We start from the raw sequence: 56606 nt of genomic DNA, 5'->3' as shown, positions 1-56606 counted from the left end.
GGCCGACGTAGGGACCGCCGTTTTCGTTGATGTTTCCCGAGGGGTCGAGGACGTTGATGAACTCGAGGTTGTGGCGTTTGCCGATTTCGAAGTCGTTGAAGTCGTGGGCCGGGGTGATCTTGACCACGCCGGTCCCGAAGGCCCGGTCGACATATTCGTCGGCGATAATGGGGATTTCCCGGTCGAGGAGGGGGAGGATGACGCTCTTGCCGATGAGATCGCTGTAGCGCTCGTCTTCGGGGTGGACGGCCACGGCGCTGTCGCCGAGCATCGTTTCCGGACGGGTGGTGGCGACGGTGAGGAAACGGTCGCTCCCCTTGACCGGATAGCGCAGGTGCCAGAGGTGACCCTTCTTCTCCTCGTGCTCGACCTCGAGGTCGGAGAGGGCGGTGTGGCAGCGGGGACACCAGTTGATGAGCCGGTTGTCGCGGTAGATCAGCCCCTCCTCGTAGAGACGGACGAAGACTTCGCGCACCGCCTTGGAGAGACCCTCGTCCATGGTGAAGCGCTCCCGCTCCCAGTCGCAGGAGGCGCCGAGACGCTTGAGCTGGTTGATGATCTGCCCCCCGGAATCGCTGCGCCACTGCCAGACCCGTTCGACGAAGGCGTCGCGCCCCAGATGGTGGCGATCCTTCCCTTCGGCGGCGAGCTGCTTTTCGACGACGTTCTGGGTGGCGATCCCGGCATGGTCGGTGCCGGGCATCCACAGGACCTCATGACCGGTCATGCGCTTGTAGCGGACCAGGATGTCCTGCAGGGTGTTGTTGAGGGCATGCCCCATGTGCAGAACGCCGGTGACGTTCGGCGGCGGAATGACGATCGAGTAATGGGGTTTTGAAGAATTCTCGTCGGCGTGAAAATAGCCGGCCTCCTCCCAAACCCCATACCACTTGGCTTCCACCTCTTGAGACTCATACCCCGTGGAGAGTTTCACTTCCATCTGTGTCGATCCTTCCCGTAAGATCCCATGCCGGCCGCCGCTTCTCTGCGGAGGGCGGAAAAAGGGAAATGGGGATTATTGCAATCCCCATTTCCCCATAATTTTTCGCCTATGCTGTCCGGTGTGCGCGGCCGGAGTCGGCCGTAAAGAAGGCTATCCCTGGACGTCCGACCTGATCCGCCGCAATTCGTCCTTGATCAGGTTTTCCGCCAGATCGGGGACCACTTCCCAGGCCACCTGCTGGAGGATCGACTCGGCCAGGCGCTTGATGACCGTGCCGGCGATCCTTTCGATAATGCGCGAGAGCTCCTCTTCGCTCATCTCCCGAACCTGCCGTTCCACGGCCGCCTCCGGGGGGACCGAAGCGGCGGGGGGGACGCTTGCCACCGGCGGTGCCGGGGCCGGCCTCGGAGGGGTGACGACTTCCGGTGCGGCTTCTGCGCCGAAATCGGCAGCACCGCCCCATTCGGGCTCCTCGTCGCCGAAGACAAATTCCTCTTCGGCGGCCCGGGTCACTTTCTGCTCGGAAACGGGCGCGCCGCCGAGAGCGGCGGGGGTCCCGAGAAGCTCTTCTTCCTCATCAAAAATAAAGTCGGTGTCTGTTGTCTCCAGATCTTCGACTTCCAGAATGTCGTTATCGCCGAGAGCGAGGACTTCATCCTCTTCGTCCCATTCGGCGGCCGGAGCGGGGGCAGATGGAGCCACATCGGCAAAGGAGAAGGTCTCTTCCTCCTCTTCAAAAACGAAGGATTCCTCCTCCTCGACGGCGTCCTTTCCGGCAACGGGTTCGCTAGGGGCAGCCCAGAGATCCTCCGACGCCGAAGGAGGGACGGAGCCCTCCTGGGAAGGAAGATCCTCCTCGCCGAAGGAAACGCTCCCCCAGGGGTCCTCTTCGGCGGCGGCCGCCGCATCTGCAGCGGGTTCGAATCCCGTGGCCCACTCCACATCCGTTTCCAGGTCCTCGGCGGGGGCCGCGGCGACCTCTTCGAAGGAAAATTCCTCCGGTTCGGCAAAATCGTCCCAGACCTCCTCTTCGACTTCGGCCGCAGGAGCCGCGGGAGGGACGGACGCACTCGGAGAAACGACTGCAGCAGCCGCCGGCGCAACGGTTGCCGCCAGCAATTTCTCCACCCGGTCGATGAGTCCCTGGGACTCGAAGGGTTTGGAAATCCAGTCGGTGGCTCCGGCCTGACGGGCCTTCCCTTCGTCGAAGGGCTCGAAAGTACCGGTCAGCAACAGGACCGGGACATGGCTGAGACCCGGATCCTGGCGGATCGCCGCGCAGAGTTCATAACCGTTTTTCCCCGGCATGAAAACATCGGCGAGAATCAGATCCGGCCGCAAGATACGGGCCTTTTCCAGAGCGGCGTCGCCGTTATCCACCACGGTCAGTTCATAGTCTTCGTTGGCAAAGGTGATGCCAATCACTTTCTGGATCGTAATACTGTCGTCGGCCAACAACAGTTTTTTGCTCATTCAAGCCTCCTTGGTTCCCTGCTGGGGAGGGCGCCGGATTGGTTCTATCGGGGCAAAGATGCCACCTGGGCTTCTATATCCAACAGAGGATACCGCGTTCCTTCATAGACGAAATGACGCGGTCCCCCCTGATCTTCTCCTTCGGCACCCCTTTCCTCGCTCCCTTTTGCGCGGTCGACGACACGCAGGACCGTATCGACGGGGAGCCCGACCAGCCCGGAGTCGCATCCATAAAGGACTGTCAGCGGCGGCACATCCTCTTCCGCTGTCCCGGAGATGCCGAGAACCCGGCTCAGGTTGAGGATCGGGGTGACCTCGTCCCGGTAGAGGAAAACACCGCTGTACCCCTCGGGCATGAGGGGCAAAAGGAACGTCCGGGGGCCGTCGAGGATGTGCTCGATCCCTGTCACCGGGAGAGCGAAGACCTTCCCCGCCAGAACCAGCAGGGCAACCTTGTCAATCATCGTCCCCCCATCCGGTTTCGAGCCTCAGGACATCGCAAACCACCAGCGGTTCGTCACGCCACAGCTCGAGCCGGTCATAGGGTCTCGATTCGATCCCTCCGAAGGCCAGCGGCAACGGCTTCGGCTTGAATTCGGCAAGAGAGAAAATTCCTTCGACTCGGTCCACCAGAATCCCCCAGGGACCGTCGGAACCGGCGAGGATGAGGGCTTTGAGGTTTCCCCGAGCGGCGGAAAAATCAGGGAGAGCCAGGCGACGGCGCAAATCCCGGAGGGGGATAAAATCGCCGCGGAGTTCGAGACGGTCAGATGCGGAGGGAGGGATCTTGCCGACCCCGTCCATCCCTTCGCGGACCTCGATCAGATTTTCCAGAGGCAGGGAAAAGCCGACCCCGGCTATGCGAAAGACCAGTTTCATCGCCACCAGACCCATGTTGCCTCGACTCCGACGGGAAGACATCCCGCCGGCCATACCGATCGGAACAGACGTAAAACGCCATAAAAACTAACACACCGCCCCGGCAGAGTCAAGTTTTTTGACTGGGAAATTCAAGGGGTTATGGATATTCAAAGAGCCTTCCACGGCCGGGGGAGAAAGATCTGATGATAGAGATTAATGGCGAAACGATCAGTCATTCCGGCGATGAAATCGGCCACGGAAACTTCGGGAATGTCTCCGGCGAGGCGATGGCCGCCGTGGATTTCGAGGCGATCCGGATTCTCGACAAAATAGCCGAAGAGTTCACGAAGGATGCGTGAACCCTTGACGAAATCCTCGTGAACGGTCCGGGCCTGGTAAACGTGCTCGAAGAGCCAGTCGCGCAGGGCGGACAAGGCCTCGACCACCGCCGGAGAGAGTCCCACCGCGCTGCCGTCCGCCGCCAGGGACCACTGGATCATATCCCTGACCATGGTGTTGATCCGGCGGGAATGGGAGACGCCAAGGGTTGCGACGATCCAGGCGGGAACCTCTCCGGGGAGGACCAGAGCGGCACGCATGGCGTCATCGAGATCGTGATTCACGTAAGCAATGACGTCGGCCAGCCGGACGATCTGCCCTTCGAGGGTTGCGGCCAGCGAACCCGCCGGCCCGCCGAGCAGAGGGCCGCGCCCCTTGGAATGCCTGAGGATCCCGTCCCTGACCTCGGCCGTAAGGTTGAGCCCCGCGCCCTCCTTCTCCAGGACATCGACAACCCGCAGGCTCTGGCGGACATGGCGGAAACCGCCGGGAACAAGGAGGTCGAGGACCCGTTCCCCCGCATGTCCGAAGGGGGTGTGGCCGAGATCGTGCCCGAGGGCGATGGCTTCGGTGAGGTCCTCGTTGAGGGCCAGGGCGCGGGCCACCGTCCGGGCGATCTGCGAGACCTCGAGGGTATGGGTCAGTCGGGTCCGGTAGTGATCCCCCTCGGGCGAGAGAAACACCTGGGTCTTATATTTCAGTCGGCGAAACGACTTGCAATGAAGAATGCGGTCCCGGTCGTGCTGAAAGGAGGTTCTCACACTGCAGGGTTCTTCCTCCACCCGTCGCCCGGCACTTTGTTCGCTGCGACAGGCATAGGCGGACAATGTATCACGTTCACGCTTTTCGAGAAGAATGCGAATATTCAAAAGAGAGTCTTTCCTTGAAGGAAATGGAAACTGAAATCATTCATACCGTACCTCCCTGCTCCTTGCAACATTTATCATTTTTCCCGTTTTCCCAAACATGAATCGCCCCCGGCAGGGCTAAAAAAAATCGGCCCGATGTCCCGGATGTAAAAGGAACTTCAAAGAGGGGAGACCTCGAAAAATTCTAGCCGAGGGAACTCGGACAGCAACGTGCACCTCACTCCACACGTCGAGTCATTCCCGTGTCACTCTGGTCGTTTTGTTAAAAAATAGCGGCCAATCTTGTCGGCAAAAAAATTAAAACTTGATTTTTACAGTTTTCATAGTATTAACTGAGGTGTATTGGTCATCCTGGCGCAATCACAATAAAAAAAGGAGGAACTAAAATGGCAACGATTCTTGAAATGGCAGCGGAAATAGTAGCTGCCCACGCTTCGACCACCGCCCTCAGCAAAGAAGAGCTGGTCGCCGAACTGGTTGAAGTCCACAAGGCCCTTTCGGCGCTGGAAAAAGGCGAGGCCCTTGGCGCTGAAAGCATGGAGCAGGCAGCAGCGCCGACCATGACCCGCAAGAAGGCCTTCGGCAAGGACAAGATCACCTGCATGATCTGCAGCAAGGAAATGAAGACCCTCGCCCGCCACCTCAAAACCGCCCACGACATGAAACCGGGCGAGTACCGCAAGCAGTTCGACATCCCCCGCACCCAGCCGCTGGCCGCCCGTGCCTACTCGGAGAGCCGTCGCCAGATGGCCGTCGACCGGGGTCTCGGCGAAAACCTCGCCAAGGCGCGCGCCGCACGAGGCAAGGCAAAGAAGAAGTAACAGCCGCACAGGACCGCCCGTTCAACATAAAAAGGCGCCCGAAGGGGACGCCTTTTTATGTTGAACGACGTTCGGCTCGAACTACTGAACGGTGAAGGGCAACGACTTCAACAGGGTCCCGTCCCCGGCGAGAACATCCACCTGCCAGGCGCCGGTCCATTCGGGCATGATGGCCTTGGAGGACCAGGTACGCCAGTCATTCGACCGCACCGTCAGCTCGACGCGGGCCATTTCCTGGCCGTCCTTCAGCCAGACATGAGTGATCTGGCTGTCGGCGGCGCCGGCAATCCGGGTGAAGCAATAGAGCCTGCCCACATCCGGGGTAAAGGTTTCGGCCACACCCACCGGCGCCCGGTCCGCCACCTGAGTGGCGACAACCCCCTCGACAACCTCGACGGCGGCCGCCAGGACCGGAATGCTCAGCAGCACCATCAGGGACGACAACAGCACAATCAAACGTCTCATTGCAAATTTCTCCTTTCAAGAGCGGTTAATAAACTCACACGTTCAAGATATAGCACATCTCCATTCCGCATGCTATCATAACAAGGATTGACGAACGGTCACCAATATTCAGGGCGCCGGGCCCCCGCCAACGGCGCCTCCCCTCCCCCCCTGCCCTCTTCGAGAAAACAAATGAAACGTCTGATCATCGGCGACTCCCGGGAAAAGCTCCTCTCCACCATCGAGATCATTCTCCGCCACTGGGGATACCGGCTTCTGGTGTCGACCCGTCCGGAGCAGATTCTCGCCTTTCTCAAGGAGAGCTCTCCCGACCTTCTCATTCTCGGCGCCGGGATCCTCGACCGGGCCCCGGACCTCGGTGAAGCTGTCGCCGCCCGGATGAAGGACGCCGTCCTCCCTCTCATCATCCTCGGCGAAGAGGGAGTTGCGGGCCCCTTCCCAACCCCCCATGAAACGCTCGCCGTCCCGATCGACATCTTCGCCCTCTTCAAACTGATCCAGAAGCACATGGAGAAGTATCCCCGCCGGCATTTGCGCCTGGCTCTCAAGCTCCCGGGAATCCTCTGCCGGGACGAGGCCAGCCATCTCACGGAAATCCTGAGTCTGAGTACCGAGGGACTCTTTATCAAAACCGGCTATCGCCTCGAACCGGGAGCCAACCTGAGTGTGGTTTTTCCTCTGACGGGGATGAAAAGGGAGCTGGAGTTGACCGGCAGGATCCTCTATTGCGTTCATCCCGTCCAGGAAAACAATTATCTCCAGGGCGTCGGCATCGAGTTTACCGGACTCGATGCGGAAACGACCCGGACACTTGAGGCGTTCATCGAGGAGCGTCTCCTCGGCGAACTCTCGGAGCGGCCGTCCACAACCGGGGATCTGACCCGGGAGGAGATTCACAGCCGCGGGGGGGAAATCACCCTGCGACTCCACGGCGACAAAAAAGCGCAAAGGTTATAAAAGTCACGAACCATTCCCCCCGGCCGAAACGGCTCCCTCCCCCAATCTTCAATGCAGATCGTTGAGAAAACCATCTCCCGACAGACCCGTTCCGACACCGAACACCTCACCGACGGTTGCGGCCACATCGGCAAAGCTCCTGCGCACCCCCAGGTCGACGCCGCCGGAGCAGCCGGGCCACCAGGCCAGGAGCGGAACGTATTCCCGGCTGTGATCGGTTCCGGCGGTGGTCGGATCGCAGCCATGGTCGGCGGTGATCAGCAGCAGATCCGAAGGGAGGAGCGCCTCAAACAGGGTGGGGAGCCAGGAGTCGAATTCCTCGAGAGCCCGGCCGAATCCGAGGGGATCGAGACGGTGTCCGTACTCCATGTCGAAGTCGACGAGATTGGTAAAGACCAGCCCCTCTTCCACTCTTGCAAGGGCGGCGAGGGTCTTCTTCATCCCGTCGGCGTTGCTTTTGCTGTAGACACCTTCGCTCACCCCCCGCCCGGCAAAGATATCGCTGATTTTCCCGACGCCGTAGACGGAGAGCCCGGCTGCGACGAGACGGTCGAGGACCGTTTCTCCCGTCGGAGGAAGGGAAAAATCGTGACGGCGGGAGGTTCTTTTGAAATCGGCGGGCGAGGTCCCGACAAAGGGGCGGGCAATCACCCGCCCCACCCGGTAGGGGTTCAGGATGGAACGGGCAATGCGGCAGATTTCGTAGAGGCGCTCGACGGCGATGACCTCTTCGTGGGCGGCGATCTGGAAGACCGAATCGGCGCTGGTATAGACGATGGGACGCCCGGTCGCCAGATGCTCTTCCCCCAGGAGACGGAGGATCTCGGTGCCGCTGGCCGCCACGTTGCCGAGGGGGTCAAGACCCGTCTCGCGGCAAAAGGCGTCGATGATCTCCGCCGGGTACCCTTCGGGGTAGGTGGGAAGCGGCTCTTCCTGCAGGATTCCGGCGATCTCCCAGTGGCCGGTGGTCGTGTCCTTACCGAAGGAGCGCTCCTCCATGCGCCCGAAGGCCGCCGCCGGAGCGCTCACCGGCGCCACGCCCGGCAGGGGGAGGATGTTGCCGAGGCCGAGGCACTGCAGGTTGGGGAGGTTCACCCCTCCACACGCCTCGGCGACGTGCAGCAGGGTATTGGCCCCCCGGTCCCCGTAGAGATCGGCATCCGGAGCGGCGCCGACGCCGCAGCCGTCCAGGGTGATCAGCAGCACCCGCCGCCTGACCCCGGCCATCAGGATTCTCCCCGCCGCCATTGCAGCCATTGATCGACGATCGCCACTCCGGCGCTGGTGCCGATCCGGGTGGCACCGGCCTCCCGCATCTCCCGAAAAGACCCCAGGTCCCGGATGCCGCCGGCCGCCTTGACGCCGATCCGTCCCCCGGCTGTGGAAGCCAGCAGGCGCACGTCGGCCAGAGTGGCCCCGGCCGGACCGAACCCGGTGGAGGTCTTGACATAAGCGGCCCCGGCGGCAACGACTATTTCGGTGAGCGCCGCCTTGAGGGGGTCGTCGAGATAACAGCACTCGAGAATCACCTTGACCCTGGCTCCGGCGGCCGCCGCCACCAGCTGACGGATCTCCTCCTCCACGGCCGAGAGGCGCCCTTCCCGGGCGGCGCCGAGCGCGATCACCATGTCGATTTCACCGGCGCCGGCCCGGACCGCCTCGGCGGTCTCAAAAACCTTGACGGCGGCGGCCGAGTACCCCAGGGGGAATCCGACTACGGTGCCGACGGCCACGGAAGAGCCGTAGAGCAGATCGGCGGCGAGGGGGACAAAGGACGGCGGAAGGCACACCGAGGCAAAACCGTACTCCACCGCCTCCTCGCAGAGGAGACGGATCTGGGCGGAAGTGGTCTCGGCCTTGAGCAGGGTGTGGTCGATGAAGCGGGCGGGAGAATCCATGATCGCAGAGTCCGAAAATCGGCGGGAGAGGCGTCAGGGCTCGGGGGAGCCCTGACGCTCCCGGCCGGATTCAAGTTCGATAGGCGGCGTTGATTTTGACGTAGTCGTAGGTCAGGTCCGAGGTGTAGTAGGAGGCTGCGCCGTCGCCGAGATGAAGATCGACGGTGACGGTGAATTCGGGGGTTTTGAGGATCGCCGTCGCCCGCTCTTCGAGTTCCTTGCCGGTGGTCAGGCCGTTCCTCACCACCTGCACGTCGCCGAAAAGGATGTCGATCTTCTCCGGGTCGACCTCGGCCCCGGAGTAGCCGACGGCGGCGATGATCCGCCCCCAGTTGGCGTCCTCGCCGAAAAAGGCGGTCTTCACCAGGTTGGAGGTGGCGACGCTGCAGGCGGCCTGCCGAGCCTCGCCGTAGCTAACCGCTCCCCGGACACGGATTTCCACGAGTTTGGTCGCCCCCTCGCCGTCGCGAACGATCATTTTGGCCAGATCGAGGAGGATGGCGTTCAATTCGGCGGCGAAGGCCTCCCCTTCCGGAGTGCCGCGGCAAATGACCGGGTTGGCGGCCAGCCCGTTGGCCAGCACCAGAACCATGTCGTTGGTGGAGGTGTCGCGGTCGACGGTAATGCTGTTGAAGGAGAGATCGACCCCCTGCCGCAGCGCCTGATCGAGGAGAGCTGGCTCCACGGCGGCATCGGTGAGCACAAAGGCGAGCATCGTCGCCATGTTGGGATGAATCATCCCCGCCCCCTTGGCCACCCCGAGAATGGTGTAGGGGCGTCCCCCCGCCTCCCCCTGCGCCGCCGACACCTTGGGGAAGGAGTCGGTGGTCATGATCGCCTCGGCCACGGCCATCGCCCCGTCGGCCGCCAGGTCGGCGGCCAGAAGGGGCACATGCTCCTCGAAGCGGTCCATCGGCAGCGGAGCGCCGATGACCCCCGTCGAGGAGACCGCCACCAGCTCCGGGTCTATTCCGAGGGCCCGGGCCGCAAGATCACCGCAGCGTCGGGCGTTCTGCAGCCCCGGCTCTCCGGTACAGGCGTTGGCGTTGCCGCTGTTGACCAGAATCGCCTGGCACTCTCCCCGGCGGATGCGGGGAGCGGTGAGGGTCACCGGCGCCGCCACCACCTTGTTGGTGGTGAACACCCCGGCACAGAGGGCCGGGACTTCGGAAAAAATCAATGCCAGATCGGTCCGGCCGGCCTTGCGGATCCCCGCCGGACGGGTGGCGAAGCGAAAACCCTGCACCCCTTTGATCATCCCCTGATCCATGAATTGACACTCCCTGGGCAAATGGCCGTCGGGCCGATCAGCGGCCGCAGCACTTCTTGTATTTGTTGCCGCTGCCGCAGGGGCAGGGGTCGTTGCGCCCGACCTTGTCCTCCTCGCGGGTCACCGGCTTGTGCCCCTGATCCTCACCTCCGACCCGGTTGAGGACCACCCGACGGCGCCGCTGCTCCGCCTCCATGCGCTCGACGTCATCTTCCCGGGCCAGCTGGATGCGGAAGAGCTTCTGCACCACCTCCTGGCGGATCCGTCCCATCATCTCCATGAAGAGACCGTAGGCTTCCCTCTTGTATTCTTCCTTGGGATTCTTCTGCGCGTAACCGCGGAGGCCGATCCCCTCCTTGAGGTGATCGATGGAGAGGAGGTGATCCTTCCACTGACCGTCGATGGTCTGCAGGAGCAGCACCTTCATCAGGTGCTCCATGACCGGCGGGGTAAATTCGGCCTCCTTTTCCGCCAGCCGTTCCAGCACCTGCGCCTTGAGCCCCTCGGCGAGCCGGTCCTGATTCAATCCGGGGGTCGACGGCTCGGGGAAGGCCGGCTTGAGGTAAAACTGGCCGAAAAAGTCCTCGAAGAGGCTCTCCCAGTTCCAGTCGGGTGCCGGGGTCTTCTCGGGACAGAAGGTGGCGACCATGTCGTCCACCATCTCGCCGGTAATCCCCTCGATGGTCCCCTTGAGATTTTCTCCCCCCAGAACCTCCTTGCGCTGGGTGTAGATCACCTCGCGCTGCTTGTTCATGACGTCGTCGTATTCGATGAGATGCTTGCGGATCTCGAAGTTGTGCCCCTCGACTTTCTTCTGAGCATTTTCAATGGCCCGGGAGATGATCCCGTGCTCGATCGGCTCGTCCTCGGGAATTTTGAGCTTATCCATCACATAGGCCACCCGGTGGGAGCCGAAGATGCGCAGCAGGTCGTCTTCGAGACAGAGGTAGAAGTGGCTTTCCCCGGGGTCCCCCTGGCGACCGGCGCGACCGCGCAACTGATTGTCGATCCGCCGCGATTCATGGCGCTCGGTGCCGAGGATGTAGAGCCCCCCCTTCTCGAGAACCACGGCCCTGTCGGCGGCACATTGGACGCGGTACTTCTCCAGGAGGGCCGGATAAGCGGCCTCGGGGTCCTCGCTCCCTGCGGCCTCCTTGCGGGCCATCATCTCCGGGTTGCCGCCGAGAACGATGTCGGTTCCGCGTCCGGCCATGTTGGTGGCGATGGTGATCGCTCCGCGGCTTCCGGCCTGAGCGACGATCTCGGCTTCCCGCTCGTGCTGCTTGGCGTTGAGGACGTGGTGCGGTATCCCCCGCTTTCGTAGCAGTTCGGAGATCTCCTCTGATTTTTCGATGGAAATGGTTCCGACCAGAACCGGCTGACCGCTCTGATACCGGACGACGATATCCTCGGCGACGGCGCGGAACTTTTCCTTTTCCGTCTTGTAGATCACGTCGGACTGATCCTTGCGGATCATCGGACTGTTGGTGGGGATGACAGCCACCTCGAGCTTGTAGATTTCGCTGAACTCGGCGGCCTCGGTGTCGGCGGTTCCGGTCATCCCCCCCAGCTTGTCGTAGAGGCGGAAATAGTTCTGGAAGGTGATGGTCGCCAGGGTCTGGTTTTCGCTCTCGATCTTGACCCCCTCCTTGGCTTCGACGGCCTGATGCAGACCGTCGCTCCAGCGCCGCCCGGGCATCAGGCGGCCGGTGAACTCGTCGACGATCATCACCTCGCCGTCCTTTACCACATAGTCGACATCGCGCTTGAACAGGGCGTGGGCCTTGAGGGCCTGATTGACATGGTGCAGGACTTCGATGTGGCGGGGCTCGTAGAGGTTGTCGATGGAGAGGAGTTTTTCGACCTTGGTCACCCCTTCCTCTGTCAGAGCGGCGCTCTTGGCCTTTTCGTCGACGGTGTAGTCGCCGCTGTATTCCTTGGTCGAGGGGCCGATCTTGCCGTCGCGGTGCTCGATGAGCTCCCCCTTCTTGAGGAGGGGAATGATCCGGTTGACGTCGTAGTACAGCTCGCTCGAAGACTCGCTGGGACCGGAGATGATCAGCGGCGTACGCGCCTCGTCGATGAGAATCGAGTCGACCTCGTCGACGATGGCGAAATGAAGATCGCGCTGGACGTAGTCCTGCAGAGCGAACTTCATGTTGTCGCGAAGGTAGTCGAAGCCGAACTCGTTGTTGGTGCCATAGGTGATGTCGCAGCCATAGGCGACCTTGCGCTGGGCATCGGTCAGCCCGTGGACGATGCAGTCCACGGTCAGTCCGAGAAATTTGTGGAGCTTGCCCATCCATTCCGAATCGCGGCGGGCGAGGTAGTCGTTGACGGTGACCACATGCACCCCGCGACCGGTGAGGGCGTTCAGGTAGCATGGAAGGGTTGCAACCAGCGTCTTCCCTTCCCCTGTTCTCATTTCGGCGATCTTCCCCGAATGCAGGACCATGCCGCCGATCAACTGCACATCGAAATGGCGCATCCCCAGGACGCGTTTGCCCGCCTCTCGCACCACGGCAAAAGCCTCGGGGAGGAGATCGTCCAAGGTTTCGCCTTGGGCCAAGCGCTGGCGAAATTCTGCCGTTTTCCCGGCCAGGGCCTGGTCGGAGAGGGGAACGATGGAGGCTTCGAGGGCATTGATCCTCTCGACCACCGGTTGCATCCGTTTGAGTTCGCGCTCATTCTTGCTTCCGACGATTTTTCTTATCAGTGAACCGATCATGCAAAAGGCTCCGTGTGGTTATTCGTCCAGGGAAAATCTGGCCGCCGGCCAACGTCGGCAACCTCTGAAAAGACCCGCTAAAAGCATGGAATCTTAACACAACCCGACCGCACCGACAAGGACAAAGAGGTGTGGCAGCCGGGGCGCAAAAACGCAAAAAGCCCCGGAGAACCGGGGCTTTTTTACCAAGGGAAGCGGGGATTCCTAGATGTATTTATGCGGATTGAGGGGGACGCCGTTTCGCCGCACCTCGTAGTGAAGGTGGGACCCGGTGGAACTGCCGGTGTTGCCGACGGCCGCGACCTGATCGCCGCGCTTGACCCGCTGCCCGACCTTAACGAAGATCTTCGAGTTGTGGGCATAGTACGTCTTGTAGCCGTATCCGTGATCGATGACCACCAACTTGCCGTAACCCGGCGCCGTCTCGGACTGACTGACAATGCCGTCGGCACTGGCATAGACGGGAGTACCGGTGCGGGCGGCGATATCGAGCCCCTCATGCATCTTCAATCGCCCGGTGAAGGGGGAGTTGCGCATGCCGAAATTGGAGGTCAGCCAACCCTTGACCGGCCATCCCTTCGGTTTGGCGGCCAGAAGGGAGCGCTGGTCGTTGAGAAAACCCTGGATTTCCTCCTGACTTTCCCGCCGCAGATCGATGGCCTGGCGGATCTCGTCGATCTGCTGCTGCAAGGCGGTGAATTCCGTCGGAATATCTTCTTCCGGAGGCCCTCCGACGCCGGCCAGGCTGTCGGTGCGGGGCTTGGAAAGCTGGGCCATGACCCGGACCTTGGCATCGTTCTGCGACAGAACGACCATTTCCTTGCGCAGATCCTCAAGGCTGGCGGAGAGGACCCAGAGATCCTTCTGCTGACTGCGATTTTCCGCCTGGAGACGCTGCAGTTCATTGCTGTCGAGGTTGGTACGCACGTAGTCGGCCACCAGGAGGAGAACCCCCAGGCCGCAGACCACCAGGGTGCCGAGAACCGTCTGCAGGACTCCGCGCTTGATGCTGAGGCGCCGAACCCGATGCGATCCTTCGGGAATGATCAGTATCGTAAACTTCTTGGCGGACAAAAGGCCCTCCTGTTTCATTAAACCCGCAGAACTTACAAAAAAAGTCGTCGGGAAAACCGGAACAGCGAACAGACCGGGACCCCGCCCTTGCCCGAAAAAGGCTCCGACAGTTGATCTTTTTAAAAGAAAACCAAGGGTTTTGTCAAGTTTTTAATCAATCCGCCCGCACCAGACACCTCCGGCAGAGGCGGCCGGAACGTATTTTCGCCCCGGGGCGCCGCGAAATAACGGGGACTAAAAGTCGATGCGCACCGCAGTCTCGTCGCATTCGGGAAACTTGGCGCACTTGATACAGTCACTCCAGATCTTGTGCGGCAGCTCCGCCTTCTCGATCTCGCCGAATCCGAGTTTCTGGAAAAAGAGCGGTTTGTAGGTCAGGGCGAAGACCCTCTTCAGACCGAGATCCCGCGCCTCCTCCAGACATTTTTCTACCAGCTGCCGGCCGATCCCGCGGCCACCCGACTCTTCGGCCACGGCCAGGGATCGCACCTCGGCGAGATCTTCCCAGCAGATATGAAGACAGACCGTACCGACCACCGTGCCGTCCGGTCCCTCGAAGACGTAAAAGTCGCGGATGGCTTCATAGATCTCCGAAAGAGACCGCGAGAGCATCATCCCGTCCTTGGCATAGGTGATCAGCAGCTTGTGAATGGCCTTGGCATCGGGAATACGCGCTCTGCGAACCATGATTTTTTACCCCAAAAAAGCGGTCCCTGCGAACCGGCAAAGGATAGCAAAGCGTTGAATCACCCGGGACCTGAAAGACCGATGAGCTCCCGGGCGTGATCGAGGGTACGCTCGGTGATCTGGGCGCCGCCGAGCATGCGGGCCATCTCCAGGACCCGCTCGTCCCCCCGAAGGCGGGAGAGGGCGGTGAAGGTTCGCCCCCCCTCCTCGCGCTTTTCGACCCGATAATGACTGTCGGCATAGGCGGCCACCTGGGGGAGGTGGGTGACGCACAAAACCTGCAATTCCTGCGCCACCTTGTGCAGTTTTTCGCCGACAGCCGTGGCCGCAATCCCGCCGATGCCGGCATCCACCTCATCGAAAACGAGACAAGGGGGACTTTCGCCGTCCGGCGCCGCCCGGCGCAGGGCGAGCATGATGCGCGACAATTCCCCCCCCGATGCGATCCAGGCCAACGGCTTCGGTTCTTCCCCGGGGTTGGGTGCCAGGTAGAATTCGCCCCGTTCGAGGCCCTGGGGTCCCGGTTCCGGGAGAGGGAAAAAATGCATCTGAAAGAGGGCCTTGGGCATCGCCAGATCTTTGAGTTCGGCGGCGACGGCCGTTCCCAGGCGTAACCCCGCCTCCCGTCGCCGCGAAGAAATGACGCCGCCGCAGTCGAGGAGCCGGCCCCTGAGCTCGGCCAACTTCTTTCCCGCCGCCTCCCTTGTGGCCTCCATGTCGGAGAGGTCCTCGAGCTCGAGGTCGATTCTCTCCTGGAGCGCGAGAATTTCCTCTACCGTCGGTGCATATTTGCGTTTCAGGGTGGCCAGGAGTGCCAGGCGCCCCTCCACAGCCCCCTGACGCTCGGGGTCGAAAAAGAGCCGAGCCGCGTAATCGCGGAGTTGGGTCGCCACATCCTCCAGAGAAAAAAGGGCATTGCGGACGGTTTCGGCCAGGGTGCCGAGAAGGGGGGCGACGGTGGAGAGCGATTCAAGGGAGGAGGCGACGGCGTCGAGACGACCGCACACGGCCTCCTCGGCGCCGTAGAGGACATCGTACCCCTCCTCCGTGGCGAGGGAAAGGCGTCCTGCGTTCTGCAGCAGCAGGCGCTCGGCCGTCAGCTCCTCTTCCTCGCCGGGACGCAGATTGGCCGCGGCGATTTCCTGCCCCTGATAGGAGAGAAGGTCGAGGCGCTGCTGGCGGTCCCGCTCGGCGGCGGACAACTGGGCGATGCGCCCTTCGATTTCCTGGACTTCCCGATAAAGGCGCTGGTAGGCGTCAACTTCGGAACCGAGCACGGCAAAATCGTCAAGGAGGGAGAGGTGGGTGTCGGTTCGCTGCAGACTCTGGTGTTCGTGCTGACCGTAGATGGTCACCAGGCGGGCCGTCAGGGACTGGAGCTGGGTGAGCCTGGCCAGGGAGCCGTTCAGATAGATGCGGTTTTTCCCGGAACGGGCGATCACCCGCTTGACCAAAAGCTCATCCCCCCCTTCAAATCCCCCGTCCACCAATTCCTGCCGGAGCTCGGGGAGGGCCGAGAGATCGAAGAGCGCCTCGACGACCGCCTCCTCTTCCCCGGTGCGGATCAGGTCCGGCCGTGCCCGGTCGCCGAGCAGCAGGCCGACGGCGTCGATGATAATCGACTTGCCGGCTCCGGTTTCACCCGTCAGCACATTGAAGCCCGGTCCGAAATTGACATGGAGGCGGTCGATGATTGCAAAGTTTTTGATACTCAGATCCGTGAGCATGCCCGTTCCCCGAAAAAGGTCGAATCAAAGATGCAGCCAAATCGCCCCAGTGCCTAGCGTTCTCCCCAGCGCAGCTTGGTGCGGAGGACCTCGAAATAATCCTTGGAGGGACTCTTGATCAGAAGCGTGCTGCTTTTCGACTTGCGCAACTCGACCACGTCCCCCCCTTTGAGCGGCATCCCGACCTGGCCGTCGGCGGTGAGGACCACATCCTCATCATGGAATTTCACCTCGACCCGGATGACCGCCTTGTCGGAGACGATGATCGGCCGATTGGTGAGCATGTGGGGACAGATCGGCGAGATCACCAGACAGTGCAGGCCCGGGTAGATGATCGGACCGCCGGCGGCCAGATTGTAGGCGGTGGATCCGGTGGGAGTGGCGATGATCAGCCCGTCGGCCTTGAAGGTGGTCAGATAGGAGTCGTCGACCCAGGCTTCCATGTCAATGATTCGCGCCAGGGCCCCCTTGTTGATGACGACGTCGTTGAGGACCCGATGACGGCCGACCTCCGTTCCGTCGCGGCGGACCACGGCGTCGAGCATCATGCGGCTGGTGACGGTGAATTGACCCCGCACCACCTGGGCGAGGACCTGATAGAGCTCGGCGAGGGTGACCTCGGTCAGGAAACCGAGGCTGCCGAGATTGACCCCGAGAATCGGGGTCCGCAGATCTCCGACATTGCGGGCCACTGAAATCAGGGTGCCGTCTCCCCCCAGGACAATGATCATGTTGACCATCCCCGGAATGGCCCCCTCGGGATACCCCTGGATCCCCCCCAGGGCGTCCGCCAGGGACTGTTCGGGGAGGACTTCGATGCCGCGCTGCTGCAGCCAGCGGGAAACCTCCCGCGCCACCTCGACGGCATCGGGATTGGTCCGTTTGATATAGAGCCCTACTCGTTTCATGCCCAGTCCTCCAGGGTCCACCCGTTGCGGAAGCTATCATACCGGCGTGGCAAAGTCCATCGCTTTCAAAGGCTTACGGACCACAGGCCTTGTGAGGAAGAGCGGAGCGTGGTAAAATCGCCGCCAGTCCGCCCGCTCCTTCCTTCTTCCCCCGGGAATCAAAGCCATGAAACTTTTCGACCAGGATTTTCCCGACGCCAAGGGGACCCCGCTGGCTGAACGTCTGCGCCCCCGCACTCTCGACGAGGTTGTCGGCCAGCGCCACCTCATCGGCGAGGGGAAGCTGCTGCGGCGGCTCATCGAATCCGACCAGGTGAGCTCGGTCATCCTCTGGGGACCGCCGGGAACGGGGAAAACAACCCTCGCCAGGGTCATTGCCCGTTCGACCCGCAGCAATTTCGCCGCCTTTTCCGCCGTCCTGCAGGGAGTCAAGGAGGTGCGGGAACTCCTGGCCGAGGCCAAGCAGGAGAAGGCCTACCACGGCCGCACGACCCTGCTCTTCGTCGACGAAATCCATCGTTTCAACAAGGCCCAGCAGGACGCCTTCCTCCCCGCCGTCGAAAGGGGGGAGATCATCCTCATCGGCGCCACCACGGAAAATCCCTCCTTCGAGGTCAACTCTGCCCTCCTCTCCCGCTCGCGGGTTTTCGTTCTCCATCCGCTGGAGCCCCCGGAGATCGAGGTCCTGCTGCGCCGGGCTCTGGCTGAACCCCGGGGCCTCGGTGACCTCCAACTGGAGGCCGACGACGACGCCCTCGCCTTTCTCGCCGGGCAGGCCCACGGCGACGCCCGGGTGGCCCTCAACACCCTGGAGGTGGCGGCGGCGACGGTCGTCGGAAAGCGGATCACCCTGGAGACGATGCAGGAGGCGCTGCAGCAAAAGGCCCTTCTTTACGACAAGGGGGCCGAAGAGCACTACAACACCATCTCCGCCTTCATCAAGAGCATGCGCGGCTCGGACCCGGACGGCGCCCTCTACTACCTGGCCCGGATGATCGAGGCCGGCGAAGATCCGCTCTTCATCGCCCGGCGCCTGGTAATCTTCGCCTCGGAGGATGTGGGGAATGCCGACCCCCGGGCTCTGCAGCTCGCCATCGCCGCCCAGCAGGCGGTGCACTTCGTCGGCATGCCCGAAGGACGCATCAATCTCGGGCAGGCGGTGACCTACCTGGCCACCGCCCCCAAGAGCAACGCCGCCTACCTCGGAATCAACGAAGCCCTCTCCGAGGTCCGCAGGAGCGGGGCGCTGCCGATCCCCCTCCACATTCGCAACGCCCCGACGGCACTGATGAAGGACCTCGGCTACGGCCGGGGGTACAGCTACGCCCACGACGACCGGGACGGGTTCACCCCTCAGGAGTATCTCCCCGAGAGGCTGCGGGGACGGCGCTTTTACCGTCCCAGCCAGCGGGGGTACGAAAAGATGATCAGCGAGAGGATGCGCTACTGGGAGGAGGTGCGGCATCGAAGTGCCGATGAAAGAGGGGACCCGGAGAAGGGAACCTGAATTTACCCTGCCTGAGCCTCACTGCGGTCCCCCCCGCCGACCGTTGTAGAGGACCCCGCCGACCGCCGCATAGCTGAAGAGGACCGCCGCCGCTTCCCGGCGGCAGACGTCGCGCACCACCTCAATCCCCCGTTGCCGGAGACTGAGATCCCAGTCCACGGGCTTGCTCCCCTCGTCAAAACCGGCCTGCTCCGCGTCCTCGAGGCGCGCCCCGCACACCAGGCTCCGCACCCCGGACCAGGGGACGGCCCCGAAACACATGGCACAGGGCTCGGTGCTGGTGACCAGCTCAAAGGGGGGGAACCCCTCCCTTCCCAGGTCGTAACTGCCGAGGACGGCCTGGCCGATCATGATCGCCATCATTTCGGCGTGCGCCACCGCGCAGTTGCTTTCGACAACCAGATTGACCCCCGGGGCGAGCAGGGAGTGGTCGTTGAGGTTGAAGAGGGCGGCACCGAAAGGCCCCCCCGTCCCCTGCCGCACGTTGCGCGACGCCAGTTCGATGACCAGTTCCATGCGCGCCTCGACGGACGGGTAGATCGCCGGAGTTTTGCCGAGAAACTCCCCGACCCATCCGGGGAGGGCGAGGGTTACCGCTGGAAATTGCATCGTTTCCTCCTTCTGGCCCCCAAACGTCAGCCCTCGGACAAGCCGACGCCGTCGACCCTCCCTCCGCAGAAGAGGCAAAGCTCCTGGCGGAGATGGCGGCTCTTCAGCCGGAACCCCTGGCGTTCGATGACCGTCTTTTTGCAGCGGGGACAGGAGGTGTTCTCCCCCCCGGAACCGGGGATATTCCCCTCGTAGACATAATGGAGCCCGGCATCGAGGCCGATCTGGCGGGCGCGATGGAGGGTGGCCGCAGGCGTTGCCGGGAGGTCGAGGAGCTTGTAGGTCGGATGGAAGGCGCTGACGTGCCAGGGCGTTTCGGCCCCGAGTTCATTGGCGATAAACCCGGCGATCCCCTTGAGTTCGGCGACGTCGTCGTTGTGCCCGGGGATGACAAGGGTGGTGACTTCGACCCAGATCCCGAGCCTCTTGTAGACCTTCAACGTATCGAGGACACCGGCAAGGGTCGCCCCGACCACCTCGCGATAGAACTTTTCCGAGAATCCTTTCAGATCGACGTTGGCCGCGTCGAGCCAGGGGGCGATCCCGCCGAGGGCCTCGGGAGTGGTGTAGCCGTTGGTGACGAAGACGTTGCCGAGCCCGGCCTCCCGGGCGAGGATCGCCGTATCGTAGGCATACTCGTAGAAAACCGTCGGTTCGGTATAGGTATAGGCGATGGTGCGGCAGCCGGCGGCCAGGGCGCGGCGAACGATCTCCGCGGGGGGGAGGTCCTCTCCGGGGATCGGGCCCGGAACCTGGGACCACTGGGAGATCTCGTAATTCTGGCAGTGGAGACAGCGGAAGTTGCAGCCGACGGTGGCGACGGAATAACTCAGGGAGCCGGGGTGATAGTGAAAGAGGGGCTTTTTTTCGATGGGATCGACATGGGAGGCGATGCTTCGACCGTACACCAGGGTCACCAGGGAACCGCCGTGGTTTTCCCGGACGCCGCAGACCCCCCTCTGCCCTTCGGCGATCAGGCAGCGAAAGCGGCAGAGACCGCAGCGGACCTTCCCTCCCTCGGCCCTCTCCCAGAACATGGCTGGATGCATGGTCCCCTCCTTATTCGACGTGGCTTTTGGAGGGTAGTATAACAGAAGATGCGGCGAGGCGCCCCAGGAAGGTTCGCTCAGAACATGAAACGGCGCATGCTCACGCTCAGGAGCAACCCGGTGCCGATCATGGTCGTCACCATGCTGGTGCCGCCGTAGGAGAAGAGGGGGAGCGGTACCCCGACCACCGGCAGGAGGCCGATAACCATCCCGAGATTGACGACGATGTGCCAGAACATCATGGCCACCACGCCGATGGAGAGGAACATCCCGAAGCGGTCCGACGCCTGGCGGGCGACGTAGATCCCCCAGATGATCAGGAAGAGGTAGAGGAGCAGGAGCACCAGGGAGCCGGAAAACCCCCATTCCTCGGCAAAGACGGAAAAGGCGAAGTCCGTGTGGCGTTCCGGAAGAAAGGAGAGCTGGGACTGGGATCCCTGCATGAACCCTTTGCCGAAGAGGCCGCCGCTGCCGACGGCGATCTTCGACTGGATGATGTGATACCCAGACCCCAGGGGATCACGCTCGGGGTTGAGAAAGGTGTGAATTCGCTCCTTCTGGTAGTCCCGCAGCAAATACCACCCCCCCCAGGCGGCCGCCGTCCCCATGAGGGCCAGGAAAACGAGGGTCGATCTGCGAATGCCGGCGAAGAGGGCCAGGGTGCTGCCGATGAAGATGACCAGCATCGCCGTCCCCAGGTCGGGTTGCTTCATAATCAAGAAGACCGGCACCGCCAGAAGGAAAAAAGGGACGACAAGGTCGCGCAGGGTGTAGCCGGCGACCTGCACCCGCTCGCTGAAATGCCAGGAGAGGGTGATGATCATGACGATCTTCATGATTTCGCTCGGCTGCAGATTGAAAAAACCGAGATCGATCCAGCGGGTCGCCCCCATGCTCGTCTTGCCGACCATCAGCACCAGCAGGAGGAGGGTGACGGTGACGACATAAAAGAAAGGTCCGAGGTGCTGAAGATGGCGATAGTCGAAGGCGCTCACCGTCAGGGCGATCATCAGGCCGATGCCGAGCCAGTAGAGCTGCTTGAGGTAAACGGGGGTGGCCGTCTCCGGCAAGGAGGAGGTGGCGCTGTAGAGGTTCATTATCCCGACAAGGGAGATCCCGCAGACCAGCAGCAGCAGGACCCAGTCGAAATGGGTCAACAGGCGTCTATCAAACATCGGTCATACCTTTCCCGAGATCAGGGCGGCGGCGACAGTTTGCCGAGGCGGCATCATTCTTCCCTCTGCTCCGAAAACGCAGCGCTTCCGTTTTCCGGTACCGGAACCGACTTGCCTGCGGAATCATCGATGCCGAAATAGGTCTCGAAGAGGACCCTGGCCACCGGACCGGCGGCGGAGCCCCCGTGGCTGCCATGTTCGACCACCACGGCGACGGCGATCTCCGGCGTCTCCGCCGGGGCATAGGCGACAAAAAGGGCGTGATCGCGGAAGCGGTAGGGTATCTCCCGGTCCGGATTAATATCGTCCTTGTCCTTGAGCCGTACGACCTGGGCGGTGCCGGTCTTGCCGGCGACCCGCACTCCCTGCAGGCGACTGGCCTGACCGGTCCCCCCGGGCTCGTTGACCGCCGCCTCAAGACCCCGGCGCACCTCGCGAAAATCCTTCTCCGCCGCCAGGGCGGTCCCGATCACCTCCGGGGTGGTCTCCCTGAGGATTTTGCCGTCGAGGTCCTCGATTTTCTTCAGCACATGGGGGCGCAGAACCGTCCCGCCGTTGGCAATGGCCGCGGTCATCACCGCAAGTTGCAGCGGCGTCGCCAGCACATACCCCTGCCCGATGGAAGCAATCACCGTCTCCCCGTCGTACCAGGGGACACGGAAGCGCTCCCGTTTCCACTGCCGGGTCGGAATCAGCCCCCCCTTCTCCCCGTCGAGGAGAAACCCCAGGGGTTTCCCCATGCCGAGATCCTGGGCCATGGCCGAGAGCCGGTCGATCCCCAGGTCGAGGGACACCATGTAAAAATAGACGTCGCAACTCTCCTTCAGGGCTTTTTTCAGATTCGTCGGACCGTGCCCCTCCTTTTTCCAGCAGCGGAACTCCTGGTTGCCGAGGGTCAGGCTCCCCTGGCAGTCGACGGTCGTCGACGGGGAGATCACCCCTCCCTTGAGGGCGGCCAGAGCGGTCACGATCTTGAACGTCGACGCCGGAGGATACTGCCCCTTGATCGCCTTGTTGGTCAGGGGATGGCGGGGATTTTTCAGAATCTTCACCCATTCCTGGCCGGTGATGCCGCGGGCGAAGGCGGCCGGATCGAAGGCCGGGGTGCTGACCATGGCCAGCACCTCTCCGGTCCGCACGTCGAGAGCGACGACCGCCCCGGCTTCCCCCTCAAGAGCCTTTTCCGCCGCCAGCTGCAGGTCCCGCCGCAGGGTCAAAAAGACCTTGTTCCCCGGGATCGGTTCCTGGGTTTTGAGGAGGCGCAGCTCGCGCCCCCTGACATCCACCTCCACCCGCCGCTCCCCTTCGGTCCCCTGCAGGTAGGGGTCGAGAAACTTTTCCAGCCCGCTTTTGCCGACAAATTCCCCGGGACGATATCCGGCGAAGGCCTCCTCCTGCAACTCCTGTTCGGTGATTTCCCCCAGGTAGCCCAGGAGGTGGGCCGCCATTTCCTTATAGGGATAGGACCGCAGGGGGCGAACCTCGATGAGCATCCCGGGGAGGTCGACGGAATTTTCCTGGACCCGGTCGAGGGCGTCGCGGCTCACGTCGTCGGCCAGGGGGAGAGGGCGATAGCGGGGAAAACGCTGACCGGCATCCCACCGGGCCCGGAGCTTTTCCACATCCACGTCAAGAAGACCGCCGATCTGGGTCAGCAGGGGGTCGATCTCCTCCACCTCCTGACGCAGCACCGACACCCCGAAGGCTGGACGGTTGTCGACCAGCAGTTCGCCGTTACGGTCGTAGATGGGACCGCGGGCGGCGGCGATGGAGATATAGCGAATGCGGTTCTTCTCGGAGAGCGTCAGGTAGCGGTCGGCACTGATCACCTGCAGATACCACAGGCGCAGCACCAGCAGCAGGAAGATGGCGATGGCCGCCAGGGAGCAGACCAGAAAGCGGTTTCTCAGGCCCGGAATATCCGTCGGAGAACTAAGGCCCATAGCGACTGTCCAGACGGTGCAACCCAGGGATTGCCAGAAAGGGAAGGAAGCGTCTCTGCAGCCGGGGGAGTCCCCAGAGAAGGACAAGGGCGGCCAGCAGATTGAGGAGAAGTTGCGGCAGGAGACTGCCGAGAATTATCAGCCAGGAGGACCCGGCGTCGACGAAGAAGACCAGAGCGAGAATCAGGACGACGCTTTGCAGCAGGGTTCCGCAGAAGACCATGAAGAGCAGGAGAAGGGAGCTTTCCGTATTGAAACGACTGGCGGTGCCGCGCACGGCCAGGAAAATAATCAAAAAGGTGAGTCCGCAGAGCCCGAGATAGCTCCCCGAGAAGACGTCGAGAAGGCCTCCGAAAAGATAGGCGAGAAAGCTGCCGCGCAGAAAACTCTCGGTAAGCCCCAGATAGACGATGAGGATCAGCAGCAGGTCGGGTTTGGTCTGAAAAGGGAGAAGGCGGGAGAAGAGGGTCGTCTGAAAGAGGAGAAAGACCCCCCCGAGAAAGAGATAGGCCACAACCCGCTTCATCGCTCCTCCCTGAGGAGGACCAGAACCTCCTCGAGCCGGGAAAAATCGACGGCCGGAATCACGGTCACCGTCTGAAAGAGTCCATATCCTCCCTGATCGACCACGGAAACCCGTCCGAGAGTCAGCCCCTTGGGGAAGACCCCGCCGGTTCCCGAGGTGACAATCTGGTCTCCGACGGCGATGTCCTCCTGACGCAGGGCGAACTCGAGGGCCAGCACATCCCCCTGGCCGCGGCAGATTCCCCGCGTCCGGTTGCGCTGGACGAGGGTGGCGACGGAGGAGGAGGCGTCGGTCACCAGCAACACCCGCGCCTGTCGGGGAGCACACTTGATGACCCTCCCCACGGCCCCCTCGGGGACGACCACCGGCAGCCCCTCGCGAACCCCGTCCTCGCTCCCCTTGTCGATGACCACGGTGCGAAACCAGCTCGAGCTGTCCTCGGCAATCACCTGGGCCGGCAGGGCCGGCAGGGCCACCTCTTCCTTGAAATCGAGAAGGCTGCGCAGCCGCTCATTGGCCAGCCGGACCTCCTGAAGGGCATCGAGCTCCTGACGCATGCTGCGGTTTTCCGTCAGCAGCGCCTCATTCCGCCTCGAGGTTTCCACCAGCCAAAGATAATGACTCCAGGTGTCGGCAACGAACTCGCAGGCCGAGTCGATCCCCTCCAGCAGGGGAGCGGTAATCTGCAAAATCGCTTTCTCGAAGAGGGTCGTTCTGGGGCGCCGCCTCAGGTTAACCGAAAAAAGCAGGAGGGCGACCAGGACGAGACATCCCGCCAGGAGCGGCGTCCGGTATTTTCTGAACAACTCCAGCATTCAACGGCCTCCGGGGACCGACAAAAAGGAGGGCACGGGGAATCCGTGGGACTCCCGACCCTCCTTTGGTATCATTTCTTCCACTCTTCCCCGACCCCGTTCGCCAGCCGGCTGGTGCCGAAGGGGAGTCCGACAGGCTCCTAGGTGGCGATGGTGACCCGCTTGAGGAGATCGAGTTCGTCCAGCACCTTGCCGGAACCGAGGACCACGCAGCAAAGGGGATCCTCGGCGATTACCACCGGCAGCCCCGTTTCCTCCCGCAGCAGAATATCGAGATTGCGCAGGTAGGCGCCGCCGCCGGCCAGAACGATCCCCTTGTCGACGATGTCCGCCGCCAGTTCGGGGGGAGTGCGCTCCAGGGCGATGCGCACCGCCTCGACGATGGCGTTGACCGTCTCCGAAAGGGCATCGCGGATTTCGTTGGAGTCGACGGTCAGGGTCTTGGGAATTCCCGTCACCAGGTCACGCCCCTTGACATCCATGGTCCGCACCTCGGCGTCGGGATAGGCGCTACCGATCTCTATCTTGATCTGCTCGGCGGTCCTCTCGCCGATCAGCAGGTTGTACTTGCGCTTCATGTACTGCACCAGGGCTTCGTCAAGTTTGTCCCCTCCGACCCGGACGCTCTTGGCATAAACGATCCCGGCCAAGGAGATGACAGCGACCTCGGTGGTCCCGCCGCCTATATCGACGATCATGTTCCCGGAAGCCTCGGTGATCGGCAGGCCGGCGCCGATCGCCGCCGCCATCGGCTCTTCGATCAGGTAAACCTCGCGGGCGCCGGCGGACTCCGCCGACTCCTTGACGGCCCGTTTTTCCACCTGGGTGATCCCCGAGGGGACGCAGATCACGATCCGGGGGCGGACCAGGGTCTTGCGATTGTGGACCTTCTGGATAAAATAGCGCAGCATCTCTTCGGTGATGTCGAAGTCGGCGATCACCCCGTCCTTCATGGGACGGATGGCGACGATGCTTCCGGGAGTCCGGCCAAGCATCTTCTTGGCTTCCATCCCCACCGCCAGGACTTTTCTCTGTCCATTGCCGGTATACTGAACGGCGACAACCGAGGGTTCACTGACCACGATCCCCTTCCCCTTGAGGTAAACCAGGGTGTTGGCGGTCCCGAGGTCGATGGCGAGATCGTTGGAAAACATACCCCATATTTTATCGAAAAGGTTGAACATGCCGCGGAGCTCCTTTCATCGGACGGGAAGAGGGGTCTGACCCTCTCGAAAAAAACGCTTCTCACACTAGCAAAACCGCCACTGATTTTCAAGGAGTAAAAGGAAAAGGTATTGCATTTACCCCCCCGATTGTCTAACATGCGTCGCTATTCAATGGACCTGTCCAACCCTTCAAAGGAGACCCGCTACCGATGCTGGATCTGATTCGCAAAAAACAGAAAACGGTCATCGTCAAAATAGTATTCTGGGTGATCATCGCCGCCTTCGTCGGCACCATCTTTCTGGTGTGGGGCAAGGGCTCGGAAGGAGACGGCGCCGCCGGCACCACCGCAGCAGCCACCGTCAACGGCGACAAGATCGGGTTCCAGGAGTACCAGGCCGCCTACCGCAACCTTTACGAGCTCTATCAAAACGTCTACCGCGAGCAATTCACTCCGGCCCTGGAAAAGCAGCTGCAGCTCGACCAGCAGGCTCTCAACACCCTGATCGACCAGACCCTCCTCCTCCAGGAGGGAAATCGCCTGGGGATCGAGGTCTCCAAGACCGAACTCGTCGATTCCATCGCCAAGATTTCCGCCTTCCAGGAAAACGGGGTCTTCAACCGGGACCGCTACCTGCAGGTCCTGGCCTACCAGCGTCTGTCGGCCGACGATTTTGAAGCCATGCAGGAAAACCAGCTCCTGGTGGACAAGGTCCGCACGCAGCTCCAGGCGGGAGTGACCGTCAGCGACCAGGACGTGGAGGAAGAATTCCGCACCCAGAACGAGAAGGTCAATCTGGCCTTCGTGAAGCTGACACCGGCCCTTTTCGAGAGCCAGGTCAAGATCGAGGAGGCGCCCCTGGCCGCCTTCTTCGCCGAGGAGCGCGAAGCCTTCCGCATCCCGGAAACGGTGGCGCTGCGCTACCTGCAGTTCGAGCCGGACCGCTATCGGGACGAAGTCACCTACAACGACGAGGAAATCGAAAAATTCTATCGTCGCCATCTCGACCGCTTCGCCGTCGAGGAACAGGTCAAAGCCTCCCACATCCTGATCAAACTCGCCAAGGACGCCGACGACAAGACGCGCAACAAGAAACGGGAGCTGGCCGAGAAAATCCTCGCCGAGGCTCGCGCCGGCAAGGATTTTGCCGAACTGGCCCGCAAGTACTCCGACGACCCCGGCACCGCCGCCAAAGGGGGCGACCTCGGGTACTTCCCCCGCGGCGCCATGGTTCCGGACTTCGAAGCGGCCGCATTCATCCTCAAGCCGGGGGAGTTCAGCGATATCATCGAAACCCCCTTCGGCCTGCACATCATCCGCTCCGAGGGATATATCGAGGCCGGCATCAAGCCGCTGGCAGAGGTGATCGACAAGGTGAAGACCGGCCTGGCCGAAGAAAAGATTCGCCAGATCGCCCTCGAGAAGGCGATGGATGCCTACAACATCAACCGTAAAAACGGCAATCTCGAGGCGGCCGCCAAGACCAACGACCTCGGCCTCAAGGAGACCGGCTTCTTCAGCCGGGAGGAGGCCATCGACGGCCTCGGCAACGCCCCGGAAATTTCCGCGGCAGCCTTCACCCTCAAAGAGGGGGAGCTGGCCCGTCCGGTCGTCCTTCCCCAGGGGGTCATCCTCTTTGCCGTCAAGGAGCGCAAGGAAAGCCGTCTCCCCGAATTGGCCGAAGTACGGGGGAAGGTCGAGCAGGCCTTCCGCCGTGAGCAGAGCAAGGTCCTGGCCCGCCAGGCCGCCGAGGAGATTCTCTCCGCCCTGGGCGAGGGTAAAAAACTCTCCGACCTGGCGCGCAGGCACAACCTGACCGTCGAGGAGACGGGCCTCTTCGCCCGCTCCTACGGCGAATTCGTCCCCCGGATCGGCAACGCCGCCGACCTGGCCGAAGCCGCCTTCCAGCTGACCAAAGAAAACCCCGTCGCCCCGGCGGTTTACGAAATCTCCGGCAGCGACATCGTCGCCACCCTCAAGGCACGCCAGGACGCCGATCCGGCGGATCTCGACGCGGCCAGGCGGGAGGAGTTGAAGAAAGCCGTACTGACCCGTCGTCAGGAAGAGGCGGTCAAAGAGAAGGTCAACTCCCTGCGGGAGGTCGCCGAAATCACCATCGCCCCCACGCTCCAGTCATCCTTTGAGAAGGAATAACGACCGATGACCCAGATCGTCATGGAAACCAGCTTCAGCGACCTCAACCTGGTCACCCGCGGCAAGGTTCGGGATATCTACGACCTCGGGGAGCACCTCCTCATCGTCACCTCCGACCGCATTTCCGCCTTCGACGTGATCATGAACGAGGGGATTCCCAACAAGGGACGGGTCCTCACCCAGATCTCCAAGTTCTGGTTCGAGCAGATGGATGACATCATCCCCAACCACATCGTCGCCACCGAGGTCGCCGACTTCCCCGCCATCGCCCGCAAGTACCGCGACCAGCTCGAAGGGCGCAGCATGCTGGTGAAAAAGGCCAGCCCCCTGCCGGTGGAATGCATCGTTCGCGGCTACCTCTCCGGCTCCGGCTGGAAGGAATACCGCCAGAAGGGGAGCATCTGCGGCATCGACCTCCCCGCCGGCCTCAAGGAGAGCCAGATCCTCCCTGAACCGATCTTCACCCCCTCGACCAAGGCCGAACTCGGTGAGCACGACGAGAACATCTCCTTTGCCGAGGCCATGGACATCTGCGGCGGCGACCTGGCCGAACAGGCGAAGCAGGCGACTCTGACCATCTACAACAGGGCCCGCACCCTGGCCGATTCCAAGGGGATCATCATCGCCGACACCAAGTTCGAATTCGGCGTCTTCGAGGGGAAACTGATCTGGATCGACGAGGCCCTCACCCCCGACTCCTCCCGTTTCTGGCCCAAGGACCTTTACCGTCCCGGCGGCGCGCAGCCGAGCTTCGACAAGCAGTTTCTCCGGGACTATCTCGAAACCCTCGACTGGGGGAAACAGGCCCCGGCGCCCCCCCTGCCGGCGGAGATCATCAACAAGACCGCCGAAAAATATATGGAGGCCCTCACCCGCCTCACCGGCATCGTCCTCTAGGGTCTGCCGCCAACGCACAACCGAAGGCCGGAGATCTCTCCGGCCTTCGGCCGTTTGAACCCGGCCACCAACTTCCTCCAGCCATCTTTCCGAGGGGACTCTCCATGAAACCAGGGACTTGGGCCATCCTGACCCTCCTCCTCTTCGCTCTGGGGGGGTGTGCGCACAGCACTCCCACGGCCGACCCGATTTCCGCCGCCGAACACCTGGGCCGCGCCGAAGCGTTGATCCGGGGGAGGGACTTCCCTGCCGCCGCCGAAGAATTGACCCTCGCCCTGCGCCAGAACCCCCGCGCCGCAGAAGTGCGCCTGCGCCGGGGCGAGCTCCTCGAGGCCCTGGGGGACGACCGGGGGGCGCGGGACAACTATGAGGACGGGTTGAAATTCCTCGAAGCCGAATCCCCCCTGTACCCCGAGATGGCCTACCGGCTCGCCTATCTTTTCCTGGACAAACTCGACAAGCCGAAACGGGCCTCGGCCCTGGTCTCCTCCCTGGGTGAGACAACGGCGGAGAGAGCCGACCTGCAGGCCGTCATGGCCCTCGGCGACGGGGCACCGCGGGAGGCTCTGGCCCTCCTCACCCCGGCCCTGCTCGACGCCCCTTCCCGGCCGATGATCCCCCGCATTCTCTTCCACGCCGCCCAGGCCTATGACCTCCTCGGCGAGGAAGACCTGACCCGGAGCACCCTCTTTCAGGCCATCAACCACTCGGAGAATCTTGCCCTGACCAGGGAGATCGAAGTCTTCTGGAACAGGCTCAACAGCAAGGCCGAACGCCGCCGCTGATTTCCTCTCCCCGGCCGAACCTCCTTGACACCGGTCAAGGCAGGCTCTTGCCGGACGGGTATAATGCAGACATCAACCCCGTTCCGAAGAGGAGATCGACCATGAAAGAGAAAAAACCGGACAGTGCCGTCGCCGGAGCCACTCCCCTCCCCCTCGCCGAACTCACCCAGTATCAGGAGGGATCGATCGTCAGCCGCACCCTGCTGCAGGGGGAGGCCGGTACCCTGACCGTCTTCAGCTTCGATGCCGGGCAGGCGCTCTCCGAGCACACCGTCCCCTACAATGCCTTCATCCAGGTCCTCGACGGCCAGGCGGAAATCGTCATCGGCGGCACGCCGGTGACGGTCAAAAGCGGCGAGATCGTCCTGATGCCCGGCGGCATCTCCCATAAGGTGAAGGCGGTGCAGCGCTTCAAGATGCTCCTGACCATGTTCAAAACCCCTGCCGGCTGACCCGCCCAAAGGTGCCGGGCCGCCCACGGAGTCTTCATGCTGGAAAAATGTTTTCACCTGCACAAGCGCGGCACCACGGTGCGCACCGAAGTCACCGCCGGCCTGACCACCTTTCTCACCGGCGCCTACATCATCTTCGTCCATCCCCGGATCCTTTCCGAAACGGGGATGGACCCCGGGGCCCTGACCACCGTCACCTGCCTGGTGGCCGGACTGGCGACCCTTCTCATCGCCCTGTGGGCCAACGCCCCCCTGATGATGGCGCCCGGGATGGGTCTCAACGCCTTCTTCACCTACACCCTGGTGCTCGGCGAGGGGGTCCCCTGGCAAACGGCCCTCGGCGTCGTCTTCCTCTCCGGGGTCTTCTTCCTGATCCTGACCTGGCTCGGCATCCGCGAGCGTCTGGTGCGCGCCATCCCCCTGGCGCTGCGCCTGGCCGTCTCCGTCGGCATCGGCCTGTTCATCGCCTTCATCGGCCTGAAAAACCTCGGAGTGATCGTCGCCAATCCGGCGGTCCTGGTCGAGCTTGGACCCTTTACCCCCGAGGTCCTGCTGGGGCTCCTCGGGATCCTCATCGCCGTCCTGCTCGAGGCCCGCCGGATGCGCGGTGCGATCCTTGTGGCGATTCTGGCCACCGCCGCCCTCGGCATGGCCACCGGCGTCTCCCCCCCTCCCTCAGCGCTCCTCGCCCTCCCCCCGTCGCCGGGTCCCATCGCCTTCCAGCTCGACATCGTCGGCGCCTGCAAATTCGCCCTCTGGGCCAACATCTTCTCCTTCATGTTCGTCGACCTCTTCGACAGCCTCGGCACCCTCCTCGCCGTCTGCCGCGAAGCTGGGATGACCGACGAGCACGGCGAAATCCCCGCCCTGCCGCGGATGCTCACCGCCGACGCCCTGGCCACCGTCGGCGGCGCCCTCCTCGGCACCAGCACCACCACCGCCTTCATCGAATCGGCCAGCGGCGTCTCCGAGGGGGGGCGCACCGGTCTCACCGGCGTCGTCACCGCCGTCCTCTTTTTCCTCGCCGCCTTCTTCACTCCGCTGATCGGCGCCGTCCCCTCCTACGCCACCGCCCCGGCCCTGGTGGTGGTGGGAATCTTCATGATGCGCGGCATCGGTCAGATCGATTTCTACAATTTCGAAGAGGGGGCGCCGGCCTTCCTCACCATCGTGCTGATGCCTCTGACCTACTCCATCGCCACCGGCCTCGCCTTCGGATTCATCTCCTTTGTCCTCATCAAGCTCGGTCTCGGCAAGTGGCGGGAGTGCAATCCCTTTCTCCTCGGTGCCGCCGCTTTTTCCGCCCTCAGCCTCGCCCTGTAAGAGTCTGTTTTAATACGTGTTTTTTCCGGAGAGATCGGCCGGCCCCATCCCTGCGATTTTTCTCAAAAAAACCTGTTGACACCAGCGGACCTCTTTTGCTATAAATTGGCTCCGTTGCAAGGGGCTATAGCTCAGCTGGGAGAGCGCTTGAATGGCATTCAAGAGGTCGGCGGTTCGATCCCGCCTAGCTCCACCAAGAAAAATCAAGGAGTTAGCGAACCTTCGCTAACTCCTTTTTCTTTATCCGCGGAACGACTCGTCTCTCCTGCCCCGCACCCGCAATCGGCCTCCACTCCCCTTTTCCGATCGGTTGAAACCGGGCGAAACCCAACCGGACGCCTTTAATCGCGACCTCCTCAGGGCCCCCGGGGACGTTCACCCCTCTTGCCGGGGTGGATGGTCGAATCCATGGTACAGACAGGGACCGGAGGTCCTCAATGCATGCACAAGATTGAACTTCTCCTGCTTCAATATTTCGAATACCTCGACTCAAAAGGGAAGATCTTCAATACGGTTGTCGGCCTTCTTTGCTCCGCAGGAGTCGGCGTCTTCGATCTGCTCTCCCCCGACGTTGTTTCCCATTCCTTTCTCTATATCCTCCCCATCACCTTTGTCGCATGGTTTGCCGGGCTTCGATTGGGGTTGGCCCTTTCCCTGGTCTGCTCCGCCCTCTGGTCTGTCAACAATGTCGGCGGAAGTCTCTACATCTCCGCCTGGAATGTCGGCTCAACCCTCCTCTTCTTTTTTTCCAGCGCCGCCATGATCCATAAATTCCGGGATATGCTGACGAACGAAAAAATTCTCGCCCGAACGGACCCTTTGACGGGGGCGAAGAATCTACGGGCCTTTTCCGAACTGGTGGAGTACGACATGCTGCGCGCCCAGCGCGACCGCTCCCCCTTTTCCCTCGCCTACCTGGATCTGGACAATTTCAAACAGGTCAACGATATCTGCGGGCATTCGGCCGGGGATGAGCTGCTCACGGCCATCGTCACCAATATCGTCGCCAATCTTCGCAAGACGGATGTGGTCGGCCGTCTCGGCGGCGACGAATTCGCCATTTTTCTCCCCGAGACCGACCAGCCGTCCGCTCAGGTCGTGTTGCAGAAAGTCAACCAGGAGCTCACGAAGCTGATGGTCCATGCCGAGTGCCCCACCAGCTTCAGCATGGGGGTCCTGACCTGCGAGGGAGGGATACATCCCCTGGACAAGCTGATCCATTACGCCGACACCCTGATGTACGAGGTCAAACACTCGGGAAAAAACAACATCCGCTATGCGATCTATCCCCCGGATGATCAGGGGTAAGGGGTGGCGACGCGGAGCCGGACAGGGCACCGGCCGGACTTCACACAAAAAAAAACGGCACGGAACGATAAATCGTCCCGTGCCGTTTTTTTTCCGATCAATAACGATAGGAGAGGTTGAGGAAGGCGAAGCGACCGGTCTCGGGGACCTTGACCCCGCTGGCGAAGGGGTCGCGCTGATAGGAGAGGTGGGTGAGGTAAAAGGTGTCGAAGAGGTTGTTCACCCCGCCGACCAGCGCCCACTTCTTCCAGTTGGCTCCCGCTTTGAGATCGGTGACCCCCCAGCCGGCGGTCTCGACCTCCTGCAGGCTCGGATCGATCCGGTCCTGACGGTCGGCGAAACGCTCGGTGGCTTCCGTGAACCAGAAGCCGTTGTCGTAGCGCAGAGCCACGGAACCCGAGAGGGGGGGGATCTCGGCCAGAGGCTGGTCGCTGTCGTCGTTCTCGCCGTGCACGTAGGCCAGGGTCCCCTTCAGGAAGAGATCGAGGGGGAGGGCCACCTGGCTGCCGAACTCGGCGCCATAGAGGGTGGCGTCGATATTCCGGTAGGTACGGGCCTGGATCAGGGGGCCGGCGCCGTCGGGATCGGCTGCGTCGGCGACATAGATGTAATCGCTGAGGTCACTGTAGAAGACGCTGGCGCTGGCGAAGACCCGGGGACCGGACCATTTGGCACCGAGATCGACCTGGTTGTTGCGGGTCGGATCGAGATCCGGGTTGCCGAGCCAGTTCTTCCCGGCCATCCTCTGCAGGCCGATGAAGAGCTCCTGCTGATCGGGGGTGCGGCTGGCCGAGGCGATGCCGGTGAAGATCTCCAGCGCCTCCGTCGCCTGCCAGGTCAGTTGCAGATTGGCGCTCGGCTCGGTAGAGTCGGTTTCCGTGTCGAGGGGGATTCCGGGATAGTAGGGCTGGTAAAGGCCGGCCAGGCGGGCTTCGGTAAGACTGTTCGCCTCGGTTCGGGTGTAGTCGATGCGTGCCCCCCCTTTGAGCGTCAGACTCCCGGCCAGGGGGAGGGTGTACTCGGCAAAGGCCCCGAAGTTGTCGATATCGACATCGGGGATCATCGGCTGGGGTTGATAGGCCTGGAACATCGCCGATTCGTTGACGGCATCCCAGTTGCGACGGTAGAAATCGATGCCGCTGGTCAGCACCCCCGGCCCGAGGGGGAGGTCGGCACCGAGTTTGACGCCGAAGGTCGAGGATTCGGCGTCGGTCTTCATCATGTAGGGGCGGGTGACCATCGCGCTCGGCAGGGAACTGGCGCGCAGGGTATCGTCCATCAGGTGCTCGACCTGGTTGTACCAGCCCTGAAAACGCAGGGCAGAGAGGACCGGTGCGAGGTCCTTGAGGGTCGAGGTGAGGTTAAAGCGGTGGGTGCGGTCGTAGTCGGCATCCATCAGGAGGTAGGGATAGAGGACGTGGTCGGCATTCTGGTAGGCGTAGCTCAATTCGGTGCGGCTGTCGCCAACCGTATAGCCCCCCTTGGTCCAGAAGGTGTCGTTTTCGTAGGCCTTGGAATCGATCGCCTCGAGGCGGTAACGGTTCGGGCTGGCAACCGGGTAGATCTCGGTGAGCCGCCTGCCGTCTCCGGACTCGGGGACGTCGGAGGACTTGTGCGCATAGCCGAGGAGGCCGTCGAAGCGTTCACCGCCGTAGCTGGCGGTCGCCGAGGCATCGAGATAGTTAAAGGAGCCGTAGCTGAGGTTGGCTGTGGCTCCGGGCCCCTTCTGGGGTGTTTTGGAGACGGCGTTGACCATCCCGGCCAGGCTCCCGGCATTCTGCAGGTCGTAGGGGCCCTTGATCACCTCGACGGACTCCACTTCGGCGAAATCGAAATGGAAGGAGGGGGGGTCCATCCGCGAAGGACAGCCCCCCTGCAGGCGCACGCCGTCGAGAAAAACATTCAGGTTGTCCCGCTGGAAGCCGCGCAGCACGATGTCGTTGGCAATGGCCCCCTTGCGGACGATATTCAGTCCGGGGATGTTCTGCAGCGCCTCGCCGATATCGCGAGCGGGACTCTCCCGCACCTCGCGGATGGTCAGTGTCTCCTCGTTGGCCTGCTGGACCTCCCCGCGCACGGAGATCTCCTCAAGAATGATCGATTCGGCTCCGGCGGAGACGGCGGCGAAAAGGAAGAGGACTCCCGTCAGCGCCAGAGGGATGAGACGGATTTGCATGGTGATTCCTCCTGAGGGGTGAATTGCAGGGACGGCACAAGGGGGTCTTTGGGCGATTCAATGAAGCTCAAAGGCCACCGGCAGGTTCAAAGTGGCGACCACCGGAGGCGGGGAAAAGGGTGAGGCGGCCTTGACGGCCAGGAGAGCCTGGCGGTCGAGCATCGGGTACCCCGAGCTTTCGGCGACACGCAACGCGCCAACCTCGCCGCTGAGCTCGACGGTGAACTCGACGGTGACCCGGCCGACCCACCCCTGGCGCCGAGCCATGAGAGGGTAGCGGACCTCCCGGCTCACCATCTCCCGGATCAGGCTCAGCTGGGCATCGCCATACCGTTGAACCTGAAGGGCATACAAAACGGCGGGATCGACCGGAGGTGCGGCGAGGGAGGGTGGGGAAGCCGCAGGGGCGATGGCGGACAGGGCGGATTCGGGGGGGAGGGCTTCGGCCGACGGCGGCTGGGAAGGGGCGGAGACCGTCTGCACCGCCGGTTTTGCAACGGGAACCGGAGCGACTATCGGCGGGGCAGGTCTCTTTTGTTTCGCTGGCGCCGGGGGAGCCGGAATCTGCGTCTGCGTCTGCGTCTGCGTCTGCGTCTGCGCCGGAGACGGCGAAGGCGAAGGCGAAGGCGGGGAGGCAAAAAAAGCACTCAGGTCGACGTCGTAACAGGCGATTCGTTGCGGAGGGACAAGGTCCGGACCGAGGGTGAAAAGCCCGGCGAGAACGAGCAGATGGAGCAAGAGACTGGTGCCGAAGGCCGGCCATTCCTTGTTCATGGCAGAATTCCGTGGGCAGACTGATCCGGGGAGAAGCGAGGGTTTCGTCATTTATGGCGCGGTCGTTCCCGGGGAACAGGGAATAAGGGCGCAGGAAAAAAAGATCTGTTTGCTCCGACGACCGATCAATGTTATTTTTATAACACGACAGGAGTAAAGGATCTTTTCTGGCTTTCAAATATAACAAAGCTCGCCGCGGTTGCAAGGCGATTGATAGTTAATCAACAACCCGGCGTTTGCGGAACAACATTTCAGGAGTCATCATGAAGGGGTCTGAGCGAAGGAAAGAACTGATCGGCTGGCTGGAAACGGAGGGGAGTCTTTCGCTGCTGGACATCGTCGAGCGGTTCGGCATATCAAAAATGACGGCCCACCGCGACCTCGAGGCGCTCGAAGCGCGGCATGCCTTGAAGCGTATCCACGGTGGCGCGGTGGCGCTGGAGAAACCGGCGACAGCTCCGGCAGCGGCCACGGCCGCACCCCTCCCGTCCTTCACCGGCACCGCACAGGGGAGTTGCGTGATCTGCTTTCGGCCGACGGGCCAGCACCTCCTCTACAGCCTGACCCTGAACAACGGCGAACAGCGGCTCACCTGCTGTCCGCACTGCGGAGTCTCGGCCCACCTGATGCTCGGCGACCAGGTGGCGATGGCCCTGACCGCCGACTACCTGACCGGACGCCCCCATCCGGTCCAGGGGAGCTTCTTCGTCCTGGGGAGCGCCGCGGTCCCCTGCTGCCGCCCGTCCATCCTGACCTTCGAGGACCAGGCCATGGCGCAGCGCTTCCAGACCGGTTTCGGCGGGACCCTCGGCAGACTCGAGGACGCAATAGGCTATCTGCAGGAGGAGATGAGCCTGCACCGCGAGGGAGAGGGGTGCCCCCACTGCGCGGGCCAGGCCCGGCGGGATTGAGCGACCGACCATTAAAGCCCTCCCGGGTTCGGCCAGGGGACCCGTTTCAGGCCAATTAAAAATAGACCTTCGCCGGCAACTGATTTTCATGGTTGCCGGTTTTTTTCCAGCAGGAGGCCATTTTCTGCTGCGCGGCCTCACCCCCGCTGCACCCGCGGCAGCCGGACCACAAACGTCGCCCCCTCGCCCGGGGGGGAGTCGACCTCGATTCTCCCCTTGAGCGCCTGAACGATTCCGTAGGAAACTGAAAGCCCCAATCCCGTCCCCCCCGGGCGGGTGGTAAAGAAGGGGTTGAAGATCTTTGCCAGATCCGGCGAAGAAATCCCCGGCCCGCTGTCGGCAACGGCGATCTCCACCTCCTCCCCGGCACAGCGGGAGATTACCCTCAGCACCCCCTCCCCCTTCATCGCCTGCAGGGCATTGACGAGCAGATTGGTAAAGACCTGACGCAGCCGCCCGGAATCCCCTTCGACGAACGGGAGGGAGGGGTCGAGCTCCAGGGAGACCTCCACCCTGCCGAGGGGGACCTGGTGGCCGATCTGCTCGACGATCTCCTGCAGGATCCGGTTGACGGCGACGGGTTCCGGATGAATGGACCACTCGCGGGCGAAGTCGAGCATCCCCTGGGTGATGCGGGAGATCCGTTCGGTCTGCCGCAGGATTTCATCGGCCTCCTCGCGGCCGAGGGCGGCAGAGTCGAGCTCGGCAAGGAGAATCTCGACGTTGCCGCGGATGATCGCCGCCGGGTTGTTGATCTCGTGGGCGACCCCGGCGGCCAGGGAACCGATGGCCGCCAGCTTCTCCGAGCGCAGCAACTCCTCCTGGGCGGCAATCAGCTGCAGGCTCTTCGTCTCCAGCAGGGCGCTGCGCTCCTCGACCTTGCGCTCGAGGTCGCAATTGAGGGCGTCAACCTCCTTGTCCCGTTCCCTGAGCGCCGCGGTCATGCGGTTGAAGGTCCCGGTGAGATGGCCGATCTCGTCCCGGGCGGCCACCGGCAGCACCAGATCCCGCTCCCCGGCGGCGACGCGTTCGGCGCTGCGGGCCAGATCGAGGATCGGCAGGGAGAGGTGGCGGGCGACGAGCCAGGCGACCAGCGAGCCGAGGAGGGAGCCGAGGAGGAGGAGAGCGAAAAGGAGGAAGGAGGCCCGGCTTTTGAGCTCGGCGAAGGGGCGCTCGAGCCGCCCGACGTAGAGGGCGCCGATCGCCTGACCCTCTGCGGCGAGGATCGGTTCGTAGGCGGTGAGGTACCAGTCGTCGACGACCCGGGCCCGGGCCAGCCACCCTTCGCCCCGTCCCAGAACGGCCGCGGCGACCTGGGGGGAAATCCGCGTGCCGAGAGCGCGCCGCTCTCCCTTGAGGATGGTGGTGGCGATGCGCACCTCGTCGAGGAAGATGGTGGCGCTGCCGACGCCGGTCCCGGCAAAGGTTTCGCTGCCGTAGACGAGGTTACGAATGCGGTCGACCAGGGGGAGGTTGCCGTTGAGGAGGACGCCGCCGTAGAGACAGCCGAGAACGGTCCCGTCCCGGTCATGGACGGCCGTGGCGCCGACCAGAAACATCCCCCGCGTCTCGAATCGGGGCCCCGCCAAGGGGAGGGGATCGAGGGGAACGGCCGACCGGGCGGCCAGATCGTCCCCTTCATGCCGCAGCTCCTCCGCATCGAGGAGGGCCACTCCGGAAAAGTCTTCGCCGTCCAAAGCCCGGGTGACGAAGGGGAGTCCGGAATAAGAGCCGTCCGGGTCTTCGGGATTGGCGGCGCGCAGGAGAATCTCCCCCCGGGGGCCGGCAAGGGTCAGGATGTCGAGCCCTTCGCGGCGGCGGACTGCCTCGAGATCGGGACGCAGCCGTTTCAGGTCGCCGCCTTCGAGAGCTTCGACGAGGGCGCCGCTGTGGGCACTGAAGCGCACCACGTCCTCCACCCGCCGGGTCTCGCTGCGAAGGACCTCGCGGGCGGCGTTGAGATCGTTGCGGAGTCTTTTCTGGGTCTCGCCGACGATCCAGGCATTGATCAGGTAGAAGGCGGCCAGGGTGACCAGCAGGAGAATGACCACCAGGGGGAGGAGGGCGGCCAGGGTCAGCTTGCGACGGATGGAAAAGGAAGGGACGAGGGTCATGATTCGCCCTTGCCGGCGTCGGCACTCAGGGAGAAGTCCTTGATCTTACGGTCGAGGGTCTTGCGGGTGATGCCGAGAAGTTTGGCGGCGTGACTCTTGTTCCAGTTCGTCTGCAGCAGGGCGCGACCGACCTGGGTCTCTTCGGCGGCGCGCAGGCTCAGGGGCGAATCGTCACTTCCGGGAGACGCCGGGGTACGTATCCCCTGGTTGCGGAAAGGGAGGAGGGAAACACCGATCTGTTCGCCCCGGGAGAGGATGGCGCAGCGTTCCATGGCATTTTGCAGTTCGCGGACGTTCCCCGGCCAGCGGTAGTCCTGCAGCGCCGCCAGCGCCTCGGGGGTCAGGCCGCGAACCGGGCGGCGCATCTTTTGCGCCATCTTGCCGAGAAAATGGAGGGCCAACGGCTCGATATCCTCGGGGCGCTCGCGCAGCGGCGGCAGCTCGAGGGCAATGACGTTGAGGCGGTAGAAGAGATCCTCGCGAAAACGGCCGCGGGCCACCTCCTCCTGGAGATTCTTGTTGGTGGCGGCGAGAAAACGCACATTGACCCGCCGGGCCTTGGTGGCTCCGACGGGGATGAATTCTCCTTCCTGCAAAACGCGCAGGAGCTTGGCCTGGAGGACCGGACTCAGGTCGCCGACCTCGTCGAGGAAAAGGGTCCCCTCGTGGGCCTCGTCGAGAAGCCCCTTCTGGGCCTGGGCGGCGCCGGTGAAGGCCCCTTTGACGTGGCCGAAGAGCTGGCTTTCGAGGAGGGTTTCGGTGAGCGCGGCGCAGTTGATGGCGAGAAAGCGGTTTCCCGCCCGGGAGCCGGCATAGTGGATGGCACCGGCCACGAGCTCCTTGCCGGTGCCGCTCTCGCCGAGGATCAGCACCGTCGAGTCGCTCTCGGCCACCGTCAGGGCCAGTTCGTAGACCTCGGCAAAACGCTGGCTGCAGAAGATCGGCGGCCCGGGGACGGCGCGTTCGCGCAACTCCTTCTTCAGGGAGCTGTTCTCCTCCCGCAGGCGATACTGCTCCAGGGCGTGCTGCACCAGGGCGAAGAGCTTCTCCTGGGGGAAGGGCTTGGTCAGGTAGTCGTAGGCGCCGATCTTCATCGCCTCCACCGCCGACTCGATGGTGCCGTGCCCGGTCATCATCACCACCGGCAACTCGGGGCGGGAGAGGCGCACCTGGCGCAGCGCCTCGAGGCCGTCCATCTCGGGGAGCTTGATGTCGAGGAGGAGGAGATCGGCGGGGGCATCGGTTTCGGCGAGGGCGCGGATGAGCATCGTCGGCCCGGAGAAGACCTCCACCTGATATCCCCAACTGCCGAGCATCTTCGCCAGGTAGCGCCGCATCCCCTCTTCGTCGTCACAGATCAGTATCCGGTTGTCCATTATCGTCCTTTAGAAAGTTGCCCCGGAGGGATCCGTCCCGCTCCGGGTGGAACCGTTTCGTATTTTCATCCTTCATGATACACGCAAAAGCCGCGCCGGACCAAGGGCTTTCCCCCCGCCCCCTTTTTCCCTTCCTCTTTGCTCCCGGCGCTCGGCGACCTCCTGGGTCAAACGTATACAGGGGGGAAGAAATGACCCAGCAAAGAGTATACAGAACCCCCCTCCCCCCTTCTTTCCTCCCGTCCCTTAATCCTTGTTTTGACTGCAAAAACAGGGTTTGAGAATCCCTCGCTCCCCTTGGCACAAGAGTTGCGATTTCCCCTCTGCAATCCACACCCTGTCCTTCATGACATTCCCGAAAAAGGAGAGAGACCACAGTGACTATTTCCAGACGTAATTTTCTCAAGGGGGGCGGCCTGGCCGCCGGTGCCCTGGCCGTGACCGGCAAGCCGGCCCTCGCCGGTGTCGAAGCCAGGGAGCTGCGCACCGAAGGCTTGCAGAGCAGCACCACCATCTGCCCCTACTGCGCCGTCGGCTGCGGCATGATCGTCCACCGTGAAAACGGCAAGGTGGTCAACATCGAGGGGGACCCGGAGCACCCGATCAATCAGGGCTCCCTCTGCTCGAAGGGGGGCGCCCTCTTCCAGGTGGCCAACAACGAGCGGCGCCTCACCAGGGTGAAGTACCGCGCCCCGAAGAGCGACCGCTGGGAAGAGAAGAGCTGGGACTGGGCCATGAAGCGCATGGCGACCCTGATGAAGGAGACGCGCGACCGCAACTTCGTCGAGAGCGAAACGGTGAAGGGGGTGGAATACCGCGTCAACCGCAACGACGGCATGGCGATGATCGGCGCAGCCGCCCTCGACAACGAGGAATGCTATCTCCTCGGCAAGTTCGCCCGCGCCATGGGGGTCGGGTACCTGGAACATCAGGCGCGAATATGACACTCCGCTACGGTTGCCGGTCTGGCAGCCTCCTTCGGTCGCGGCGCAATGACCAACCACTGGATCGACATCCAGCATGCCGACGTCATCCTCTGTATCGGCTCCAACCCCGCTGAGAACCACCCGATCTCCTTCAAGTACGTGGAAAAGGCGATGGACAATGGGGCAAGGCTGATCTCCGTCGACCCCCGCTACACCCGCACTTCCTCCAAGGCCGACACCTACGCCCAGCTGCGCCCGGGGACCGACATCGCCTTTATCGGCGGCATGATCAACCACATCCTGCAGAACGACCTGATCCACCGCGACTATGTCGTCAACTACACCAACGCATCCTTTCTCATCAGCGACGAGTACGCCTTCAACGACGGCATCTTCTCCGGGTACGACGCCGAGACCTTCCACTACGAAAACGACAGCTGGGCGTACCAGCTCGGCAAGGACGGCCTGCCGCTGCGGGACAACACCCTGGAGCATCCGGCCAGCGTCTATCAGCTGCTGAAGAATCATTACCGCCGCTACACTCCGGAGAAGGTCTGCGAGATCACCGGCACCGCCATCCAGGACTACATGGAGGTCACCCGCACCTTCTGCGCCACGGGGCGCCCGGACAGGGTGGCGACGATCATGTACGCCATGGGAACGACCCAGCACACCTACGGCACGCAGAACGTGCGCTCCTACGCCATGCTGCAGCTCCTCCTCGGCAACATCGGCATGGCCGGCGGCGGCATCAACGCCCTGCGCGGCGAAGCCAACGTCCAGGGGTCGACGGACTACGCCATCCTCTACCACATCCTCCCCGGCTACCTGAAGTCGCCGGTTTTCGACAACGTCTCGCTGGCCGCCTACAACGAGAAATGGACGCCGAAAACCAAGGATCCCAAGAGCGCCAACTGGTGGGCGAACACGCCCAAGTACATGGCCAGCCTCCTCAAGGCCTACTGGGGGGATGCGGCGACGGCGGAAAACGGCTTCTGCTACGATTACCTCCCGAAACGGAGCGGCAACTACTCCTTCATCAAACTGATGGAGCGCCTGCAGCAGGGGCGCTTCGAGGGCCTGGTCTGCATGGGGACCAACCCCATCGTCGGCGGACCCGACGCCAGCGCCATCGCCAAGGGGCTGGACAAGCTGCAGTGGATGGTCGCCGCCGACCTCTGGGAGACGGAGACCTCGGTCTTCTGGAAGCGCCCCGGCGTCGATCCGAAAACGATCGATACGGAAGTCTTTCTCCTCCCGGCCGCCGCAAGCGTCGAAAAGGAGGGGAGCATCTCCAACTCGGGGCGCTGGGCCCAGTGGCGCTACAAGGCGGTGGAACCGCCGGGAGACGCCGAGAGCGACGCCTTTATCGTCGACGGGCTGGTCAAAAACCTCAAGGCCCTCTATGCCGAAGGGGGCGTCTTCCCCGGCCCGATCGTCGACCTCGACTGGAACTACGGCCAGGGGCACGAGCCGGATATCGCCATGGTGGCCCGGGAATGCAACGGCCAGTTCACCCGCGACACGGAAATCAAGGGGAAACTCTACAAAAAGGGGGAGCAGGTCCCCTCCTTTGCCTTCCTTCAGGACGACGGCGCAACCACCAGCGGCAACTGGCTCTATTGCGGCTCCTACACCGAGGCCGGCAACATGATGCAGCGCCGCGGCCAGGACGACCCCACAGGGATGGGCTCCTACCACAACTGGTCCTGGTGCTGGCCGGTCAACCGCCGCGTCCTCTACAACCGGGCCTCCGTCGACCTCAACGGCCGGCCGTGGAACCCGAAAAAACCGGTGATTGCCTGGAACGCCCTGACCCGCAAGTGGGAGGGGGACGTCCCCGACGGCGGCTGGGCGCCGATGAGCGAAGACGGCACCAAGCACCCCTTCATCATGATCGCCGAAGGGCATGCCCGCCTTTTTGCCGCAGGACTGGCCGACGGGCCGATGCCCGAGCACTACGAACCGATGGAAAGCCCGGTGGCCAATTCGATGACCGGCCAGCAGTGCAACCCGGCGGTGGCCATCCCCGGGAACATCGACAACAGCGGCCGTTACCCCTACATCGGCACCACCTACCGGGTCTCCGAGCACTGGCAGGCCGGAGCCATGACCCGCAACCTGCCGTGGCTGGTGGAGCTCGTCCCGGAAATGTTCGTCGAGATCAGCGAGGAACTGGCCAAGTGGAAGGGGATTGCCAACGGCGAGATGGTGACCATCTCTTCGCCGCGCGGCACCATCGAAGCCAAGGCCCTGGTCACCGCCCGCATCAAACCGCTGCGCGTCGGCGGCAAGATGATCGAACAGGTCGGCCTCCCCTGGCACTTCGGCTTCAACGGCCTGGCCACCGGCGGCAGCGCCAATGTTCTCACCACGGCGGTTGGGTGCGCCAACACCTCCATCCCCGAATACAAGGCATTTCTCTGTAACCTGGAGAAGGGAGGGATCAAGGCATGAGCACTCTCGACACCACCAAAAACCACGCTTTTCTCATCGACATGACCAAGTGTACCGGCTGCCGCGGCTGCCAGGTCGCTTGCAAGCAGTGGAACCAGCTCGAGGCGGAAAAAACCGTCTTCTTCAGCGGCGAAGGGTACCAGAATCCCCCCGCCATGTCGGAGTACACCTACACCCGCATCAAGTTCCGCGACTACCAGAAGAACGGACAGAACGAGTTCGCCTTCTACAAAGAGATGTGCATGCACTGCAACGACCCGGCCTGCGCCTCGGTCTGCCCGGTGGGGGCCTTCAAGAAGACCGCCGAGGGTCCGGTCGTCTACGACGACAAGCGCTGCATCGGCTGCCGTTTCTGCATGATCGCCTGTCCCTTCGGCGTCCCCAAGTACGAATGGAGCAAGGGACTCCCCCTGGTGAAGAAGTGCACCGGCTGCCACGATCGGGTCCGGGGTGGGATGAAGCCGGCCTGCGCCACCGCCTGCCCGACGGCGATCACCTACGGCCCCCGCGCCGCCATGATCCAGGAGGCCGAACGGCGCCTGGCCCGCTATCCCGACCGCTACATCCACAAGGTCTACGGCAAGGAGGAGGCGGGGGGGACGAGCGTCATCTATCTGACCTCCCTCCCCTTCGAGGAGCTCGGCTTCAAGAAGGTCACCATGCGCGCCCTGCCGTCCTTCACCTGGCAGGCGCTGCGACTCGTCCCGGGGATCTTCCTCACCGTCGGCGGCGGCCTCTCGGCCCTTTCCTGGATCAACCATCGCCGCGACCGCATCAAGGCCCTCAGAGAGGCCGAGGAGACCGGCACCGAGTCCGCTGAGCCGAAGGAGGAACAACAATGACCGCCGCCCGCCGCATCGCAACCGAAGTCAGGAGCTACCACGGCTTTATCAAATTCCTCATCGCCCTGGTCGCCATCGGTGCCCTGGCCTCCCTTCTCCGCTTTATCTTCGGACTCGGGGCGACCACCAACCTCAACGACACCTACCCCTGGGGCCTATGGATCTCCTTCGACGTCGTCACCGCCGTGCCGCTGGCCGCCGGCGCCTTCACCCTCGGGGCGATCGTCCACTGTTTCCACATCAAAAAACTCGAACCGCTGGTGCGTCCGGCGATCGTCACCGGCTTCCTCGGCTACTCTCTGGTCTCCATCGGTCTCCTCCTCGACCTCGGCCAGCCGCAGCGCGGCTGGCACGTTTTCCGTTACTGGAACGTCCATTCGCCGATGTTCGAAGTCTCCATGTGCGTCATGGCCTACACCACCGTCCTCTTCCTCGAATTCCTCTCGCCGGTGGCCGAACGCTTCGGCTGGCACCTCCCCTTAAGGGTCCTGCGCTGGCTGGAAATGCCCCTGGTGGTCGCCGCGGCGGCGATCTCCACCCTGCACCAGTCGACCCTCGGCACCTTCTTTCTCATCGCCGTCGACAAGCTGCACAACCTCTGGTACAACCCGCTGCTGCCGCTCCTCTTCTGGGTCAGCGCCATCTGCAGCGGCATGAGCATCATCATCCTCGAGGCCAGCGCCTGCCACAAGTGGATGGGGCAGCCCAACGAAGGGGTGCTGTTGCGTACCCTGGCGAAGATCCTCCCCTGGACCCTCGGCCTCTATATCGCCCTGCGCGTCTTCAGCCTGGTGGCGCTCTCCGAGGGCCCGTTTTTCGACCGACCGGGGCTGACGATCTCCTTTGCCCTGGAGATGGGGATCGGCTTCATCCTCCCCTTCTTCATGTTCGTCCAGAAATCGGTGCGCGATGACGATCGACGGCGGTCGATCGCCGCCGGACTGGTGATTTTCGGCCTGGTCCTCAACCGCTTCAACGTCTCGATGTTCGGGATGATGGATCCCGACAAGATCTACTATCCCTCCCTCATCGAGTCGCTGGTGACCATCGGCATCATCGCCGGGCACATCCTCTTTTTCGTCCTCATCGCCCGCTACTTCCCGATCTTCGAGCACCACCCGGAGACGGTCGACTACACCCTCCCCGATCCCCTTCGCAAGATCGGCGGCGCCAGTCCCTCCCTCTCCTCCGCGGACTAAAAACCGATGTCTCCGCGGGTCCGGACTCTCCCTTTTCCGGACCCGCGCTTTTCTCCGACCTGAGGCGGAACCTCCATGAAGAGCAACGACAATTGCGGCATCCAGCGCTTTGAAAAGGGGCGCCTGCGGAGCGTCTCCAGGACCGTGGTGCAGGAATACCCCCTGCGCCTCACCGTCAACGACCGGGATCTGGCGACGCTCGTCGCCTCCCCCCATCAGCTCAACTTCCTGGTCGCCGGATTTCTCCGCAACCAGGGGTTCGTCTCCAGTCTCACCGACATCCTCACCCTCGGGGTCTGCGCCGATTTCGGCGCCGCCCGCGTGCAGCTCAAAGGGGAGATCCCCGAGCGCCTCTCCCCGACCCTGACCTCCGGCTGCGGCACCGGCATCACCTTCGCCCTGCCGCACCCTCCGGCACCGGCGCCGCTCAAAGTCCGTTTTCCACCCGTCTCCCCGGCGGCGGTCTTTTCCCTGATGCAGGATCTGCAGCGTCGGGCCGAGCAGTACCGCAGCCACGGCGGCATTCATTCGGCGGCCGTCGGCGACGGCCGGCGGCTCCTCCTCTATGCCGAAGATCTCGGCCGCCACAACACCTTCGACCGCATCGCCGGCGAGGCCCTCTTCAAGGGAATCGACCTCGCGGGAAAAATTCTCGTCACTTCGGGACGGATCTCCACCGAGATGGTCGGCAAGGCGGCCCGCCTCGGGATCGCCCTCATCGCTTCGCGCACCTCCCCCACCGATATGGCGGTGCGCCTCTGCCAGGAGGCGGGGATCACCCTCATCGGCTATCTGCGCGGCGAGAATTTCGAGGTCTATACCCATCCCGAAGGACTCCTGGCTCCCCGCCACGAGCGCATCCCCGGGGTCACCGGTGTCATCCTCGCCGGCGGCGAATCGCGGCGGATGGGGAGCGACAAGTCCCTCCTCCCCCTCAACGGCGCCCGCTTCATCGAGCACGTCCACCATCTCCTCGACGAACTCTTCGACGAGGTGATCCTGGTCACCAACTCCCCCTCCCTCTACGGCGACCTCCCCTGCCCCAAGGTCCCCGACATCTACTACCGTCAGGGCTCCCTGGCCGGAATCCACTCGGGACTCTGCCATGCCGGCAACGAACGGATCTTCGTCGTCGCCTGCGACATGCCTTTTTTGAGCGGTGCGGCCATCCGCCGCATCTGCGCCGAGACGGGGACGGCCGAAGTCGTCATCCCCCGCAGCGCCAGCGGCCTCGAACCCCTCCACGCCCTCTACGGCAAGAGCTGCATTCCGGCCATCGAAGAGGTCCTCGACAGCGGCGAGCGGCGCATCGTCAGCTTCTTTCCCCGCTCGCGGGTCGTCGAGCTCCCCGCCGCGGCCCTGGCGGATATCGACCCCGAAGGGCTCAGCTTCCGCAACATCAACACGCCTGAAGAATATTTCGCCCTGCGCGACCGCTCCCTTCTCCCCGCAAATCCCGAGGCGGCCTCCGGCTGAGCGGAAATATCCCGCGCATAAGAAAAGGCCCCTGCTTTTTGCAGGGGCCTTTTCTTTTCATACTGCCGGGTAAGGAGGGGCTAGGACCGGCTCTGTCGGCGCCCGATCTTGGGGGCGGGACGAGCGGCTACGACCTTTTTCCCTCGCCCCGTTGTGGCCTTGGCCGGAGCCTTCGCCGCCTTGGCAGGAGCCTTGGCCGCCTTCGCCGGAGCCTTTTTCGGCTTGGACGCTCCCTTGGCGGGCTTTTTGGGACCCTTCGCCTTCCCCCCCCGGTTGACGGCGATCGAGGGAAATTCGGCGATCGTCTGGGCCGGGATCTTATATTTGAGGAGTTTTTCGATCTCGGCCAGAAGGAGCTGCTCCTGCGGGCAGACGAGGGAGAGGGCGATCCCGTCCTCTCCGGCCCGGCCGGTGCGGCCGATGCGATGCACGTAGTCCTCGGGGACCTGGGGGAGCTCGTAGTTGACCACATGCGGCAGGCGCTCGATGTCGAGGCCGCGCGCCGCCACATCCGTGGCGACCAGAACCCGCAGCTCCCCCTTTTTGAACTCCGCCAGGGTCCGGGTGCGGATCGACTGGCTCTTGTTGCTGTGGATGGCGGCCGCCCTGATCCCGTCATAGAGGAGTTCTTCGGTGAGCTTGTCGGCGCCGTAGCGGGTGCGGGTGAAGACGAGGACCTGGCTCCACTCCCCCTTGCGGATCAGGTGCGAGAGCATCTCCCGTTTGCGGCTCTTCTCCACCGGATAGATCGCCTGGGTCACCGCGTCGGCGGCGATATTTTTGTTCGCCACTTCGATGCGCCGCGGCGCATCGAGGAGTTCGTCGGCGAGCTTCTTGATGTTCGGCGAATAGGTGGCGGAAAAGAGCAGGGTCTGGCGCCTGGCCGGCAGCGACTCGGCGACCTGGAGGATGTCGTCGATAAAGCCGAGATCGAGCATGCGGTCGGCCTCGTCGAGGACGAGAAACTCGATCCGCGACAGGTTGATCGTCCCGCGCTCCAGGTGATCGAGGAGTCGACCCGGGGTGGCTACGACAATATCGACGCCCCGGTGCAGCCGCTCGATCTGCGCCTGGATGTTCACCCCGCCGTAGATCATGGTGGAGCGCAGGGAGAGGCGCCGCCCGTAATTCTGCATCTGGTCGCTGACCTGGGCCGCCAGTTCGCGGGTCGGCACCAGCACCAGCGCCCGCGGTCGCCGGCGCTTTTCCACGGGGACCTTTTCGCTCAGGCGCTGAACGATCGGCAGGGCAAAGGCCGCCGTCTTGCCGGTGCCGGTCTGGGCGCCGGCCAGAAGGTCGCACCCCTCGAAAACCACCGGGATCGCCTGGGTCTGGATGGGGGTCGGCGTGGTATAGCCCTGAGTGGCGATGGCACTCAGCAGCTCGGCGCAGAGGCCGAGAGATTCAAAAGACATGGATCAAAATCCTTATGGTGGGAGATCCGGGGTCACCGGAGCTGGCTGAAGAACGGAAGGTCCTGTTTTCGAGAAGAAATCAGCGGAAAAAAGGACGGGTTGGGAAGAGTAGCGGATTGGTCCCTCCCTGTCAATTGCGCCGAGATTAAAGTCGATGGCGCCGCGGTGGCCGCCGGCGGCAACATCATCGGGGAGAGGGCTGAAACTTCTTTCCCCTCCCCGCCCATTCCGCTTATAGTAGAGACCATTTTCCTCTCCCTTTTGCCCTCCAGGAGGTTGCCGTGATCCCCCGCCAGTATCGTATCCATGCCGTATTGCTCCTGAGTGCCCTGCTGATCATCTTTCTCCCCAGGTTCAGCGAACGACCGGAGAAGGAAAAAGCCCAGGCGGCCGCGGCCGCCGTCGACGCGTTTCTGCAAAGGGTCGACTCCGACAGGTATGCCGAAAGCTGGCAAATTTCGGCGTCGCTACTCAAGGGAAAGGTCCCCGAACAGCTCTGGGTCGACCAGCTCGGCAAAATCCGCGCGGTCGCCGGACCCCTGGTGGAACGGACCGAGGAATCGATGACCTACAGCACCTCGGCCAAGGACAGCCCGGAGGGGGAATACATCGTCGTCACCTTCGACACCTCCTTCGAGCGGAAAAAGGACGCCAGCGAAATCGTTACGGTGACGCTCGATACGGACGGAGTCTGGCGGGTGGCGGGGTACTTCATCAGATAGGCCTTGAAAATTTCCGGTGCCACAATCGGGCTCCCGCAAGGGGTGCCCCTACAGAATCGGTGGTCTGTAGGGATACCCCTTGCGGGTATCCAGGTTTGGGCATCCAATCTGGGCACTGAAGCAAACAAGTCGCCTCCCGGAGAGAATCCGGAGAGACGACTTGTTTGGGTTTAGGGCCCGTTCATGGAGAAAGCGCCGGGGAATGGAGCTCAGATCCCCCCCATGCACAGGTACTTGATCTCGAGGAAATCCTCGATGCCGTATTTGGACCCTTCGCGGCCGGTCCCCGATTCCTTGACGCCGCCGAAGGGGGCGACGGTGGTGGAGATCAATCCGGTGTTGATGCCGACGATGCCGTATTCGACCGCCTCGGCGACGCGCCAGATGCGGCCGATGTCGCGGCTGTAGAAGTAGGAGGCGAGGCCGAACTCGGTGTCGTTGGCCATGGCGATCGCCTCTTCCTCGGTTTTGAAGCGGAACAACGGCGCCACCGGGCCGAAGGTCTCCTCTCTGGCGATGAGCATCCCGGCCGTGACGTCGGCCAAAACCGTCGGCTCGAAAAAGGTGCCGCCGAGGGGGTGGCGCTTGCCGCCGAGAACGATCCGGGCCCCCTTGGCCAGGGCGTCGGCAATCTGCGCCTCCACCGATTCCACGGCCTTCATGTCGATGAGGGGCCCCTGCTGGGTCTCTCCGGCCAGGCCGTCGCCGACCTTCATCCTGGCCACGGCTTTGGTCAGCTTTTCGGCAAAGGCGTCGTAGACCCCGTCCTGAACGAGAAAGCGGTTGGTGCAGACGCAGGTCTGACCAGTGTTGCGGTACTTGGAAACCATCGCTCCTTCCACCGCGGCGTCGAGATCGGCGTCGTCGAAGACGATAAACGGGGCGTTCCCCCCCAGTTCCATGGAGACCTTTTTCACCGTGCCGGCGCAGGCGGCGATGAGCTCCTTGCCGACTTCCGTCGAACCGGTGAAGGTCAGCTTGCGCACCAGCGGGTTGGCGGTCAGCTCATTGCCAATGGCGCCTGAGGAGCCGGTCACCACGCTGAAGACCCCCTTGGGAATCCCCGCCCGGTGGGCGAGTTCGGCCAGGGCCAGGGCCGAGTAGGGGGTGGCGCTGGCCGGTTTGACGACCAGGGTGCATCCGGAGGCCAGAGCGGGGCCGGCCTTGCGGGTGATCATCGCCGACGGAAAATTCCAGGGGGTGATGGCGGCGCAGACGCCGATCGGCTCCTTGAGCACCAGGATCCGCTTGTCCCCCTGGTGGGGGGGAATGACGTCGCCGTAGATGCGTTTCCCCTCCTCGGCGAACCACTCGATAAAGGAAGCGGCATAGGCGATTTCACCCCGGGCTTCGGCCAGAGGTTTTCCCTGCTCGGCGGTCATCAGCACCGCCAGATCCTCCTGGTTTTCCAGGAGCAGTTCATACCACTTGCGCAGGAGATTCGAGCGTTCCTGGGCGGTCTTGGCGCGCCAGGCCGGGAAGGCGCGCTGGGCGGCCTCGATGGCGCGGCGGGTCTCGACCTCCCCCATTTTCGGGACGGTGCCGAGCGTTTCGCCGGTCGCCGGATTGGTCACCGCCAGGGTGGCGCCGCTGTCGGCGTCGCTCCAGGTGCCGTCGAGATAACACGTCTGGCGAAACAGGCTGGGGTCATGGAGTTTTTTCTCGATCATCGGTCGACCTCCTTCGTCCTTCTATTATTTTCTGGATTTTTCAAGACGGCGCCGCTACAGGCGGACGGCAACCCGCAGCAGGAGTCCCTTCATTCATTCGGCCACATCGGTACACGTTGGAGTCGTCTGATTCATTCCCTATTTTCCGAGATGACCCGACCCTGACTTACAAATGAGATCCCCTGACCCGATCTGGCGCCGATCATTATACTCTCTATGATCGGTGCATTAATTTCATTGGTAGATTTCCATCTAACAATGAAGTTGGCTCCAAATCCGCCCGATTCATTGCTTTCCTTTATGTAAATATGATTTGAAGCCAGTGGTTTTAATTCCAGCGGTTTTTCCAAATATTTTTTCAATAAAATTCCATCGTTGTCATAATAATCAATTGAAATAAAAGTTATTGAATTTTTAATGTCAACATTCCTTATGCTTAGCATAACGGCTAGATTGAAAGGCAAAACTTTTGGACCGCTGAAAACATTCGAGTATACCGGAACATATATTGTTTGGCTTTTTGACAGTTCGATTCCCGTCCCGGCCAATGCTGTTGGCACGGTCGTTGTAATCATCAGAATAAGTGCAGAAAAAATAATCTTACGAAATTCGAGCTTCATTTCCTCTCCTGCTTTCGAATTTGAGCCATCCGGGAGTCAGATATCGCGGCGAAAACGGACGGCGCGAAACTCCCAGCGACCTGTCTTGACAACTTCGGCCCATCGATGGGTGGGCCGTTTTTCCCTGACTAAAAAAGCCGACATCGCAGACCGAGTATGGAAGGGTCTCCGGAATTTGTCAAGAAAAAGGCTTGTATTTTTAGAGACTTCCGCAACTCATGTCCGCTCCCGGCCCAGGGGCGGAGACCGGGTGTCCTGATTGGTAAATCGCCAGACGATTATGATAACAGCCAAAGAGGTCCCCTGCGAGGCGGGTTAACGACAAAAAAAGGGCCCGTCCGACGGGGCGCGACCCTGCCTGTCTGTCCATGCCACATCTGGCACACCCCCTGTGCCACTTCGTGCCAGGTCGTCCCATTATGTTACATCCGCCGCCCCTGCCATATCCTGACGCAAGAAAACATCCGCCTTCAGGAACCATTCAACATGCCGTTTTTACTGTTTTTGGCATAAAACCAGAAGATACCGGCAAAGCTGGCAACCCCCTTGCAATAACGTAAACGCATCGCCCGTCAATAGCGGCCGGGACAAAACATCCACCACCCATGCCCAAGGAGGGAGCCAAGATGGCCCGAGTGAGCGCCAACCCTAAAAAATTCATCATTTCCTGCCGGATCAACCACGACGAGATGGAGGCGCTGCAGGAACGGGCCGAGGCCTGCGGCGTCAGCATCACCGACCTGCTGCGCAAGAGCCTGGAACTCTCGGAAGGCGATTACGCCGAACGCCGTCAGGCCCGGGCCTGATCAACGCAAAGTGACCGCACCCGATCAGGGCGCGCTGCCGTCGATCAGGCGACAGAGGTTGTCGATCACCCTGGGATTCTCCCGCTGATTGACGCGATAGGCCACCTCGCTGAAAAAGAGGGGGACGTCCTGCAAATGCTGCCCCCGGCTCCTCGTCGAGAGCCGCCCGGCAAAGGTCCAGAAGCGGACGAAGGTCTCGGCCGCCGTGCCGCTGCCTTGACTGACCCAGAGCTGAAGATCGCTCAGGGCCCGGGGGTGGGCCGGACCGTTCGTGCGCAGATAGATCATGGCGCACTGCGGGGCCTCCGCCGCCTTTTGCGGGGGAACCACCCTGATCCTTCCCCCCTCCAGCACCAACCCCTTAATTGCCTTAGGCAATTCGCCCTCACCGCCTGATCCCTCCGGTTCGGACCAACCTTCCCTGCCGCCGATTCCCCGGCGCAGCGCCCGGTAATAGGACTGCACCGTCTTGCGATTGAGATGGACGACCGTTGCCGCCTGCCGCGTCGGCACCATCTGCCAGAAGCAGAGAGCCAGGCGGCGCCTGAGCCCTGCGTCCAGGCGGCGCCGCCTGCTCGGTGTGTAGCGCCTGCCGCACCCCCGGCACTTGCAACGACCGTCCCCGAGACACCAGGCCCTGCTTTGACCGCAGGCCGGACACCTCCATCCCTCCTCTACCATTTTTTTGCCTCCTCCCCCCGGTCCGTCGAACTGGTCCAGTCTGAAGAAACCGGCTTGCGCCCTTTCAATTTACCGTATACATTTATCTCACGCAACCATTTCGGGTATTTTTTATCCTATAAGGACTTGGAAGAAACGAGGGGAGGGAGCAACGGACACCTCCGGATTCGGCACGGGGCCGGAAGGAGGCAGGGAACAATCACCCAAACGGGGAGGAAAATCATGACCAGCGACAGCAGAGCCTTTGTCGCCCTGGTGAGTTCACGGCTCACCCGGCAGGGGAAGGAAACGACAATCCACGACGAGGACGGCGAGCAGGGTTTCACCTTCGGCGCCGACGAGGGGAGCGTCGCGCCGACGGCCGCCGAGCGCAGCTGCACGGTGTGCCGCGACGTCAATGGCCAGAATTACTGCCTGCGCGACCGCCAGCAGGGGGCGCACATCTGCCTCTCCCTCTACGGCCGCCTCTTCGAAGGGTACGACCACGGAAGCGCGTCCCATTTCAACGGCATCATCGATGGCCCCCAAGTCACCCTTTACGACTTCGCGGAGTCGAACTTTTTTTCTTACCAGATTGAGAGTTGAGCGGGACAAAAACCCGGAAAAAACCTGAAAGAGTGCCCCTTTTTTACCAAAGGGGCTTTTTTTTTGCTGGTTTCGCAGATGGTTTCGCAGGTTTTATAAAATGACCACAGAGACACCGAGGACACAGAGAAAGCCTTGATAAAAAGACTGTTTCCGGGCAGCCGTGTCTCTTCATGTAAGGTCAAACCTCAATCAAGCCGCTCGACGAACTCCATTTCGAGAAGATCGATCACCAGGGTGCGGCGCCGCAAGGGTGTGCCGCGGCCGAGAAGAACCTTGCAGACTTCGGCGGCCTCGAGGCTGGCGACCAGAGCCGGGGTAAAGGAGGGGTTTCCCAGCTCCTTTTCGATCCCCGTGCCGCTGCGGGTGTAGCTGTCAGCAAGGGTCGTATCGCCGGGGAACTGGGTGGTGACCTGGCCGTACCAGCCGGCGATCGCCCCGTGGACGAGGGGGATCTCCAGCCCGGCACAGACGGCAGCGAGTTCGAGGCGCACCGGGATGCTGTCGAGGGCGTCGACGGCCAGGGCGCAGCCGGCCAGGAGAACGGCGCCGTTGGCGACGGAAAAGGCCTCAGGCGCCGGCAGGACGGTCACCGCCGGATTGACCACGCCGAGGCGCGCCACGGCGGCTTCGACCTTGGCGGTCCCGAGGAGGGCCGGGGTGGCCAGGAGCTGGCGGTTGAGATTGTGCTCCTCGAAGACGTCGGGATCGACGGCGACGAGATGGCCGACGCCGAGGCGGGCGAGCTCCTCGAGGACGTAGCCGCCGAGGCCGCCGCAGCCGATGACGGCGACCCGGCTTCTGGCCAGGCGCAGCTGCTCGGCCGTGGAGAGCATCTTTTGGTTGCGCTGATAGCGCGCCGGCAGCAGGCCGTTTTCCAGGGCGAGGAGTTCGGCCTCGGCCCAGCTCAGACCGAAGCGTTCGACGGCGACGGCGAGGGCCGCTCCGGAGACGATACCATCCCGGGCCTGCGCATTGAGCCAGAAAAGAGGATTCATCCTAGCCTCCGCCGACGAGGGGAAAGAGGGCCAGGGAATCGCCGTCCTGCAGCTCCTGCTCGAGGGGGGCGTGGCGGCCGTTGACCATGACCACCCCCAGCTCCTCCTCCTTGAGACCGAGCTCGAGGACGACCTGCCGGCAGACGGTCCCGGCGGGAGTGTCCCGTTCCTCGACCTTGAAGCGGCCGTCCCGGAAGCTGGCGAAGAGTTTGACGGTGATCTTCATGATGCGGACTCCTCAGCGGTTAAAAAAATCCCGGTGCGGCCATGACAGACCGCACCGGGCAGGAGAGAGCTTAAGAGAAATGTCCTAGAAATTCCAGAATTCGTCGATTTCCTCGCCGGTGAAGTCCCACACGGCGTTGTGCGGCGGCACCGGTTCGCTGAAGAATTCGGGGAGCCGGTCGTGCATGTTGGTGAAACCGGCGCCGATGTTGAAGGCGCGCTCGAGCTTGAGGATGTGCTTGCCGAGGTTGGTGACGTCGTCGCCGGAAAGGCTGATGCCGAAGCGGGCGTTGATCATATCGATCAGCGCCGGGAGGCACTCGGGGATGTCGAGGGCCGGGAAAGCGACGAAGATGCACATCCCCGTCGAGTCGACGGCGGCGGTGGCGATCTGCAGGTTGCGCGAGAGCTCGACCTGGCCGTCCTTCTTCAGCGGGTCGACGCTGCCGCCGACGCCGAGGATGTTGGTGGCGATGGTGTAGCCGGCGGTGTGGTCGGCGCCCATGGTGCTGGTGGCGTAGGTGATGCCGATCCCCTTGACCGAGCGGGGGTCGTAGGCGGGAATCCCCTGCCCCTTGACCACCGGGACGCGGGTGACGCCGAAGGTCTTGCCGACGTGGGCGGCGCCGCCGCCGAGGATGCGCCCGAGGGGCGTCCCCTTGCCGATCTCGTCCTTGATGAGGCGGATGACCCCCTTGCCGTCGCCGAAGGGGAGAACGCCCCCTTCCATGGCCACGCCCATCATGACGGCGGTTTCGATGGAGTCGATGCCGATGTCGTCCATGTGGTGGTCGGCCAGGGCGATGTCGTCGAGATTGTCGATGCAGCAGTCGGCGCCGAGGCCCCAGATCGTTTCGTACTCGAACCCCGAGGTCAGGTAGTTGCCGGCCTTGTCCATGTAGACCTGGGAGCACTGGATGATGCAGCCGGCGTGGCAGCCGTGTTTCGGTTTGCCGCCGCGCTCGACGATGGTGTCGTGCATCGTCTCGCCGGAGATCTTGTCGGCGCCGGCGAACTGGCCGTAGCGGAAGTTCTTCGTCGGCAGGCCGCCGGCCTCGTTGAGGACGTTGACCAGGACGTTGGTGCCGTAGGTCGGCAGACCCTGGCCGGAGACGGGGTGATCGAGGAGCGCCTTGGCGAAGATACGGGCGGCGGTCTTGAACTTTTCCGGATCGGCGATGGTGACGCCCGGAGCGCCGGCGTCGTCCATGCTGATGTACTTGATCTTCTTCGAACCCATGACGGCGCCGAGGCCGCCGCGGCCGTGGCTGCGGATCTTGCTGTCCGGATCCTTGACCGAGATGTTGGCCGAAGCCATCTTCATCTCGCCGGCGGGGCCGATGGTGATGACGCCGACCTTCTTGCCGAGGCGCTCGGAGACGGCGTCGATGACGGCGAAGTTCCCCTTGCCGACCAGGGCGGTCTCCTCATTGATGGTGACGCCGTCCTTGGTGAGGTGGAGGTTGTACCACTTGTCGTCGGCGGGAAGCCCCTCGATGATCAGGGCCTTGATCCCCATACGGGCGAACATCTGCGCCGAGGTGCCGCCGGCGTTGCTCTCCTTGATGGTGCCGGTCAGCGGGCTCTTGGCGCCGCAGGACATGCGCCCGGAGTTGGCCGCCGCGGTTCCGGAGAGGAGGCCGGGAGCGAAGACCAGCTTGTTGTTGAGTCCCAGGGGATGGCAGTCGGCGGGGACCTCGGCGGCGACGATGGTCGAGGTCAGGCCGCGGCCGCCGTGTCCGGCCCAGGCGGCGGGGACGGTTTCGACCCTGGTGGTGAGATTGGTCATGTTGACGCGAAAAATCTTGTCCATAAAATGTTCCTTCTCCCTTTCTCGGGTTGACATGGGGCATCTCCTTTCCGAAAGGGAGGCTGCGCCGTTTCCAGCGCAACCCGTTGGCCGCC

General features: G+C 62.8%; 50 protein-coding genes, 1 tRNA gene and 1 riboswitch (2 of these 52 only partly in view). Of the genes, 18 read left to right on the top strand and 33 right to left on the bottom strand.

Annotation, left to right across the window (positions count from 1 at the left end; all coding sequences use genetic code 11):
• The 5 genes from DSOUD_RS05540 to DSOUD_RS05520 form a co-directional block, all read right to left on the bottom strand.
• Positions 1-940: the start of a valine--tRNA ligase gene (locus tag DSOUD_RS05540; protein ID WP_053550066.1), read on the bottom strand. 1718 nt of this gene lie to the left of the window's left edge; only the first 940 of its 2658 coding nucleotides appear in the window; the start codon lies at positions 938-940; its stop codon lies off the left edge, out of view.
• A 153-nt stretch (positions 941-1093) separates the two neighbouring features.
• Positions 1094-2416, bottom strand: a complete 1323-nt coding sequence (locus DSOUD_RS05535) for a response regulator (RefSeq protein ID WP_053550065.1) — start codon at positions 2414-2416, stop codon at positions 1094-1096.
• 44 nt (positions 2417-2460) lie between these two features.
• Positions 2461-2880 (bottom strand): chemotaxis protein CheW, encoded by a 420-nt coding sequence (locus DSOUD_RS05530; protein WP_053550064.1) that lies wholly within the window; start codon positions 2878-2880, stop codon positions 2461-2463.
• The gene (locus DSOUD_RS05525; protein WP_053550063.1) at positions 2873-3310 is read right to left on the bottom strand and encodes a chemotaxis protein CheW; all 438 of its coding nucleotides are present in this window, start codon (positions 3308-3310) and stop codon (positions 2873-2875) included. The genes DSOUD_RS05530 and DSOUD_RS05525 overlap by 8 nt, the downstream gene beginning before the upstream one ends.
• A gap of 134 nt (positions 3311-3444) precedes the next feature.
• Positions 3445-4485: a deoxyguanosinetriphosphate triphosphohydrolase gene (locus DSOUD_RS05520; RefSeq protein ID WP_053550062.1), complete on the bottom strand. Its 1041-nt coding sequence runs from the start codon at positions 4483-4485 to the stop codon at positions 3445-3447.
• Positions 4486-4871: 386 nt separating this feature from the next.
• Here DSOUD_RS05520 and DSOUD_RS05515 point away from each other — a divergent pair, with 386 nt between their 5' ends.
• Positions 4872-5306, top strand: coding sequence for a Ros/MucR family transcriptional regulator (locus DSOUD_RS05515; protein ID WP_053550061.1), 435 nt, complete (start codon positions 4872-4874; stop codon positions 5304-5306).
• 81 nt (positions 5307-5387) lie between these two features.
• On the opposite strand, the gene DSOUD_RS05510 is transcribed toward DSOUD_RS05515, so the two are convergent.
• Positions 5388-5771 carry a DUF2914 domain-containing protein gene (locus DSOUD_RS05510; RefSeq protein ID WP_082351087.1) on the bottom strand — a complete coding sequence of 128 codons (384 nt, stop codon included), beginning with the start codon at positions 5769-5771 and terminating at the stop codon, positions 5388-5390.
• A 171-nt stretch (positions 5772-5942) separates the two neighbouring features.
• On the opposite strand from DSOUD_RS05510, the gene DSOUD_RS05505 reads away from it, so the two are divergent.
• A complete protein-coding gene (locus tag DSOUD_RS05505) occupies positions 5943-6728 on the top strand; it encodes a PilZ domain-containing protein (RefSeq protein ID WP_053550059.1) in 786 nt (261 codons plus the stop codon).
• 48 nt (positions 6729-6776) lie between these two features.
• On the opposite strand, the gene DSOUD_RS05500 is transcribed toward DSOUD_RS05505, so the two are convergent.
• The 8 genes from DSOUD_RS05500 to DSOUD_RS05465 all read right to left on the bottom strand — a co-directional run bounded on the left by DSOUD_RS05500 (position 6777) and on the right by DSOUD_RS05465 (position 17020).
• Positions 6777-7955, bottom strand: a complete 1179-nt coding sequence (locus DSOUD_RS05500) for a phosphopentomutase (protein WP_053550058.1) — start codon at positions 7953-7955, stop codon at positions 6777-6779.
• Positions 7955-8626, bottom strand: a complete 672-nt coding sequence (gene deoC, locus DSOUD_RS05495; RefSeq protein ID WP_198300370.1) for a deoxyribose-phosphate aldolase — start codon at positions 8624-8626, stop codon at positions 7955-7957. The genes DSOUD_RS05500 and deoC overlap by 1 nt, the downstream gene beginning before the upstream one ends.
• Positions 8627-8696: 70 nt before the next feature.
• Positions 8697-9896 carry a bifunctional glutamate N-acetyltransferase/amino-acid acetyltransferase ArgJ gene (argJ, locus tag DSOUD_RS05490; RefSeq protein WP_232426506.1) on the bottom strand — a complete coding sequence of 400 codons (1200 nt, stop codon included), beginning with the start codon at positions 9894-9896 and terminating at the stop codon, positions 8697-8699.
• A gap of 37 nt (positions 9897-9933) precedes the next feature.
• Positions 9934-12624 carry a preprotein translocase subunit SecA gene (secA, locus tag DSOUD_RS05485; protein WP_053550056.1) on the bottom strand — a complete coding sequence of 897 codons (2691 nt, stop codon included), beginning with the start codon at positions 12622-12624 and terminating at the stop codon, positions 9934-9936.
• Between the two features lie 204 nt (positions 12625-12828).
• On the bottom strand, positions 12829-13698 hold the full coding sequence (locus DSOUD_RS05480) for a M23 family metallopeptidase (protein ID WP_157671774.1): 870 nt from the start codon (positions 13696-13698) through the stop codon (positions 12829-12831).
• 234 nt (positions 13699-13932) lie between these two features.
• A complete protein-coding gene (locus tag DSOUD_RS05475; protein WP_053550055.1) occupies positions 13933-14385 on the bottom strand; it encodes an N-acetyltransferase in 453 nt (150 codons plus the stop codon).
• A gap of 59 nt (positions 14386-14444) precedes the next feature.
• A complete protein-coding gene (gene recN, locus DSOUD_RS05470; protein WP_053550054.1) occupies positions 14445-16112 on the bottom strand; it encodes a DNA repair protein RecN in 1668 nt (555 codons plus the stop codon).
• A 53-nt stretch (positions 16113-16165) separates the two neighbouring features.
• Positions 16166-17020 (bottom strand): NAD(+)/NADH kinase, encoded by an 855-nt coding sequence (locus tag DSOUD_RS05465; RefSeq protein WP_053550053.1) that lies wholly within the window; start codon positions 17018-17020, stop codon positions 16166-16168.
• 166 nt (positions 17021-17186) lie between these two features.
• On the opposite strand from DSOUD_RS05465, the gene DSOUD_RS05460 reads away from it, so the two are divergent.
• Positions 17187-18527 carry a replication-associated recombination protein A gene (locus DSOUD_RS05460; protein ID WP_053550052.1) on the top strand — a complete coding sequence of 447 codons (1341 nt, stop codon included), beginning with the start codon at positions 17187-17189 and terminating at the stop codon, positions 18525-18527.
• Between the two features lie 18 nt (positions 18528-18545).
• On the opposite strand, the gene DSOUD_RS05455 is transcribed toward DSOUD_RS05460, so the two are convergent.
• From DSOUD_RS05455 to DSOUD_RS05425, 7 genes are all read right to left on the bottom strand, one after another.
• The gene (locus tag DSOUD_RS05455) at positions 18546-19136 is read right to left on the bottom strand and encodes a nucleoside deaminase (RefSeq protein WP_053550051.1); all 591 of its coding nucleotides are present in this window, start codon (positions 19134-19136) and stop codon (positions 18546-18548) included.
• A 26-nt stretch (positions 19137-19162) separates the two neighbouring features.
• Positions 19163-20185 carry an AmmeMemoRadiSam system radical SAM enzyme gene (amrS, locus tag DSOUD_RS05450; protein WP_053550050.1) on the bottom strand — a complete coding sequence of 341 codons (1023 nt, stop codon included), beginning with the start codon at positions 20183-20185 and terminating at the stop codon, positions 19163-19165.
• Positions 20186-20262: 77 nt separating this feature from the next.
• A complete protein-coding gene (gene rodA / locus DSOUD_RS05445; RefSeq protein ID WP_053550049.1) occupies positions 20263-21360 on the bottom strand; it encodes a rod shape-determining protein RodA in 1098 nt (365 codons plus the stop codon).
• A 53-nt stretch (positions 21361-21413) separates the two neighbouring features.
• Positions 21414-23303: a penicillin-binding protein 2 gene (gene mrdA / locus DSOUD_RS05440; RefSeq protein WP_082351085.1), complete on the bottom strand. Its 1890-nt coding sequence runs from the start codon at positions 23301-23303 to the stop codon at positions 21414-21416.
• Entirely contained in the window at positions 23293-23829 is a 537-nt protein-coding gene (gene mreD / locus DSOUD_RS05435) for a rod shape-determining protein MreD (protein ID WP_053550048.1), read from the bottom strand. The genes mrdA and mreD overlap by 11 nt, the downstream gene beginning before the upstream one ends.
• Positions 23826-24644: a rod shape-determining protein MreC gene (mreC, locus tag DSOUD_RS05430; protein WP_053550047.1), complete on the bottom strand. Its 819-nt coding sequence runs from the start codon at positions 24642-24644 to the stop codon at positions 23826-23828. The genes mreD and mreC overlap by 4 nt, the downstream gene beginning before the upstream one ends.
• Before the next feature lie 140 nt (positions 24645-24784).
• Complete coding sequence (locus DSOUD_RS05425) at positions 24785-25828, bottom strand: rod shape-determining protein (RefSeq protein WP_053550046.1); 1044 nt, start codon at positions 25826-25828, stop codon at positions 24785-24787.
• Positions 25829-26019: 191 nt separating this feature from the next.
• Here DSOUD_RS05425 and DSOUD_RS05420 point away from each other — a divergent pair, with 191 nt between their 5' ends.
• From DSOUD_RS05420 to DSOUD_RS05390, 7 genes are all read left to right on the top strand, one after another.
• Complete coding sequence (locus DSOUD_RS05420) at positions 26020-27963, top strand: SurA N-terminal domain-containing protein (RefSeq protein ID WP_053550045.1); 1944 nt, start codon at positions 26020-26022, stop codon at positions 27961-27963.
• 6 nt (positions 27964-27969) lie between these two features.
• Entirely contained in the window at positions 27970-28860 is an 891-nt protein-coding gene (locus DSOUD_RS05415; RefSeq protein ID WP_053550044.1) for a phosphoribosylaminoimidazolesuccinocarboxamide synthase, read from the top strand.
• Positions 28861-28964: 104 nt separating this feature from the next.
• Positions 28965-29645 (top strand): tetratricopeptide repeat protein, encoded by a 681-nt coding sequence (locus DSOUD_RS05410; RefSeq protein WP_053550043.1) that lies wholly within the window; start codon positions 28965-28967, stop codon positions 29643-29645.
• 101 nt (positions 29646-29746) lie between these two features.
• Positions 29747-30097, top strand: a complete 351-nt coding sequence (locus tag DSOUD_RS05405; RefSeq protein ID WP_053550042.1) for a cupin domain-containing protein — start codon at positions 29747-29749, stop codon at positions 30095-30097.
• Positions 30098-30133: 36 nt separating this feature from the next.
• A complete protein-coding gene (locus DSOUD_RS05400; protein ID WP_053550041.1) occupies positions 30134-31420 on the top strand; it encodes an NCS2 family permease in 1287 nt (428 codons plus the stop codon).
• Positions 31421-31540: 120 nt separating this feature from the next.
• Positions 31541-31616, top strand: a tRNA-Ala gene (locus DSOUD_RS05395).
• A 245-nt stretch (positions 31617-31861) separates the two neighbouring features.
• Positions 31862-32728, top strand: coding sequence for a GGDEF domain-containing protein (locus DSOUD_RS05390; protein ID WP_053550040.1), 867 nt, complete (start codon positions 31862-31864; stop codon positions 32726-32728).
• A gap of 97 nt (positions 32729-32825) precedes the next feature.
• Here DSOUD_RS05390 and DSOUD_RS05385 read toward each other — a convergent pair whose 3' ends face one another.
• Both DSOUD_RS05385 and DSOUD_RS05380 read right to left on the bottom strand, forming a co-directional pair.
• Positions 32826-34904 carry a TonB-dependent receptor gene (locus DSOUD_RS05385; protein WP_053550039.1) on the bottom strand — a complete coding sequence of 693 codons (2079 nt, stop codon included), beginning with the start codon at positions 34902-34904 and terminating at the stop codon, positions 32826-32828.
• A gap of 57 nt (positions 34905-34961) precedes the next feature.
• Positions 34962-35678, bottom strand: a complete 717-nt coding sequence (locus DSOUD_RS05380) for an energy transducer TonB family protein (RefSeq protein WP_053550038.1) — start codon at positions 35676-35678, stop codon at positions 34962-34964.
• A gap of 263 nt (positions 35679-35941) precedes the next feature.
• On the opposite strand from DSOUD_RS05380, the gene DSOUD_RS05375 reads away from it, so the two are divergent.
• Positions 35942-36589: a DeoR family transcriptional regulator gene (locus DSOUD_RS05375; RefSeq protein ID WP_053550037.1), complete on the top strand. Its 648-nt coding sequence runs from the start codon at positions 35942-35944 to the stop codon at positions 36587-36589.
• A 137-nt stretch (positions 36590-36726) separates the two neighbouring features.
• Here DSOUD_RS05375 and DSOUD_RS05370 read toward each other — a convergent pair whose 3' ends face one another.
• Complete coding sequence (locus tag DSOUD_RS05370) at positions 36727-38703, bottom strand: sensor histidine kinase (protein ID WP_053550036.1); 1977 nt, start codon at positions 38701-38703, stop codon at positions 36727-36729.
• Complete coding sequence (locus DSOUD_RS05365; protein WP_053550035.1) at positions 38700-40079, bottom strand: sigma-54-dependent transcriptional regulator; 1380 nt, start codon at positions 40077-40079, stop codon at positions 38700-38702. Before DSOUD_RS05365 ends, DSOUD_RS05370 begins: the two co-directional genes overlap by 4 nt.
• Before the next feature lie 377 nt (positions 40080-40456).
• Between DSOUD_RS05365 and fdnG the strand changes: the two genes are divergently transcribed.
• The 4 genes from fdnG (at position 40457) to fdhD (ending at position 46979) form a co-directional block, all read left to right on the top strand.
• Positions 40457-43462 (top strand): formate dehydrogenase-N subunit alpha, encoded by a 3006-nt coding sequence (fdnG, locus tag DSOUD_RS05355; RefSeq protein ID WP_082351083.1) that lies wholly within the window; start codon positions 40457-40459, stop codon positions 43460-43462.
• Positions 43459-44304, top strand: a complete 846-nt coding sequence (locus DSOUD_RS05350) for a 4Fe-4S dicluster domain-containing protein (RefSeq protein WP_053550032.1) — start codon at positions 43459-43461, stop codon at positions 44302-44304. Before fdnG ends, DSOUD_RS05350 begins: the two co-directional genes overlap by 4 nt.
• Positions 44301-45503: an NrfD/PsrC family molybdoenzyme membrane anchor subunit gene (nrfD, locus tag DSOUD_RS05345; RefSeq protein WP_053550031.1), complete on the top strand. Its 1203-nt coding sequence runs from the start codon at positions 44301-44303 to the stop codon at positions 45501-45503. The genes DSOUD_RS05350 and nrfD overlap by 4 nt, the downstream gene beginning before the upstream one ends.
• 75 nt (positions 45504-45578) lie before the next feature.
• Complete coding sequence (fdhD, locus tag DSOUD_RS05340; RefSeq protein WP_053550030.1) at positions 45579-46979, top strand: formate dehydrogenase accessory sulfurtransferase FdhD; 1401 nt, start codon at positions 45579-45581, stop codon at positions 46977-46979.
• Between the two features lie 80 nt (positions 46980-47059).
• Here fdhD and DSOUD_RS05335 read toward each other — a convergent pair whose 3' ends face one another.
• Both DSOUD_RS05335 and DSOUD_RS18360 read right to left on the bottom strand, forming a co-directional pair.
• A complete protein-coding gene (locus tag DSOUD_RS05335; protein WP_053550029.1) occupies positions 47060-48394 on the bottom strand; it encodes a DEAD/DEAH box helicase in 1335 nt (444 codons plus the stop codon).
• Positions 48395-48426: 32 nt separating this feature from the next.
• Entirely contained in the window at positions 48427-48702 is a 276-nt protein-coding gene (locus tag DSOUD_RS18360) for a hypothetical protein (protein ID WP_053550028.1), read from the bottom strand.
• Here DSOUD_RS18360 and DSOUD_RS05325 point away from each other — a divergent pair.
• Complete coding sequence (locus DSOUD_RS05325) at positions 48676-49116, top strand: DUF4019 domain-containing protein (RefSeq protein WP_082351081.1); 441 nt, start codon at positions 48676-48678, stop codon at positions 49114-49116. The genes DSOUD_RS18360 and DSOUD_RS05325 overlap by 27 nt on opposite strands.
• Before the next feature lie 209 nt (positions 49117-49325).
• Here DSOUD_RS05325 and gabD read toward each other — a convergent pair whose 3' ends face one another.
• Positions 49326-50786, bottom strand: a complete 1461-nt coding sequence (gabD, locus tag DSOUD_RS05320; protein ID WP_053550026.1) for an NADP-dependent succinate-semialdehyde dehydrogenase — start codon at positions 50784-50786, stop codon at positions 49326-49328.
• 131 nt (positions 50787-50917) lie between these two features.
• Positions 50918-51406 (bottom strand): DUF3124 domain-containing protein, encoded by a 489-nt coding sequence (locus tag DSOUD_RS05315; protein ID WP_053550025.1) that lies wholly within the window; start codon positions 51404-51406, stop codon positions 50918-50920.
• A 626-nt stretch (positions 51407-52032) separates the two neighbouring features.
• Here DSOUD_RS05315 and DSOUD_RS05310 point away from each other — a divergent pair.
• Positions 52033-52212, top strand: coding sequence for a plasmid mobilization protein (locus DSOUD_RS05310; protein ID WP_053550024.1), 180 nt, complete (start codon positions 52033-52035; stop codon positions 52210-52212).
• Positions 52213-52236: 24 nt separating this feature from the next.
• Here the strand turns inward: DSOUD_RS05310 and DSOUD_RS18355 are convergent, their stop codons facing one another.
• Positions 52237-52893 carry a hypothetical protein gene (locus DSOUD_RS18355; protein ID WP_157671773.1) on the bottom strand — a complete coding sequence of 219 codons (657 nt, stop codon included), beginning with the start codon at positions 52891-52893 and terminating at the stop codon, positions 52237-52239.
• Positions 52894-53115: 222 nt separating this feature from the next.
• On the opposite strand from DSOUD_RS18355, the gene DSOUD_RS05300 reads away from it, so the two are divergent.
• The gene (locus DSOUD_RS05300; RefSeq protein WP_053550022.1) at positions 53116-53478 is read left to right on the top strand and encodes a hypothetical protein; all 363 of its coding nucleotides are present in this window, start codon (positions 53116-53118) and stop codon (positions 53476-53478) included.
• A 188-nt stretch (positions 53479-53666) separates the two neighbouring features.
• Here the strand turns inward: DSOUD_RS05300 and DSOUD_RS05295 are convergent, their stop codons facing one another.
• The 3 genes from DSOUD_RS05295 to DSOUD_RS05285 form a co-directional block, all read right to left on the bottom strand.
• A complete protein-coding gene (locus DSOUD_RS05295; RefSeq protein ID WP_053550021.1) occupies positions 53667-54476 on the bottom strand; it encodes a HesA/MoeB/ThiF family protein in 810 nt (269 codons plus the stop codon).
• A gap of 1 nt (position 54477) precedes the next feature.
• Positions 54478-54702 carry a MoaD/ThiS family protein gene (locus tag DSOUD_RS05290; RefSeq protein ID WP_053550020.1) on the bottom strand — a complete coding sequence of 75 codons (225 nt, stop codon included), beginning with the start codon at positions 54700-54702 and terminating at the stop codon, positions 54478-54480.
• Positions 54703-54786: 84 nt separating this feature from the next.
• Positions 54787-56514 (bottom strand): aldehyde ferredoxin oxidoreductase family protein, encoded by a 1728-nt coding sequence (locus tag DSOUD_RS05285; RefSeq protein WP_053552303.1) that lies wholly within the window; start codon positions 56512-56514, stop codon positions 54787-54789.
• A 24-nt stretch (positions 56515-56538) separates the two neighbouring features.
• Positions 56539-56606: riboswitch (molybdenum cofactor riboswitch) on the bottom strand (it continues 50 nt past the right edge of the window).

Source organism: Desulfuromonas soudanensis, assembly GCF_001278055.1.
GTDB classification, from domain to species: domain Bacteria; phylum Desulfobacterota; class Desulfuromonadia; order Desulfuromonadales; family WTL; genus Deferrimonas; species Deferrimonas soudanensis.
Note: the sequence above shows the minus strand (reverse complement) of the source record. Positions and strands in the feature narration are given on the sequence as shown.

Bases quoted from the DNA above. Each gene is read 5' to 3' on its own strand.
- DSOUD_RS05535 (WP_053550065.1), bottom strand. From the start codon at position 2,416: ATGAGCAAAAAACTGTTGTTGGCCGACGACAGTATTACGATCCAGAAA.
- DSOUD_RS05530 (WP_053550064.1), bottom strand. From the start codon at position 2,880: ATGATTGACAAGGTTGCCCTGCTGGTTCTGGCGGGGAAGGTCTTCGCT.
- DSOUD_RS05525 (WP_053550063.1), bottom strand. From the start codon at position 3,310: ATGGGTCTGGTGGCGATGAAACTGGTCTTTCGCATAGCCGGGGTCGGC.
- DSOUD_RS05515 (WP_053550061.1), top strand. From the start codon at position 4,872: ATGGCAACGATTCTTGAAATGGCAGCGGAAATAGTAGCTGCCCACGCT.
- DSOUD_RS05510 (WP_082351087.1), bottom strand. From the start codon at position 5,771: ATGAGACGTTTGATTGTGCTGTTGTCGTCCCTGATGGTGCTGCTGAGC.
- DSOUD_RS05505 (WP_053550059.1), top strand. From the start codon at position 5,943: ATGAAACGTCTGATCATCGGCGACTCCCGGGAAAAGCTCCTCTCCACC.
- DSOUD_RS05500 (WP_053550058.1), bottom strand. From the start codon at position 7,955: ATGGCCGGGGTCAGGCGGCGGGTGCTGCTGATCACCCTGGACGGCTGC.
- deoC (WP_198300370.1), bottom strand. From the start codon at position 8,626: ATGGATTCTCCCGCCCGCTTCATCGACCACACCCTGCTCAAGGCCGAG.
- argJ (WP_232426506.1), bottom strand. From the start codon at position 9,896: ATGGATCAGGGGATGATCAAAGGGGTGCAGGGTTTTCGCTTCGCCACC.
- secA (WP_053550056.1), bottom strand. From the start codon at position 12,624: ATGATCGGTTCACTGATAAGAAAAATCGTCGGAAGCAAGAATGAGCGC.
- DSOUD_RS05475 (WP_053550055.1), bottom strand. From the start codon at position 14,385: ATGGTTCGCAGAGCGCGTATTCCCGATGCCAAGGCCATTCACAAGCTG.
- recN (WP_053550054.1), bottom strand. From the start codon at position 16,112: ATGCTCACGGATCTGAGTATCAAAAACTTTGCAATCATCGACCGCCTC.
- DSOUD_RS05465 (WP_053550053.1), bottom strand. From the start codon at position 17,020: ATGAAACGAGTAGGGCTCTATATCAAACGGACCAATCCCGATGCCGTC.
- DSOUD_RS05460 (WP_053550052.1), top strand. From the start codon at position 17,187: ATGAAACTTTTCGACCAGGATTTTCCCGACGCCAAGGGGACCCCGCTG.
- DSOUD_RS05455 (WP_053550051.1), bottom strand. From the start codon at position 19,136: ATGCAATTTCCAGCGGTAACCCTCGCCCTCCCCGGATGGGTCGGGGAG.
- amrS (WP_053550050.1), bottom strand. From the start codon at position 20,185: ATGCATCCAGCCATGTTCTGGGAGAGGGCCGAGGGAGGGAAGGTCCGC.
- rodA (WP_053550049.1), bottom strand. From the start codon at position 21,360: ATGTTTGATAGACGCCTGTTGACCCATTTCGACTGGGTCCTGCTGCTG.
- mrdA (WP_082351085.1), bottom strand. From the start codon at position 23,303: ATGGGCCTTAGTTCTCCGACGGATATTCCGGGCCTGAGAAACCGCTTT.
- mreD (WP_053550048.1), bottom strand. From the start codon at position 23,829: ATGAAGCGGGTTGTGGCCTATCTCTTTCTCGGGGGGGTCTTTCTCCTC.
- mreC (WP_053550047.1), bottom strand. From the start codon at position 24,644: ATGCTGGAGTTGTTCAGAAAATACCGGACGCCGCTCCTGGCGGGATGT.
- DSOUD_RS05425 (WP_053550046.1), bottom strand. From the start codon at position 25,828: ATGTTCAACCTTTTCGATAAAATATGGGGTATGTTTTCCAACGATCTC.
- DSOUD_RS05420 (WP_053550045.1), top strand. From the start codon at position 26,020: ATGCTGGATCTGATTCGCAAAAAACAGAAAACGGTCATCGTCAAAATA.
- DSOUD_RS05415 (WP_053550044.1), top strand. From the start codon at position 27,970: ATGACCCAGATCGTCATGGAAACCAGCTTCAGCGACCTCAACCTGGTC.
- DSOUD_RS05410 (WP_053550043.1), top strand. From the start codon at position 28,965: ATGAAACCAGGGACTTGGGCCATCCTGACCCTCCTCCTCTTCGCTCTG.
- DSOUD_RS05405 (WP_053550042.1), top strand. From the start codon at position 29,747: ATGAAAGAGAAAAAACCGGACAGTGCCGTCGCCGGAGCCACTCCCCTC.
- DSOUD_RS05400 (WP_053550041.1), top strand. From the start codon at position 30,134: ATGCTGGAAAAATGTTTTCACCTGCACAAGCGCGGCACCACGGTGCGC.
- DSOUD_RS05390 (WP_053550040.1), top strand. From the start codon at position 31,862: ATGCACAAGATTGAACTTCTCCTGCTTCAATATTTCGAATACCTCGAC.
- DSOUD_RS05385 (WP_053550039.1), bottom strand. From the start codon at position 34,904: ATGCAAATCCGTCTCATCCCTCTGGCGCTGACGGGAGTCCTCTTCCTT.
- DSOUD_RS05380 (WP_053550038.1), bottom strand. From the start codon at position 35,678: ATGAACAAGGAATGGCCGGCCTTCGGCACCAGTCTCTTGCTCCATCTG.
- DSOUD_RS05375 (WP_053550037.1), top strand. From the start codon at position 35,942: ATGAAGGGGTCTGAGCGAAGGAAAGAACTGATCGGCTGGCTGGAAACG.
- DSOUD_RS05370 (WP_053550036.1), bottom strand. From the start codon at position 38,703: ATGACCCTCGTCCCTTCCTTTTCCATCCGTCGCAAGCTGACCCTGGCC.
- DSOUD_RS05365 (WP_053550035.1), bottom strand. From the start codon at position 40,079: ATGGACAACCGGATACTGATCTGTGACGACGAAGAGGGGATGCGGCGC.
- DSOUD_RS05350 (WP_053550032.1), top strand. From the start codon at position 43,459: ATGAGCACTCTCGACACCACCAAAAACCACGCTTTTCTCATCGACATG.
- nrfD (WP_053550031.1), top strand. From the start codon at position 44,301: ATGACCGCCGCCCGCCGCATCGCAACCGAAGTCAGGAGCTACCACGGC.
- fdhD (WP_053550030.1), top strand. From the start codon at position 45,579: ATGAAGAGCAACGACAATTGCGGCATCCAGCGCTTTGAAAAGGGGCGC.
- DSOUD_RS05335 (WP_053550029.1), bottom strand. From the start codon at position 48,394: ATGTCTTTTGAATCTCTCGGCCTCTGCGCCGAGCTGCTGAGTGCCATC.
- DSOUD_RS18360 (WP_053550028.1), bottom strand. From the start codon at position 48,702: ATGGATACGATACTGGCGGGGGATCACGGCAACCTCCTGGAGGGCAAA.
- gabD (WP_053550026.1), bottom strand. From the start codon at position 50,786: ATGATCGAGAAAAAACTCCATGACCCCAGCCTGTTTCGCCAGACGTGT.
- DSOUD_RS05315 (WP_053550025.1), bottom strand. From the start codon at position 51,406: ATGAAGCTCGAATTTCGTAAGATTATTTTTTCTGCACTTATTCTGATG.
- DSOUD_RS05310 (WP_053550024.1), top strand. From the start codon at position 52,033: ATGGCCCGAGTGAGCGCCAACCCTAAAAAATTCATCATTTCCTGCCGG.
- DSOUD_RS18355 (WP_157671773.1), bottom strand. From the start codon at position 52,893: ATGGTAGAGGAGGGATGGAGGTGTCCGGCCTGCGGTCAAAGCAGGGCC.
- DSOUD_RS05300 (WP_053550022.1), top strand. From the start codon at position 53,116: ATGACCAGCGACAGCAGAGCCTTTGTCGCCCTGGTGAGTTCACGGCTC.
- DSOUD_RS05295 (WP_053550021.1), bottom strand. From the start codon at position 54,476: ATGAATCCTCTTTTCTGGCTCAATGCGCAGGCCCGGGATGGTATCGTC.
- DSOUD_RS05290 (WP_053550020.1), bottom strand. From the start codon at position 54,702: ATGAAGATCACCGTCAAACTCTTCGCCAGCTTCCGGGACGGCCGCTTC.
- DSOUD_RS05285 (WP_053552303.1), bottom strand. From the start codon at position 56,514: ATGGACAAGATTTTTCGCGTCAACATGACCAATCTCACCACCAGGGTC.